Origin of the sequence: Plantibacter sp. CFBP 8804 (assembly GCF_014841225.1) — a bacterium.
GTDB lineage: Bacteria > Actinomycetota > Actinomycetes > Actinomycetales > Microbacteriaceae > Plantibacter > Plantibacter auratus.
On record NZ_JACYTU010000020.1, the window covers coordinates 1 to 41,395 of the forward strand.

Sequence of the window (41,395 nt, forward strand, 5' to 3'; positions counted from 1 at the left end):
CTGCCCCCGGGGCCGTTCGCGTCACCGGTCGGGCTCGTCCGGTGTGGTGGTGGGGGTGCCAGCGCGGTGCTGTGACGTGAGCGCGGGTCTGGCGCGTGGGCGCGGGTCTCCGGAGGGACGCGCTCGCGGGTGTGGGCCGCGCCCGCGCCGGTAGGCGCACGCTCGCGCCGAGTGCGGCGCACTCACGCCAGCGCACCGCCCTAACGAGTTCGGTTCCGGTGTCAGCGCGGTGCGCTGGGGCTAAGCGCGGGCCTGGCACGTGGGCGCGGGTCTCCGGAGGGGCACGCTCGCGCGGGTGGGCCGCGCCCACGCCGGGTCGGGTGCATTCGCGTCAGCGCACCGCGCTGGCACGAACCGGGTGGGGAGGTGTCAGCGTACGGTCGCCCGCGCACCGTCGCGGAGGGCCGGAGGGACGGCCTCGCCGCGTCGCTCGTCGCTGTAGACCATGAGTGTCGAGCCGATGAGCGCCAGCACGATCGCGATGGTGCCGAAGATGCTCGGCAGGGTCTGGTAGACGACGAGCGAGACGAGGATGGTGAGCACCGGCGCGAGCGCGTTGGTCGTCGGCGCCACGACGGACGCCTTCCCGCGGCTGAGCGCCATCACGAGGAACAGCGCCCCGACCGCGTTCAACAACTGCGTGCCCGCCGTCAGCACCGGTGCCTGCCACGGTGCGTCGAGCGGGAGCCCGCCCATCGCGATGATCGCGAACGGGGTGAGGATGAGACCACTGATCGCCATCCAGGAGAAGGTCGTCGCATCGTTCACCCCGATCGTCGCGGCCTTGCGCATGAAGAACGCCTGGACGCCCCAGGCGATGCTCACGAGGATCGCGATGATCAGCCACGGCCCTGACGCACCCTCGGCGGACCCGCTCGACACACTGAAGAGCACGATCGCCGCGAGTGCCGCGACGAGCCCGACGACCGCGATCGCGTTCAGCCGCTCACGCAGCAGGATGACGGCCATGATGACGGTGATCGCGGGGGAGATCGAGATGATCGGGAAGATCAGATAGGCAGGGCCGGTCGACAGGGCGTTGAACAGCAGCAGCTGCCCTCCGGCGCCGGTGAGTCCGATCAGCAGTCCGTAGACGGCGGCTCGTGGTCGGCGGTCGAAGGTCTGGCCGCGCAGGGCGAACACGGCGGGGATGATCATCACGACCGCCCAGATGACGTAGACCATCTCGTCGGGGTAGCCGTACAGCGTGATGGGGAGCGAGGAGAACGCTCCCCAGACGCCCCAGAACAGCACCAACAGTCCGGCGTACAACATCCAACTCTGGGTCTTCTTCACGATGGTCTTCCTTGACTGCTGATTCGGGCAGGAGTGTGCACCTCGACGGTCGTCGAGGTGATGGTGATGGCGTCCGCGGATGCGGGCGGGGTCGAGCGTCAGCGGGAACCCAGGCGGTCCAGGGCCGTCTCGGCCAGTGGCGAGCCGTGCTGCTTCGCCGCGTACAGGGCGGCGCCCACCGCGGGACCGAATATCGGGACGCGGAGTTCGTACGCCGGCGGCAGCGTGTGCAGCGCCTGCTCGAAGCCGACTCGGATCGCGTCCGCCGTGAACATGCCACCGGAGTAGGACACCGGGACGACCTCGTCGTCCAGGAAGCCGAGCGCGACGCGGGTCGCCTCCACGATCTCGACCAGCTCTCCGCTCGCCTCCCGCAGGATGGTCGCCGACGCCTCGTCACCGTGGCCGGCGGCGTCGACGACCGTCTTGGAGAGGTCGGCGATCAACGCCCGCTGCCCCTTCCACTCGTTGACCAGGACGTCGATCACGTCGAGATCGCTCGTGATCCCGACCCGCGTCTTCATGAGGTCGTAGAGCGGCCCGCGCGGCAGGCGGCCGTCGCTCATCCGCGTGAACGTGTTCAAGCCCCGGGCGGCGATCCAGTACGCCGACCCCTCGTCGCCGAACAGCTCGCTCCAGCCGCCGACCCGGTGCCCGCGGCCACGGCGCTCGCCGTACGTCATCGAGCCCGTGCCGCTGATCACGTTGATCCCGTCGACGGCGCCGAGCGATCCGGCCCACCCGCACACCATGTCGTTGTCGCAGGAGAACCGGTCATGTCCGAGCACGTCGCGCGGCAGCGCATCAAGGTGGACGATGTCGGAACTCACCTCGCCGTACCCGGGCAGACCGAAGAAGGCCTGATCGATGTCGGCGGTCGTGACACCCGCCTGCCGACACACTTCCGAGACACCCTCGGTGAGGATGCGACCGACCAGCTCGATCCCCTCGTCGAAGTAGTAGCAGCTCGCCGTCCTCGCTTCCGCGAGCACCCGTCCGGCGTCGTCGAGCAGCACGAAGGCCGTCTTCGACCCGCCACCGTCGACGCCGAGGTACCGCGCCACGACTACTGCTCCTGCAGCTGAGCGGCGACACTCCGAGCGTCGTCGACGCCGTCGAACTCGTGGATCCGCACGCCCTGCACGACGCGGTTCACCGTGCCGCTCGGGAACGGGTTGTCCGGGGTCGCACCGAGCTGCAGCGAGTAGGACAGGCCGAGCAGCTGGGCCACGAGCACGTAGCCGATCGCGAGCTGCGCGTCGTCCAGGCCGGCGAGCTCGGGCAGCACCCAGTCGTACGCCGTGGCGCCGTCGACCGGCTCGGAGGAGATCGCGATCACGCGCTCCGGCGACAGCGTCGCGCGCAGTTCGGTGACGATGTCGAGGTCGTACCGCCGCGTGTACGGATCGGACGACAGGTAGACGACGACGAGCGTGCTGTCGTCGACGACCGCCTTCGGTCCGTGACGGAACCCGAGCGCCGAGTCGTAGTAGGTGACGATCCGTCCGGCGGTCAGCTCGAGCAACTTGAGCGCCGACTCGCGGGCCAGACCGGTGAGCGGGCCGCTACCGATGTAGACGACGCGTTCGCACCCTTCGTTGGCGAGCGCGCGGATGTCCACCTCGCGCTGGTCGAGGATCGTCGTCGCTCCGGCCGCGAGCGCCTGCACCGCGGCGTCGTCAGCACCGCCGAGGATGAGGAGGACCGAGAGCAGCATCGAGCTGAAGCTCGACGTCATCGCGAAGCCCTCGTCGTTCGACCGCAGGGGCATGAGGACGGTGAGCGACGAGGCGCGGTCGTGGTGGCGTCGGTACAGCTCGCCGGTCTCGTCGCACGTGATCACCAGGTGGTGCACCTCGGCGAGTGACTGGTCGGCGAGTTCCGTCGCGGCCACGCTCTCGGGGCTGTTGCCGGAGCGCGCGAACGACACGAGGAGCAGCGGGACGTCCTCGGCGAACGACTCCTGCGGGTTGGAGACGATGTCGGTGGTCGCGACGGCGTCGATCCGGCGACGGAGCGTCCGGGCCAGGGCCGGTGCCGCGATCTCGCCGATGAAGGCCGAGGTCCCCGCCCCGGTCAGGACGATGCGCAGCTCGGGCCGTGCCAGAAGCGGCGCGAGGAACGCGTCGATCTCCTCGCGGCGGGCGGCGATCCCCGTCGACGCCTCGAGCCAGACGTCGGGCTGCTGGGTGATCTCGCGGACGGTGGCTTCCGAACCGACGATGGTGGTGATGGACACGGGTTGCTCCTGGGGTGGGTCGAGGTGACGAGGGGGAGTTGCGAGGTATCGATGTTGGTCGAGCGTTCGACGCGCGCGCGGCGATGGACGTGATCCTGCCACGCCGGGATCGGTGCCTACCCCTTGAGGCCTGAGAAGGTCATGGTCGCCACGAACTGCTTCTGGGCGAAGAGGAAGAACACGATCAGCGGGAGCGTGGCGACGACGTTGCCGGCCATGAGGAGCGCCCAGTCGGTGCGGCGCGCGCCCTGGAAGTTCGTGATGCCGAGCTGCAGCGTGAAGGCCTGGTCGTTGTTGATCGCGATGAGCGGCCAGACGAGGTCGTTCCACGAGCCCAGCAGGGTGAAGATCGCGAGCGTCGCCAGGGCCGGCTTCGCGAGCGGCAGGATCACCCGGAAGAACACCTGGAGTCGGGTGCAGCCGTCGATGAGCGCGGCCTCCTCGAGCTCCGCCGGCAGCGACAGGAAGAACTGCCGCATGAGGAAGATGCCGAACGCGGACGCCAGCCACGGCACGATCGCCGCCCCGAGGCTGTCGATGAGCCCGATCCGGGAGAACAGGATGTAGGTCGGGATCATGAGCAGCTGCGTCGGGATCATGATCGTCGCGACGATCATGAGGAAGCCCATCGTCTTGCCGCGGAACTTCAGACGCGCGAACCCGTAGCCGGCGAGCGAGCAGAGCACGAGGTGGGACAGGACGGCGACCGTCGACACGATGACGGTGTTGCCGAGCCAGAGCAGGATGTTCGACTCGGAGAACAGCTTCGCGAACCCGTCGAAGGTGATGTGCGACGGGAGGATACGAGGCGGGTAGGTGTTGATCTCCGACTCCGGCGTCACCGAGGTGATGAACATCTGCACGAACGGGATGGCGAAGATGATCGCGATCGGCGCGAGCACGAGGTGCCAGGGGCTGAAGCGCCGACGCGTGCGTCGTTCGGCGGGCGGAGCGGTCACGGACGGCTTGCCGGCGGCGGCGTCACCGCGTGGCGGGGTGGTCAGGACGGTCATCAGAATGCCTCCACGTTGGAACGGCGGGAGTAGAGCACGACACCGATCGTGGCGATGAGCGTCACCACGAACAGCCCGTAGGCGACCGCGGAGCCGTACCCGAACTGCAACTGCTTGAACGCCGCGTCCCAGAGGTAGAACACGATCGTCTGGGTGGCGCCGAGCGGGCCGCCCCTGGTGGTCGTGTACACGAGGTCGAACAGCTGGATCGCCTGGATGAACTGCCAGATGGCGACGAACACGGTGACCGGCCCGAGCTGCGGGAAGGTGATGCGCCAGAACGACTGCCAGGCGTTCGCACCGTCGATCCGTGCCGCCTCGAGCAGTTCGGAGGGGATGTCCTGCAGCGCCGCCAGATAGATGACGGTCGTGAAGGCGGCCTGCCCCCAGAGCGACATGATCGTGATGACGACCATCGCCTGCCCCTGGTCTTCGAGCCAGCCCTGCGCCGGGAGTCCGAGGAACCGGAACACGGTGTTGAGGAGCCCGAACTGCGGGTTGAAGAGGTAGGTCGTGAGGATGCCGGTCGCGGCGGCAGAGGCGACGAAGGGGACGAAGATCGCCGTGCGGTAGACGCCGATGAAGCGGATCCGGCGGTTGAGCGCGACGGCGAGGAAGAGTCCGAGTCCGAGCGAGGCGGGGACGAACAGCAGCGTGTAGACGACCGTGTGGATGACGGCCGCCTGCAGCTCGTCGTTGCCGATCATGCTGGCGTAGTTGTCCAGCCCGACCTGCTCCGGCTCGCTGAAGCCGTCCCACTTCTGGAGCGACAGGAAGAACGCCCAGATCGCGGGGAAGATCGACAGGCCCAGCACGATGAGCATGGCCGGGGCGACGAATCCCCACCCGGTGAGGTTGTCGCGGAGTCGGTTCTTGGCTCGCCGGGGCGGAGCCGGGAGGCGTTCGGGTCGCTCCGGCTCCGTCCTGGGGGTCGTGTCGCGTCCGGCGACCGTGGACATCAGTCCTCCGCCAGGGCGTCGTCGGCGGTCTTCGCGGCGTCCTCGAGGGCCTGCTTCGGGTCGCCCTGGCCCTGCAGCACCGAGGAGATCGCCTTGCCGATGGCCTCCGACAGGCCGACGTAGCCGGGCACCGTCGGACGGGCCTGCTTGGCGTTCACGCCGTTCTCGGCCATCACGTCGAGGCCGGGCAGCTGCTCGACCTGCGCCTGGAACTCGGGGGTGTCGATCTCGCTCGAGCGCAGCGGGAGGTTGCCGTAGGCGACGTTCCACTTGAGGTCCTGCTCCGAGTCGGTGAGCCACTTCGTGAACTCGTACGCCCAGTACTCGCGGTTCTTGTCCTTGTGGTCGAACAGCGCCCAGACGTCGGGGCCGGAGACGGTCTGGTGGTCGCCGTCGGTGCCGGGGAGGACGGTGACGCCGTACTTCGTGCCCTTCGTCTGCAGCGTCGACAGCTGCCACGGACCGGAGGTGATCATGCCGATGCGGTCGCTTGCGAAGAGGTCGCCGAACTTGGTGTCGGTCTGGTCGAGGTAGACGCTCTTGTCGTCGACCGCCATGTCGCGGAGGAAGGTCAGTGCGTCGACGCCCGCATCCGAGGCGAACTCGGCCGTCTTGGCGTCGTCGGAGATGATCGACCCGCCGTTCTGCCAGAGGTGCGGCCAGAACTGCCAGGTCGTCTCCTCGCTGCCGGAGACCGAGTACGCGTAGCCGTAGGTGTTCGTCGCCGGGTCGGTGAGCTGCTTCGACGCCTCGCGGAAGTCGTCCCAGGTCCAGTCGGCCGTGGGGTAGTCGACGCCGGCCGCATCGAACACGGTCGTGTTGTAGAGGAGGGAGATGTTGTCGACCACGGCGGGGAAGCCGATCGTCTTCTCACCGGTCGGCTGCACCGTCTTGCGGGCCGCCTCGGAGAACTCGTCCCACTTCACGTCGGGCTCGGCCACCTGGTCGGTGATGTCGAGGGTGCGGCCGGACGCTTCGAGCCGGCTCGCCCAGGAGCCGAAGGCGTACGAGACGTCGGGGTAGTTGCCACCCGCGAAGCTCGCGGAGAGCTTCTGCAGGAGGTCTTCCGTGGACGGCGCGCCCGAGGACACGTCGATGGTCACGTTGGGGTGCAGCTTCTCGAAGTCGTCGACGAGACCGGTGAGGATCTGCTGGGCGGCGTCGGCCTGCCCGGTCCAGAAGGTGAGTTTCACCTTCGCGTCCTTGTCGAGCGTCGTGGCACCGGAGGATCCGCCGGCGCACCCGGAGAGCGCGAGCGCACCGGCGGCGAGGACGGCGGTCGCGGTGATGAGGCGACGTGCCCGGCGGGCGTGCGGTGAGGTGGAAGCGTGGATCGTGGAACGGGGTGGGAACATCGGTGGTCGTCTCCTGTGTCGATCGTTCGGGAAGGATTCGGTTCGGCGGTGCTTCGGGTCGGTCAGATGCGGTCGGCGGGGATGATCTCCCGGAGCGGCTCCGGCAGCAGCTCGCCGTGCGCGGCGACGAGGTCGTTGCACAGCTCCCAGATCTGCTCGGGCGTGAGGGTGGACGAGGCGTTCGGGTCCATGAGGACCGCCTGCCGGATGAGCGTCGGGTTGCCGGTGCGGGCGGCCTCGATCGTGAGCTCCGCGACGGAGACGTACGGGCGGTTGAGTGCGGCGCACTGCACGGGTAGGGCGCCCATGGGCTGCGGGGCGATGCCGTTCCCGTCGACCTGGACGGGGACCTCGACGACGGCGCCCTGCGGCAGGTTGTCGATGAGGCCGCGGTTGACGACGTTCCCGTGGATGAGGCGCGGGGTGTCGGTCCCGAGCGAGTGGATGAGCTGCGGGGCGTACTCGCTCGCCTCGTCCTCGAGGGTCAGCGGGGTCCCGGCGGCGAGGGCGGCCTTCGTCGCCTCGAACTCCGCGACGTTCTCCTCGCTGATGCCGAGGTACTCGAGCGGCTGGAGGCGGAAGCGCTCGACCTGCTCGGGGGAGCGGAGGAACCACGACAGGTACTCGGAGGAGTGCTCGCTCGTCTCGGTGGGGTAGTAGCCGATGCGACGGAACATCTCGACGCGCACGCGGCGGCTGAGCTCCGGGTCCTCGCGGATGCGCTCGCGCAGGGCCGGGTAGAGGTCGCGGCCCTCGTGGGTCCACTCGAGCAACCACGACTGGTGGTTGACGCCGGCTGCGCGGTAGCTCGTGCCCTCGATCGGCACGCCGACGAGCTCGCAGAGGTCGTTCACCGTCCAGAACACGCTGTGGCAGAGGCCGATCGCGCTGATGTCGGGGGCGACGACCGACGCCCACCAGATGTTCATCGCCATCGGGTTGGTGTAGTTCAGGAGGTGGGCGTCGGGGCAGATCTCCCGCATGTCGGCGGTCAGCGCCGAGAGCAACGGGAAGGTGCGGAGGGCGCGGAAGACGCCGCCGACGCCGGTGGTGTCGCCGATGGTCTGCAGGAGGCCGCGGGCCGCCGGGATCTCGAGGTCGGAGACGGTCGCGCGGATGCCGCCGACCTGGACCATGTTGATCACGAAGTCCGCGCCGGCGAGGGCGCGACGACGGTCGGACTCCGCCGAGATCGTCGCCCGTCCGTCGAGGCGTTCGTCGACGTGGTGGGCGGTGCCCTCGGCCACCGCGAGGCGTTCGGGGTCGATGTCGTGCAGGACGATCTCGAGGCCGGCGAGGTCGCGGTAGCGGAGGAGGTCGGCGATGAGTTGGCGGGTGAAGACGACGCTGCCCGCCCCGATGAAAGTCACTCGTGTCATGGAGTGATCATCGACTACAGTGATCGAACCGAGCAAGAACTTGATCGGAAATCGATTGAAATGATCACTTTCGCTGAGCAGAGCTGTCGGCGACGAGGGAAGGGTTCGCCGTGGGAGGACCGACTGCAGCCGAGCTCTCGCGACACGCTCCGTCCGGGAAACGCAGTCAGCGGATGCGCGCCATCCTCGCGCTCCTCGCGGCGGAGGACGCCGTCGTCTCGATCGACGACCTCACGACCCGGCTCGACGTGTCGGCCCCGACGATCCGTCGCGACCTCGCCGACCTCGACGACCTGGGCCTCGTCCTCCGGACGCACGGTGGCGCCCGGGCGGTGGAGTCGCGCGACGAGGTACCCGTGCGATTCCGCGACACGCAGTTCCGTGAGGCCAAGCGTCGGATCGCCTTGCGTGCCGCGGAGATGATCCCCGCGGGACCGTACGCGATCGCCCTGAGCGGTGGCACCACCACGGCGGCGGTCGCCAAGGAGTTGAGCAACCGGGCAGAACTGACGATCGTGACGAACTCACTCACCACGGCGACCGAGATCGCCTCCCGGCCGAATCTGCAGGTGATCATGACGGGAGGCCTGGTGCGCTCCTCGTCGTTCGAGGCGGTGGGGGCGCTCGCCGAGAACACCTTCAGTGCGATCAACGTGGGTACCGCGATCCTCGGGACCGACGGCATCAGTGCGCAGGGCGGTGCGACGACGCACGACGAGCGGGAGGCGCGGACGAACCTGGCGATGGTGCGGCACGCGCAGCGGGTCATCGTGGTCGCCGACGGATCGAAGGTCGGGCGGGTCACGCTCGCGCGCATGGCCGAGTTGGGGCAGATCCACGACCTCGTGACCGACTCCTCCGCAGACCCCGACGAGCTCGAGCGCCTGGCGGCCGCGGACATCGCCGTGCACGTCGTCGCCCTCTGACCGCTCCTCCTTCCTCTGCTGCGGCTTGGGCCAGCGCGGTGCGCTGACGTGAGCGCGGGTCTCCGACGTGAGCGCTGGTCTCCGGAGGGGCGCGCTCGCGGTTGTGGGGTGCGCCCGCGCCGAGTGGCGCACACTCGCGTCAGCGCACCGCGCCGACCTCAACCCCACAGATGTCGCGGGCATCGAATGCATTGTTCTAGTACCATTGCAAACATGTTGTTCCGCGTCGATCCCACCTCCGCGGTCTCGCTCGCCGAGCAGATCGCGGTGCAGGTGCGCTCCGGCATCGCGACGGGCGCGCTGGCGCCGGGGGAGCGCCTCCCGCCTGCCCGCGACCTCGCCCGAGCGCTGCAGATCAACATGCACACGGTCCTCCGCGCGTATGGAGAGCTCCGCGACGACGGGCTCATCGGGATGCGGCAGGGCCGCGGCGCGTGGGTGAACGAGGATGCAGCACCGGGCCTCGTCCGGGTCAATGAACTCGTCGCCCAGCTCGTCACCGAGGCACGCAAGTTCGGGATCTCGCCGACGGACCTCAGCCGGATGATCGAACGCACCTGACGGGCTCCGGCGCCCACCTCACGACCACGTCGGCCGTCACCACCGACGATCGGACCACCTCAGCAGCTCAGGGGGAGCACATGCACGACACCACCAACACACCGCCACCGGCAGCACCTGCGCGCGGACGGATCCTGCTCGCCGGCGTCGCCATGGCCGTCCCGGCGATCGCGATCGCACTCACCCGGCTCGTCTGGGGCGATGCGATCCCCGTCGACGTCGCCTCGCACTGGTCGGGCACCGGGGCACCAGACGACTCCCTGCCCGCCGCGGGCGTCTTCCTCGTGACGCTGATCATCGCGTCCGTCGCCGCGATCGCAGCCATCATCCTGCTCGCCCTGCCGAAGCCGGACATGCGCACCAAACGCATGATCGTCCTCTTCATCGGCATCGCCGCCGGGTCGGCCGCGTCCGTGTGGATCATCCCCACGTGGCTCACCGTGCAGGCGGGATCGGTCGACGGCGCGGTCCTCGGCTGGTGGGTCGTCCCGCTCGCCGCGTGTTCGCTCTGGGGCGTGATCCCCGCCGTGATCCTGCCGGCTCAGCCGCTGCTCGCGGGCGCAGCTGCCCGACCGGCGCCGATGGACCTCGGCGAGACCGAGGTCGGTGCCTGGAGTCGGAGCGTCACAGCCCTGCTGTTCCTCTGGCTCAGCCTCGCCCTCGTCGCGATCGGCGCCGTCGCCTACACGCCGATCCTGCTGGGTGGCGAGTCCGGCGTCGCGATGTTCGGTCTGTCGATCCTCGCCGTCGCGATCCTCCTCTGCGCCTCGTTCATCCGGCTCCGCGTGAGCGTGGACTGGCGCGGCCTCCGCGTCGTCTCGCTCTTCGGCATCCCGATGAAGCGCATCCCCCTCGACCAGGTCGACGTCGTCGAGGCCACCGACATCCGCCCGATGGACTGGGGCGGCTGGGGCTACCGGATCATGCCCGGCCGCTCGGCCGTCGTGCTGCGCTCCGGCCCCGGACTCGTCGTCACGAGCACCTCGGGCAAGCAGTTCGCGATCACGATCGACGACCCCGAGGAACCCGCCGCACTCCTGCAGGCGCTCGCCGCCCGCGTCGCGTCGCGGGTCTGACGTTGCACCGCGTGACGAACCGGACGTCGAACCTGTCCTGAAGCCGTACGGTGAATCCATGAGCGAAGCACCCCTGGCCACGGAGCCGACCACGACCGCGCTGCCCTCGACCACGATCGGCGCGGGCGACACCACCACGGAGGTGGGCGCCATCGGGTACGGCGCGATGTCCATCGCCGGTACCTACGGGGCGATCGCCGACGCCGATGTCACCACGATCCTCGACGCCACCCTGGCGAGCGGCGTGAACCTCATCGACACTGCGAACGTCTACGGCGACGGTCGCAGCGAGGAACTCCTCGGCCGGTACCTGGCCGGGCGCCGCGACGACGTCTTCCTCGCGTCCAAGGTGGGCATCGTCACCGGCGGCGGCATCGGCAAACGAGGGATCCGCGGCGACCGCGTCCACCTCCACGAGCAGATCGACGGGACGCTCAGCCGCCTCGGCACCGACCACCTCGACCTCTACTACCAGCACCGCGTCGACCCCGACATCCCGATCGAGGAGACGGTGGGGGCGCTCGCCGAACTGGTCGCCGCCGGCAAGGTGCTCCGCATCGGTCTGTCCGAGGCGACGGGCGACGAACTCCGCCGCGCGCACGGCGTGCACCCGATCGCCGCGATCCAGTCCGAGTGGAGCATCGTGAGTCGCGACGTCGAGACCTACGTCGTCCCGACGGCGGCGGAGCTCGGCGTGACGGTCGTCGCGTTCTCGCCGCTGTCGCGCGGGCTGTTCACCGAGGACTTCACGGCCGAGACGGTGCCGCTCGGGGGGACGCGAGCGAACTTCCCGCGCTTCCAGCCCGAGCACCTCGCGGCGAACCTCGAACTGGCGGCCCGCTTCCGCACCCTCGCTCACCGCATCGGGACGACCGCGGAGGCGCTCGCGCTCGCCTGGGTGCACGACCGAGGACAACAGCTCGGCGCGAGGGTCGTCTCGATCCCCGGCACCCGGAGCGTCGCGCACCTGCATGCGAACCTCGAGGCGTTCCAGGTGGAGCTGACGGACGAGATCCGAGCCGAGATCGGCACCTACGCCGACCGGGTAAGCGGTCCGCGGGCCGCCGACCCGAACTGGGTGTCGGGTGGTCGCGAGGGGCTCATCTGATCGGGACCGAGCTCGAGCACGGTTCCGGTCAGGCGGTCAGCAGCCGATGGCTGGTTTGCCGGGGCGGCAGGGTTTGTCGACGCCCACGGTCGAGTTCCGCACGATCTGCACCGCGTGGGGTTCTTCGGTCGGGATCGACAGGGTTCCGACGACGGGAAGCCAGCCGCTGTCGCCGATGCGGTATTCGGCGGCGTACTCGACTTCGACGGTGATGGTCTTCGTCCCGACCGTCGTGTAGCGGTGGCTGGTCGGGGTCTTGGAGAACTCGGCCAGTCCGAGGGCAGCCCAGCTGGATCCACCGGTCCGGACGGTCGCACTCTCGCCGTCGCCGTAGTCGAAGGTGAATCCGACGGGCATGAAGTTCACCTCTGCGACCTGGCCGAGGAGGGTGCCGGTGCGGGTGTGGCCGGAAGCAGCTGCGATGACGTTGGTGTGGAGCCCTCGGACACCCCAGGCGGCGGGCTCGGTCGTGACGGTGGGTGCGGCGGGTGCGAAGCTGGCGACGTCGCGGATCGTGACGGGGGCCGCCGGTGCTGCTTCGAGGTCGGTGCCGAGGTCGCCGGGCGTGAAGGTGTAACACTCGTCCGGCCGCATGAGGCTGCAGACCGTCCGCTCACCGTTGGGCCCGTCGGTCACGCCGGGTGGCAGCTCCGCCGAACCGCCGCCGCCGCCTCCGCCCGTTCCGCCACCGGACCCACCGCCGGTGCCCGATCCGGGTTGCTCGATCGTGCCCCCGATGTCGACCGAGCCGTTGCCGATACAAGCGCCATTCATGTAGTCCACCTCGGTGCAGCTGTTTGCAGACGCCGACGTGACCGGAGCAGTGAGTGATACAACGGCGATCAGTGCGAGTACCGTAGCGAGTCTTCTGGTCATGAGCAGATCTCGCTTTCCGGGACAGGCTTCTTCGTGGAAATCAGCACGTCCCCGTCCGCTGCGGTGAGCTGAAGCTCTGTTGAGCGGAGTTGATCTCGCTCTGGATTGACGACTGAGGTTCCGCCGGAGTCCAGAACATCGACGCCGGTGTAGTCGATGCACGCTTGAGCAACCGCGATCACACCGACAGCGTCGGGCCGAGGCCACCACTGAGCGAGCTCGACGCGCCGAAGGGTGGCTTCGCCTGTGGTTCTCCAGCCCTTCGCGGCCATGTCCACGAATCCTGCGGTCTCTGCTTCCTTCAGATCGGGCGCGAGAAGGTGGTCGAGCCGTTCTGGGTTTTGTCCGCCTTCGGCGCCAATTGTGTTCACGACGGTGACAAAGGAACCGACCGTCTCCGTCACCGCAGCCAGTGCCTGTTCCTCGTTCTCGAAGACCGGCGGAGTCCGGCTCGGAGCGGGAGCCGGTTCGACTTCCGTGCACGCGGTGAGCGCGAGGAGTCCCACCGCTAGTGCGAGTGTGGAGAAGGTTCGAGATGAGGAGATCGTTGGCATTCCTCGACGCTACGGGCGGTTGAGGAGAGCCCTCGGGTTATCCACAGAGCAGATATGCCTACACCGACATATGCCGTGCAGCGCACCGCGCTGGCGTCAGGCCCAGGCCCAGGCGCCGGGGTCAGGAGCGGCCGAGCCACCAGGCGGGGGAGGCGGCGATGACCGTACGGGCCGCCGCATCGATGTCGTCGAGGTCACCGGATCGCAGCCACTCCTCGATCGCCGCGACCGTGCCGGCACCGGCGTAGGCCACGAGCATGCGCACGTGTCGCTCCGGCGTGATGCCGTCCTCGCGAGGTGGGGCGATGTGCGGGTGCCGGTCGAGGTGGTGCGCGAGCGCCTGCTCGATCCGCTCGGTGAGCACGTCACGCAGGGGTCCGATGAGCCGGGGGTGCATGGCGTTGCGGTAGATCGTCGCGTGCTCGGCGACGTGACGCAGGAGGTCGCGTTCGGACTCGTCGAAGACGCTCAGCGTCGAGACGCTGTGCGCCGGCAGATCGGCGTGCGCCTGGAGCGTCTCATCCAGTTCCTCGCCGAGCACGTCAGCGAGCAGGTGGACCGGCGTCGCGGCGTGACGGTAGAAGGTGTCGCGGGTGATCCCCGCCACCCGGGACACTTCCGCAACGGTCACCTGATCGATGCGCTTCGCCGCCGCGAGGGTGTGGATCGCGTCGCGAAGGGCACTGCGGGTTCGTGCCTGACGAGGGTCCATGCGTTCACTCTAGTGAGGCCCGACCAGTCGGCTCGTGCCGTAAGTTGCACCCCGGCTCGGAGAGTGCAATACTGCACTTCGTGATGCAGAGTGCAACTTCGACGAATCGACTGTCCGACCGGATGGCCGCCACCGCCGCGCGCCTGACGACCGTGTCACGTCGGCTCACGGCCGCACAGGGGCTCAACGGCTTCACGATCGAGGAACTCTGCGAGGAGGTCGGCGTCTCGCGTCGCACCTTCTTCAACTACTTCCCGAGCAAGGAGGACGCCGTCCTCGGCATCGACGAGACCGAGGAGACCGAGCGGTTCGCCACCGAGTTCCTCGCCCTCGGCTCGCGGGGGTGGCGCGCCGTGCTCGACGACTTCATGCTCATCGCGGCCGGCCACGCGGAGCGGTCCGGATTCGGCCTGGCCGAGCACGTCGACTTCCACGCCGCCCTCGAGCGCGAACCGAAGTTGCTGGTCCGGTTCATGGGCCTCAACCGTGAGCGCGAGCAACTGCTCGTCGAGCTCATCGCCGTGCGGGAAGGCGTCCCGGCAGGCGACCCGCGTGCCCGCGCCTGCGCCGACCTCTTCGGTATGGCGATCAAGACGACGATGGCGCGCGTCTTCGGCAGCGGCGTCGCCGACATCGGCCAGGGCGGGGAGTTCGACATCGTCGGCTCCATCCGCGACTGCCTCGCGACGTATCGCACCATCCTCGAGCCCGCCGACCCCGAATCCGCCGCCGCCGGACCCACCGCCGCCGCACCCCAGATCCCCCACACGAACCCCACTCCTCGAAAGGACCTCCAGTGACCGCCGCCACCGCCGCACCCACCGAGGGCCCGATGCTGCTCACCAAGCGCCGCATCTGGATCATCTTCGCCGCCCTCATCGCGGGCATGCTGCTCTCCAGCCTCGACCAGACGATCGTCTCCACCGCCATGCCGACGATCGTCGGACAGCTGGGCGGCGTCGACCACCAGGTCTGGCTCACCACCGCCTACCTCCTGGCGACCACGATCGTCATGCCGGTCTACGGCAAGTTCGGTGACGTCCTCGGTCGTCGTCGCCTCTTCCTCGTCGCGATCGCCCTGTTCACGATCGCCTCCGTCGGCTGTGCGTTCGCGGGTGACTTCACGCAGCTCATCGTCTGGCGAGCCGTCCAGGGCCTCGGTGGCGGTGGCCTCATGATCCTGTCGCAGGCGATCATCGCCGACATCGTGCCCGCCTCCGAGCGCGGCAAGTACCTCGGCCCGCTCGGCGCCGTCTTCGGTCTCTCCGCCGTCGGTGGACCGCTCCTCGGTGGCTTCTTCGTCGACCACCTCACCTGGCAGTGGGCGTTCTACATCAACATCCCGGTCGGCATCGCCGCCTTCGCGATCGCGTTCTTCACGCTGAAGCTGCCGAACAAGAAGGCGACCGCGCCGATCGACCTCCTCGGCGTGATCTTCCTCTCGGCGTTCACCACCTGCCTCATCTTCTTCACCGACTTCGGTGGCGACGCTGCGCACGGTTGGGGTGCTGTCGAGACCTGGATGTTCGGCATCGGCATGCTGCTCGCCGCGCTGCTCTTCGTCATCACCGAGGCGCGCGCCAAGGACCCGATCATCCCGCTGTCGCTCTTCAAGAACCCGACGTTCATCAACGCGACCGCGATCGGCCTCACGCTCGGCCTCGGCATGTTCTCGGCGATCGGCTTCGTGCCGACGTTCCTCCAGATGTCGTCTGGCACCTCGGCAGCCGCATCGGGCCTGCTCATGATCCCGATGATGGTCGGCCTCATCGGTACCTCGATCGTCTCGGGGAACCTGATCACCAGGACCGGTCGCTACCGGATGTTCCCGGTCATCGGCACGCTCGTCACCGCCGCCTCGATGGTCGCGTTCACGACGCTCACGGCGGACACCCCGATCTGGCTGATCTGCGTCTTCCTGTTCTTCTTCGGCGCCGGTCTCGGCCTGATCATGCAGGTCGTCGTGCTCGTCGCCCAGAACTCGGTTGACGCGTCGATGGTCGGAACCGCGACCAGCACGAACAACTACTTCCGCGAGGTCGGTGCGTCGCTCGGTGTCGCCGTGTTCGGCACGATCTTCACCACGCGCCTCACGGCCAACCTGAAGGACGTGTTCGCGAGTTCGGGTGCCAGCGCGGGGGACGCTTCCAATGCGGCGGCGACGATCGACCCGCAGACGCTCAGCCAGCTTCCGCCGGGCATCCGCGACGGTGTCGTGACCGCCTATGCCGACGCTCTCGCCCCGGTGTTCTGGTACCTGCTGCCGTTCATCGGCGCGGCCTTCCTGCTGTCGTTGTTCCTCAAGCAGATCCCGCTGTCCGACGTCGCCGGGCTCGTCGCCCGCGGCGAGGCGGTCGGCGGTGACGAGGCGGAGTCGCTCGAGGCCGCAGCGCGCGGCAAGGTTCTCACCTCCGTGAACAGCAGCACTGAGACGGGTCAGGCGAACAACGCCGACAGTGCGGCATCTTCGACCGCGACACCCGAGGAGCGCGAGCGGTAACGGGCAAGACGGCATGACGCCGGCCGCGAGACAGAGGTCTCGCGGCCGGCGTCGTGCTGTCGGGCGGACTCAGCCCTTCGGCGAGACGACCTTGATGCGGGAGTGACCCGAGGGGCCGCCGGTCGACTCGATGTAGGTCTTGAACGCCTCGAGCGCCCCACGGACGACCCGTCCGGCGAGCCCGAGCGCCGCAGCGGTCCGCTCCACCGCGGTCACCGGCTTCCAGTGCACTGTGACGTCCACGCGGGTCTGCTGCTTGTCGACCGCCTCGAACGCGGCGTCACCACTGAACCAGACGTCGCCCTCGATGGTGCGCCAGACCAGACGCTCCTCGGGAAGCTGCTCCAGGATCTCGACGAGGAACTGCCGCGAGAGTTTGCTGATCGCGACGGTCCAGCGACTGTAGACCTCGCCGGTCAGCTTCACCTCGCGTACGGCCGGCAAGAACTCCGGGTACGACTCGAAGTCGACCCACTGCTTGTAGACGGCGGCGATGGGGAGGTCGACGATGATGCTGTGCTGGACGGTCGAGACCCCGTCCTCCGCCGTACGGGTTCGCTTCGCCGTCTCTTCGTCCCCGGGCTCGAACGATCCGTCGTCGGGGGCGGAGTCGGTGCTTCCTCGTCGCTTCATTTGTCCTTCTTGTCCTTGTTCTTGCCGTTGTTGCCGTTGTTCCCGTTGTTCCCGTTGCTCCCGGAATCGTCCCCGTCTCCGTCGTCTTCGACCGGTGCAGCGGGTTCGGCCGGCGCGACCGAACTGGGTTCCGGGGTCGGCGTCGGGGTCTCGACCGCGGGGGAGAGGTCGGCGCGGACGAGCGCGATCGCCGCACGGATGTCCGCGGCTCGGGTCGCCGAAACGGTCCCAGCCGCCTCAGCAGCGGCCATCTGCGCCTCGAGCGCGTCGAGAGCCGCGAGCGCGCCCGCAGTGTCGCCGTCGGCGGCTGCGTTCGCGACCACGAGTACACGACTCTGCAGGTCGCGGCCGGTGTTCGCGTCGAGGTCTGCAGCCGGTCCGGCGCAGCCACTCAGGAGGGCGACGACGACCAACGGTGCTGCGAACAGCCGGAGCCCTCGGTTCCAGGAGTTCCTCATGGCGTCACCTTCCGCAGGAGTTCGTCCAGATGCGTCGACAACGGTTCGGGCAGGGTGGGCAGCGTCGGGGCGGGCGGCTGTGCCTGGGACACGATGAACCAGACGACGGCGACCGCGATCACCAGCAGCACGGCCGCGAGGATCAGCCAGCGTCGAAGGCGCCGCGGCTGGTGCGCTGCGACCTGTCGCCGTGCACCAGCCGCGAGACGTCGCTCCGAGCGGCGAGTGCCGTCGAGCACCGTGGTCGGGCCGGTCTCGGCGCGCGCGCCTGTCATCGGCGCGAACGGCGTCGTCGAGACGAGCGGCTCGGTCGCGGCCGTCGGTGCCGGGTCGGCGGTCGTCGTCATCGGAGGTGCCGAGGTCGCCACGGTCGCATCCGCCGGGTCGAGCACGGGGTCCATCGCGCGGACGGTCGTCGCGACGTCGAGGGCGGTGGGGCGCTGCGCCGGATCGGCGGCGGTCATCGAGGTGAGCAGCGACTTCCACTGGTAGCCGAGCTCGCCGGGGATCGTCGGCGACGCGTTCAGGCGCGCCATGAGCGACTCGTGCGTGGTGGTCTGCGGGTAGGCGCGGCGACCGGTCAGGGCTTCGAGGAGGACGAGTCCGAGGGCGTACACGTCGGCCGGAGGGGCCGGATCCGCACCGCGGACGAGCTCAGGACTGAGGTAGGCGACCGTGCCCATCAGTGAGCCCGGCGCGGTCATGCGGGTGCTGTCGATGAGGTAGGCGATGCCGAAGTCGGCGAGCTTCGCGCGGTACTCCTGGTGGGGCAGGATCGTCGGTCGCAGCAGCACGTTGGACGGCTTGATGTCGCGATGGACGACCCGCGCCGCGTGCACCGTGTGGAGCGCCTCCGCGAGGTCGACGGCCATCGCGGCGACCTCGGACGACGGAAGCGGCGACCGAGCGATGCGTTGGGACAGCGTCGGGCCGTCGACGTGCTCCATGACGAGGTAGGAGCCGTCACCGGCCACGACCCTGGCGTCGAACAGGGTGACGAGGGCCGGGTGGTTCAGCGACGCGAGCAGACGCGTCTCCGAGGCGGTCCTGGCGCCGTCGGTCGCATCGGTCGTTCCCGGGCGGAACAGCTTGACCGCCACCTTGCGCCCGAGCACCTCGTCGGTCGCCAGATGGACGGTCGCCATCCCGCCGGCACCGATCGGTCGCTCGAGTCGATACCGACCGTCCAGCAGTTCGCCGCTCTGGGACGGCGCGGTGGCGGGTTCGGTCATGGGTGGTGCGGCCGGTCCGGTCGTCAGAGGACGGGGCCGTCGTTGTCGGTCGTGCTGCGGCGGGTGACGCGTTCGCCGCTACCGGGGTCCACGGCGGAGCGCGTGGTCGAGGAGACCTGTCGGCGGCGGAGCACGAGGACGAGCGAGATGAGGAACACCACGGCGCCGGCGGCCATGAGGATGTACCCGATGAGCGTGAGGTCCACAGCGGGGACGTCGACGTTCACGGCGAAGGCGAGGATGGCGCCGATGACGATCAGGGCGATTCCGGTTCCGAGACCCATGAGTAGCTCCTCTTCTCGACGACCGTGAGTTCGAGCGGATCGCTCAAGGGGTGTTCACGGACGACTCAGCCTATTATTGAGTCAATCACGGTTGAGTCAACGGGGGTTGTGTCGGTGGAGTCGCTGGCGGTAAGGGCGTCCAAGTTCGCCGCGCTCGCGGAACCGGCGCGGCTGCGCATCGTGGACCTCCTGGCGCTCGGCGACCTCTCGCCGACCGAGATCCAGCTCGCCCTCGGGATGGGCTCGAACCTCGTCTCCCATCACCTCAGCGTCCTCCAGCGAGCGGGGATCCTCTCGCGGTCGCGATCCGAGTCCGATGGGCGCCGGAACTACGTGCGGCTCGTCCCGGGGGCGTTCGACCGCCTCGCGCCCGAACCGATCAGCGCCCCGGCGCGGGTCGTCTTCGTCTGCACGGCGAACTCGGCGCGGTCGCAGATGGCGGAGGCGCTCTGGCAGGAGCGCAGCGACGTCCCCGTCGCATCGGCGGGTAGTCGGCCGGCGAGCGAGGTCAACCCGGGCGCTGTCCGGGCGGCGGCACGCCATGGCGTCCGGATCCGCCCGAGCGTTCCACGCGCGACGGCGGAGGTCCTCCGGCACGGCGACTTCGTCATCACCGTGTGCAACCGGGCGCACGAGGAGCTCGGCGGGCTGGATGACCTGCACTGGTCGATCCCCGACCCTGCCGCGCCTGCGACCGACGAGGCGTTCGACGAAGCGTTCCGGGACATCCGCCTGCGCGTGGACGAGTTCGTCAGTCGGCTGGCACCGGTCGCCGGATAGGACCGGGACGCCCGGCGGGAGCAGCTGGTCGCGGCACCGACCTCATCCGGCGTCGGGAAGAAGCTCCGGGCACTCGCCGCCGGGGACGGTGGCCAACTCGAAGTGCCAGATCTCGTTCGCGTAGGTCTGGCAGAGGCCGTAGTCGGCGCCGTGCTCGATGAGCCAGTAGTCGGCGTCCGTCGCACCGATGTCGACTGCCGCCCCGCGCGTGTGCGAGGACCCGTCGGGCGTGGCCACGTACTGCCGGGCGGCCGCCTCGCTGCCGTACTGGAGGATCGCCTCGTCGAGCAGGTGCTGCTGGTACGCCGTGCTCCGCCAGCCGGAGCTCACGTACAGCGCGATGTCGTCTTCCGCCGCTGCGTCGGTCGCCTGCTGGACGGCCTCCAGGAGGTCGGGGTCGAGGTTCGCGATGGCCGGGAGATCGGTGTCGTAGGCCGAGTACCGGTTCTCCTCCAACACGCCGTCGTCGGTTCCGAACGCGCCATCCGTCGTGGTCGTGGTTCCGGCACCCGCGTCTCCGGACGGGCGCTCGGCCAGCGCGGTGATCCCGCGGGTGATGGTCGGCGCGACGCCCGTGCACGCGACCAGGGCGATCGCGGCGGTGAGGGCGACGGCCGTGGCGGCGAGGATGACGACGGCTCGGTCGGAGCCTCTGCGGGCGACAGTGCTCCGTCGGCCCGGGTGCCGGTGCGGCTGCTGCTGGTGCTGGATGTCGTGCTGCATGGTTCCTCCTCGATCGGTCGTCGGTGTTCGGCACGCGACGACCAGGCCCCCAGTCCAGCTCGACAGTGGTTGCGCGGGCGTCGGCCGATCACCAGACGGTTCCGAAACACCGTGCCGCCTACGATCGACACGACGCCCATCGCGGGCGCCGGAGTGACGCCATCGACGCGTCGTCCGTCCCGAACACCGGAGGTCCCATGCGTGTCCTGATCGCCGAGGACGAGCAGTACCTCGCCGAGAGCATCCTCGAGGGCCTGCAGCACGAGGGGCTCGCCGCCGACCTCGTGTTCGACGGCGACACCGCGCTCGAGCGGCTCGCCGTCAACGCCTACGACGTCGTGGTGCTCGACCGCGACCTCCCTGGCACGCACGGCGACGACGTCTGTCGCTGGATCATCGCCCAGGAACTGCCCTGCCGGGTGCTCATGCTCACCGCGGCCGCCGACCTCGACGACAAGGAGAGCGGCTTCGAGATCGGCGCCGACGACTACCTGACCAAGCCGTTCGAGCTGCGCGAGCTCGTCCTCCGGCTCCGTTCACTGGCGCGTCGACCCAAAGCGTCGCTCCCACCCGTCCTCGAATACGCCGGGGTGCGGCTCGACCCGTTCCGCCGCGAGGTGTACCGCGACGGGCGCTACGTGCGCCTGGCGAAGAAGCAGTTCGCCGTGCTGGAGATCCTCCTCGCAGCGAAGGGTGGCGTCGTGAGCGCTGAAGACCTGCTCGAACAGGCCTGGGACGAGCACGCCGACCCGTTCACGAACGCCGTGCGGGTGACGATGTCGACGCTGCGGAAGGTCCTCGGCGAGCCGTGGGTCATCCACACCGTGCCGGGCGTCGGGTACCGGGTGCTCCCGCCGGGCGAGGACGAGCGCACGAGGGTGGACGCCGAATGACCACCGCGTCCCCCGCTCGGCCGGTCGCGTCCCGTCCGACGCGCATCACGGCCCGCGTCAAGCTCACCGCGACTTATGCCGCCTTCACGGTCGTCACCGGTCTCGTCGCGCTGATCGTCATCAACGTCATCATCTGGCGCTTCCCCGACTACCCGATCGCGCCAGCCGGCGATCCGGAGCAGTTGTCCGGCATCACCCGTGGCGAGATCCGCGATTCGCTCATCAACTACTCGATGCTCGCGCTCATCGCGATGGCCGTGATCGGCACCGGTGTCGGCTGGATCGTCGCCGGTCGGGTCCTGCGACCGCTGCGCGTCCTCAACGACGCGGTGCGGGCTGCAGCGGCGGGCTCGCTCGACCACCGCATCGCGATGACGGGTCCGCGCGACGAGTTCCGCGAACTCGCCGACCGCTTCGACGACATGCTCGCGCGCCTGGAGCAGTCGTTCCTCACGCAGAAGCGCTTCGCGGCCAATGCCTCGCACGAGCTGCGCACGCCGCTCGCGACCATGAAGATGCTCATCGAGGTGGCGCAGGCCGACCCGGAGGGCCGTGACGTCGACCGCGCGCTCCGCCGACTGCACGAGACGAACGAGCGGGGGATCGCGATCGTGGAAGCCCTGTTGCAGCTGAACCAGCTCGACCGCCGACCGCTCGTGACCTCGCCCGTCGACCTGGCGGCGGTGGCCCGCGACGCGTCGCAGCTCGTCGCACCGGACGTCGCCCACGCCGGCGTCACGATCTCCTCGACCCTCCGGAGCACCGCCGTGCTCGGCAATCGCGTGCTCCTCCAGCAGCTGCTGACGAACCTGCTGTCGAACGCCGTGCGGTACAACAGCGGTCCGGGCGGATGGGTCTCCGTCTGGGTGGGCGAGGATCCGCAGGCCGACCCGTCCGCGGCCGACCACGCGGTCGTGGTCGTCAGCAACTCAGGACCGCTGCTCGGCGACGACGAGGTCGCTCGGTTCGTCGAGCCGTTCGATCGCCACGACGCCAGGATCGCGCGCGCCGCCGGTGCCGACCGTGGCAACGGGCTCGGGCTGACGCTCGGTGCGCGGATCGTCGAGCTGCACGGTGGCTCGCTGGGCCTCGCGCCGCTGCCGGCCGGCGGGCTCGAAGTGACGGTGCTGCTGCCCGCCGTGCCCGCTCCTGAGCCGGACGACGCCTGACCCCGGAACGACGGGACGGCCGACCGATCAACGGATCGGTCGGCNCGTCGAACAGGTCCTCCGGCAGGTCCCACACGCCGTTCGCGTCGGGGTCCGGGACGTCGAACCCCTGGTCGCGCAGGCACTGGGCGCGGAGCCGCAGTTCGTCGGAGATCTCCGCCCTGGTGGGCTGATCGGGGTTGGCCGGCGGTGGGCCGAGTTCCGTGCTGCAGGCGTCGTAGGCCTGGTTCATCGCATCGCTGCCGTCGAGGGTGATCGCCGTGCCGGGTTCCGGGTCCACGACGTCGACCCCGTGGTCGCGCAGGCAACCCGCGAGGGAGATCGTGTAGTCGTCGAACGCCTGGGCGTAGCCGTCGGCGGTCGACGGCGACCCGCCACCGCCGGACGGGGCGTCCGACGTCCCGGAGCAGGCGGTGAGCCCCAGCATGAGGGCGAGGACGGGGACGGCGAAGCCGAAGGCGGCTGATCTGCGCATGGGATGGTCCTTTCTGACGAGTGACCGGGGTCGGTCACCCAGCCATCCCAGCAACCGGCCTGTTCTGTCCTCGTCTGTCGATCACCAGACGTCCTCGACATGCGTGCGGACCATGTGGTCAGTTCATGCGCATGACGATCCAGAGGATCACCGTTCCGACGACGAACACGATGGGGATCCACGTGCCGGATCGTCGCAACCTGCGGCCGGACGGAGCGACCCCCGGCGGCGGCTTGAGCAGTCCGAGTGCTGGGGAGTCGGCCTGAGCGCCTGGTGCAGACGGATGCTCCAGCCCTCCTGGTGACTGCGGCTGGAGGCGGTCGTCCCGCCACCGCGCCCACTGGTCCAACTTCGTCATCAGCGCGTCGACGACGCTGAACAGCCAGGCCCAGGTGTCGGGATCGAGGGTCGACACCTCGCGTTTCGTGTACAGGAACATCCAATCGTCGATGATCTCGACGTCGAGTTGGGCGGCGTGGTCGATGAACCGCGCCATGATGTCCGGCGTGAATAGGTACAGGGCGTCGCGTTCGTAGCCGGCCGGGCAGTAGAGCGTGAAGTGCTGGTCGAAGTCGCCTTCGAGGGACAGCCGCTGGGCGCGCTGGAACGCCGCGGGAAGGTTCGAGCCGAAGCCGTTGTTGCCGATCGCATCGAGCACGATGTTCGGCAGGGGGACGTCCAGCTTCACCGCGACGTACCCCCAGTGGTGCGTCGTCGAACTCTTGCCATGGCGGACCGTGTACCGGTAGTTGCCGAACTCCACGGGGCGGGGACGATCAGCCCGCAGCACGTCGGTAGCCTGCCGCGACGATCCGATCCCGAAGATCATGCCGGGGAACGGTGGGTAGCTGAGGTCGGAGGTGTAGGTCATCCCGTTGGTCGCCGCGAACTGGGAGAGGCGGAAGCGCTTGATGCGCCTCGTGCGCCAGGAGAGGACCGCGACGACCGCGACGGCGGCGGCCGCGAGGAGTCCGATCCCGAGCAGCGGCGTCGGGCCGGAGCCGCCTCGTGAGGAAGACGACAGCGTCCCCAACAGGACGAACCCGGCGACCGTGACCACGACGACTCCCGCGATCAGGCCGATGAACAGCCGCGCGGAAGGCGCCCGGTGGTACGCGGGCGCCTTCGCCATGGCCTCGCTGTCGACAGGGTCGATGAGCGCTCGGGTGTCGATCGTGCCGTTCATCCCCTCAAACTACCCGCCCGCCATCGCGGGCAGCGGGAGCGGGCTCAGCTCAGATCGAAGCGGACCACCTGCGGGCCGGGCACCGAGCGCGTCGGAAGATCGACCCTGACACCACCGTCGACGACGGACGCGGCGAGCGACGTGCCGTCGACGAGTCGAGCGGAGTCGACCAGGATCGCGTCGGCAGCGAGTGTCAGCGTCACCGGGCCGTCCGCATCGATGATCGCGTTGGCGATGTCGCCGGTACGCGTCCACCTCGTCCACGGTGACTCCGAACCGCTCGCGATCCCGTCGTCGAGCTGTCGTGAACCGAAGACGACCGCACCGTTCACCGCGTTCCAATCGCCCAGCGCCTCCAGCGTCGCGCGCTGTTCCGGAGGGACGGTACCGTCCGCCTGCAGGCCGATGTTCAAGAGCAGGTTCCCGCCTCGCGCGACGATGTCCACGAAGTACCGGATCGCCTCCTCGCCGCTCAGCAGCTGCTTCTCGTCTTCGAGGGTGTTGTGGCCGAAGGAGTAGCCGATGCCGCGGCAGTTCTCCCACGGGTCATCGGTGATGCCGCCCATCTGGTACTCCGTGGTCCGGTAGTCCCAATGGGTGTCTCCCCAGCGGTCGTTGATCAGTCCGTCCGGGGCGGCGGCATAGAAGCGGTCGAAGAGGGAGACGAGTCCACGCGCGCCGTCGTCCTTGCCCGGGTCGGGCCATTCGATGTCGTTCCAGAGGATGTCAGGGCGGTACCGCTCGATGAGGTCGGCGACCTGGTCGTATGCGTAGTCGGCGTACGGCCGGTCGTTGGCCCGGTTCGTCCAGCCGTCCGGCCCGTCGGTCTCGACGACCGGTTCGGACGGGGAGAAGTGCCAGTCCAGCCCGCCCGAATAGTAGACGCCGAAGCGCAGCCCGGCGCGTTCCGTCGCTGCAGCGAATTCGCCGATGAGGTCGCGCTTCGGGCCTCGGGCGACGGTGTTGCGGCCGTTCGTCTCGGGAGCGTCCCAGAGCGTGATCCCGTCGTGGTGCTTCGTCGTCGGCACGAAATACCGTGCTCCCGTGTGCTTCACGAGGGCGAGCACCTCGTCCGCGTCGAAGCGCTCGGCGCGCCACAGCTCGAGCAGGTGGTCGTAGTCGACGTCTCCGAAGGTCTCCCGGTGGTGCTGCTGCGCCGGGCTCCCCTCGATGCGGATGGTGTTGAAGTACCACTCGGCGTACGGGTTCCGGGCGAAGTCGTGCGCGTGGTCCGTCGCCCCGAGCTCACCGATCGGTTCCGCCCAGGCTGCGACGGAGTACGCCCCCCAGTGGACGAAGATCCCGAGCTTGGCGTCGGAGAACCAGGCGGGTGTCTCGTGGACGAACTTCTCGAACTCGGGGAGGCGGACGGAGTCGTCCTTGAACATGGCCATGCGTGATCCTTCGTCGTCGATGATGCGGCTGAGATGCGAGTCAGGGATGCCAATCATCCGTACTCTGCGGGGCGAATGTCTCCAAAGTGGCCCAGATTCGCGGAAATATCAACAGTTGACAGATGAGACATCCGATGTTTAGATCGCACCACGTTCAGCCGTCTTTCCCGACCGGGTCTGGATCCCTTGAGTACTGCACGCCCAACGAAGTGGAGAAGCATCCGATGAAACGACAGCTCATGGCCGGCGCGGCGATGGCCGGTGTCCTCGCCCTCACGGCGTGTTCCGGTGGCAGCGCGACCGGCTCCCAGACTGCAGAGTCGCTCGTCTGGTCCATGTGGATCGCCGGTCAGGAGGACCAGGCAGCGTGGCAGACGGTCGCCGACGAGGTGAAGTCGTCGGACAAGATCGACGTCACCATCCAGGGCGCGCCGTTCTCCGACTACTGGACGAAGCTCCGCACCCAGTTGAGTGCCGGTACTGCCCCCTGCATCGTCACGGTGCAGAGCCTTCGGGCGGCCAACTACACCGATGTCCTCCTCCCGCTGGACGACCTCGCGAAGAGCAGCGGCACCGCGCTCGACGAGTTCGACGCGACCGCGCTCGACGCGATGAAGGTCGACGGCAAGCTCTACGCCCTCCCCTACGACACCGGCCCGCTCGTCATGTTCTACAACAAGGACCTCTTCGCCGAGGCCGGCGTCGCCGAACCGAAGCCCGGCTGGACCGTGGACGACTTCGAAGCCGCGGGTGAAGCGCTCAAATCGGCGGGGAAGCAGCTCTACGCGCCGAGCGCAGAGGATCTCTACCTCGAGTCCATGATCCTGTCCTACAACGGCGGTCGGGTGGTGAGCGAGGACGGTTCGCTCGACGTGACCAACGCCAAATTCGCTGCGGGTCTCGAGTGGATCGCCGGCCTCGTGAAGGACGGCTACGCGACGCCTGCGAGCGCCGACAGTTCGGCCGACGACAACGCCTTCATCAACGGACAGGCCGCCACCTATGTCGACGGACCCTGGTCGCTCATCAACACGAAAGCCAAGGCGACGTTCGACGTCGGCGTCGTGACATTGCCGGCCGGTAGCGCCCCGACGACCTTCTCCGCGGGATCGGGCTTCGGTGTCTCGAAGGAGTGCAAGTACCCCGAGCAGGCCTATCAGGCGATCACCACCATGACGAGTGAGGACGTGCTCTCGACACTCGGCAAGGAGGGGCGGGCGTTCCCCGCCCGCACCACAGCGCAGGGCGCCTGGTTCGACAACGCCGGTATCGACGGCGTCGAGGAGAGCTTCGCAGCAGCCCAGGACGGATCCGTCCCGCTGCCCGGGAACAAGAACAGCGATCAGCTCGCCCAACTGATGTCCCAGTACGCGATCCAGGCGATGAACGGACAGCAATCCGGCGCCGAGGTCCTCGACCAGATCTCGAGCCAACTGCCGAAGTGAGCTCCGGCTGGTGGGCGACCCACGTCGCCCACCAGCCGCTCCGATCGTCGTCGAAGCAAAGGAAGAACCCGCATGGCTACCCTCCCAGCGGCCCCGGTGCGAGCCGTCCGGCCCTCCAAGCGCACCGCGCGCGTCGATCCGGACGCGGTCCACGCCCGACGATCCTGGTGGGGACTGGGATTCGCCAGTCCGCACGCGATCGGTCTCGCGCTGTTCACCGTCGTGCCGATCATCGCGTCGCTCGTCATCAGCCTGAACAACTGGCCGATGCTCGGATCGCCGACCTTCGTCGGCTTCGACAACTACGCAGCGTTGTTCGCAGACCCGATCTTCCGAACGGTCATCCTCAACACGACCCTGTTCGTCGTCCTGTACGTGCCGCTCAACCTCATCGTGTCGATGGGACTCGCAGCCTGGCTCAGCCCGAAGATCAAACACCGTCAGATCTTCCGGGTCCTCTTCTTCATCCCAACGGTCACCCCCATCGTCGCGAACGCGGTCATCTGGCGGATGATCTACCAGCCCGACGGGCTGATCGACGCGACGATGCAGTCGAGCATCGGGGTCTCGGCTCCGAACTTCCTCGCCGATGAGCACTGGGCCATGCTCGCCATCGTCGCGATGAGCGTCTGGCAGGGCTTCGGCTACAACATGCTCATCTTCTCCGCAGCGCTCGACTCGGTACCGGAGAGCCAGCTCGAGGCGGCCGAGCTCGACGGTGCCGGGGCATGGACCTCGTTCTGGCGGATCAAGTTCCCGATGATCTCGCCGTCGATCTTCTTCGCCGCCATGATGACGCTCATCACCGCGTTCCAAGTGTTCGCCCAGCCGTTCATCCTCACGAAGGGTGGTCCGGGTTCATCGACCACCACGCTCGTGCAATTCATCTACAACCAGGGATTCGTGTTCCAGCAGCTCGGGGTGGCCTCCGCCGCCGCCTGGGTGCTGTTCATCATCATCCTGGCGATCACCGCCGTGCAGTTCCTCGGCCAGAAGAAGTGGGTGCACTATGAGTAATCGGATCTCGGCGGGCAGGTCGGCCGCCAGACAGCATCCGCCGACCTCGTCGTTCGTCACCGTCAACCCCCGCGGGCTCCGGCGGGGGCAGACGAAGTCCGTCAGCCGTGCTCGGTCGATCGTGTCCTACGTGGTGCTGTGTCTCGTCGCCCTCGCGTTCATCTCACCGCTCGTCTACATGGTGGCGACCTCGCTGAAGCCTCCGGCCGAGACGTTCACGACACCCCCGACGCTCATCGGCTCGTCGATCCGTTGGGAGAACTACTCCGAGGCCTTCAGCTACCTGCCCTTCGGCCGGTTCCTCCTGAACGGTCTGTTCGTCGCTGTCGTCGGCACCATGATCAACATGGCCGTCTCCGTGCTGAGCGGCTACGCCTTCTCCCGCCTCCGGTGGAGGGGCCGCAACCTCGTGTTCGTACTCTTCCTGGCGACGATGATGATCCCGCAGGACGTGCTCCTCATCCCGCTGTACGTGATGATGCAGGGGTTCGGCTGGGTCGACTCGTTCCAAGCACTTATCATCCCGTTCGCGTTCACCGCGCTCGGCGCCTTCCTCTGTCGGCAGTTCTTCCTGACCGTGCCGCAGGAACTGGACGACGCCGCTCGTGTCGACGGCGCCGGCGTGATCAAGACGTTCACGCACGTCATGCTCCCGCTCGCCCGCCCGACGCTCGCGGTTCTCGCCGTCTTCTCGTTCATCGCCTACTGGAACTCGTTCCTCTGGCCGCTCATCATCGTCAACGACGTGAACACCTATGGGACGATCCCGCTCGGGCTCCAGCAGTTCTTCGGGCAGCAGGGCAGCCAGTGGAATCTGGTGATGGCGGCTTCGGTCATCTCGATGCTCCCGACCGTCCTCATGCTGATCCTGCTGCAGAAGCACCTCATCCGGGGCATCGTGACGAGCGGGCTCGGCGGACGCTGAGCCCGCTCCGACCCACCCGGGCACGTGGCAGGGGTCAGAGGGACCGGCGCAGCCAGCTCTCGACGCCGCTCACGTGCACGGTCACGAGGGCACGCGTCAGTTCGGTGTCGCGCTTCTCGAGGGCGTCGACGATCGCATGGTGCTCCTGCAGGGTGCGGGCGACGGCCTTCTCCTCGGTGAGGCCGCGCCAGATGCGGGCGCGGACCGTCTTGCTGCCGAGGGCGGCGAGCAGGCTCGCGAGGTAGGCGTTGCCGCTCAGCTCGATGACGCGGGCGTGGAACTGCAGGTCGTGCGCGACGAGGTCCTCGACGGTCGTGGACTCGTCCACCTCGTCGACCATCGCGCGCAGTTCGGCGATCTTCTCGTCGTCCAGGTGGCGGATCGCCATCACCGAGGCGGACGGCTCGAGGATCCGCCGCACCTCGAACATCTCGATGAGGGAACCGTCGGCGTGCATGTCGATGACGAACGACATCGCCTCGTGCAGCAGGCTCGGTTCGAGCGTCGTGACGTAGGTGCCGTCGCCGCGACGCACGTCGAGCACGCGGATGAGTTCGAGGGCCTTGACCGCTTCACGGAGCGAGCTGCGCGAGAGCCCGAGCGTCTCGCTGAGTTCCTTCTCCGGAGGGAGCCGCTGCCCGGGCTGGAGATCGCCGGCGACGATCATCGCCTGGATCCTCGCGATCGCTTCGTCGGTGACTGCCATGGAGACCCCCCGTTGGTGCACGACGGTCGCCGGTCGCTCCGCCTCGCGCCATGATACATCCGACGTTTTCGTGGGCTGCGCCGGCACCGGTCAGCGCGCACCTCCGACGCCGCGCGGCTTGTGTTACGTCAGGTTGAGCGCCCTCTCGCGGCCCGTCCGATCACTCCTTACTGTTACTGCAACCCGACGTCCCGGTGCGCCCCCACGCGCCGACAGCGGACGCCGGCCCGCCCCACCACCCTTGCACCCTCCCGCGCCCCACCGTCCCCTGGAGTCCCCATGCGTCGTCGATCACGCCTCGCGCTGTCCATCATCTCGCTGGCCGTCGTGGCCGGCCTCGCCACCGGCTGTTCGCTGAAGCAGTCCTCATCCGGCGAGTCGACGAGCGGCCCCGCCGCCAGCTCAGCGGCCTCCGACGCCGACGTCCCCTCGCTCAAGGGCAAGACCGTCGGCGTGGCAGCGAAGGACGTCGTGCGCGACTTCGGTCGCCTCACCTACCAGGGCGTCCAGGACCGCTTGGAGGAGCTCGGCGCGAAGGTGGTCGCGACCCAGGCCGACGCACAGGACGACAAGCACCTGGCCAACGTCGAGAACCTCGTCTCACAGAAGGTCGACGCGATCGTCGTCATCCTCGGCGACGCGACCACGCTCGCCCCGGCGCTGCAGCAGGCGAAGGACGCCGACATCCCGGTCTTCACGATCGACCACGCCAGCGAGAACTCGGTGAACAACATCGGTTCCGACAACTGGCAGATCGGCTCCACCCTCGCCCGCACCCTCGCCGAGGACATCGGCGGGAAGGGCAAGGTGCTCGTCTTCAACGGCTTCTACGACGTCACCCCCTGCCAGATCCGCTACGACGAGTTCAAGCTCGTGCTGAAGAACTACCCGAACATCGAGATCATCGAGCCCGAGCTGCAGGACATCTACGAGGGCACCATCGAGGACGCCAAGCAGAAGACGAACGATGCGCTCACCCGCTACCCCAAGGGCGAGATCTCGGCCGTGTGGTCGTGCTGGGACCTCCCGGCGATCGGTGCCTCCCAGGCCATCGACGCGGCGGGCCGCGACGAGATCAAGGTCTACGGCGTCGACGCCGAGCCCGGAGCGCTCGACCTCATCCAGGACCCCGACTCGGTGTACCAGTTCACGGTCGCGCAGCAGCCGACCCTGTTCGGGACGACGAGCGCGAACAACGTCGCCCTGTACCTCGGCGGCAAGCAGGACGAGGTGCCGCTGAGCACCTACCTCGACGCCGTCTTCATCGACAAGGCGAACGTCGCCGACGAGCGCAAGCGACTCGGCCTGGAATGACGCACGACACCTCGATCGACGGTCAGGCCGCCCAGCGCTCGCTGGGCGGTCGGCCCGGTGCAGCCACGACCGAACCCTCGGCTCCTGCCGTGAGCATGCGGGGCATCGCGAAGGACTTCGGTGGCGTCCGGGTGCTGGACGACGTCGACCTCGAGGTGCACCCCGGCGAGGTCGTCGCGCTCGTGGGCGAGAACGGCGCGGGCAAGTCGACGCTCATCAAGATCCTCACCGGCCTCTACACGGCGAGCGAGGGCGCCATCGAGATCGACGGTGAACCGGTCGTCATCCGCAACCCGGGCGACGCCGAACGCCTCGGTGTCCGCGTCATCCACCAGGACCGCCACCTGGCCGGTCGGCTCACGGTCGCGGAGCAGCTGTTCCTCGGCTCGCGCTCCGCGTTCCTCACCGGCCGGCAGCTCGACCGGCGCGCCGAGCGGGAGCTGCTCGACCTCGTCGGGCTCGACGTGCCGGGCAAGACCCTCGTCGACGAGCTGAGCGTCGCCGAGCAGCAACTCCTGCAGCTCGCGATCGCGACGATCACGCGCCCGCGGGTCCTCGTGCTCGACGAACCCACCGCACCGCTCGCCGCCGGCGACGTCGAGCGGCTGTTCCGCATCGTCCGGACCCTGCAGAGCCAGGGCGTCGCCGTCATCTACATCTCCCACTACCTGCAGGAGGTGCGCGACATCGCGTCCCGCGTCGTGGTCCTCCGGAACGGTGAACGCGTCGGTGCCCTCGACCTCGCCGATCCCGACGCGACCCTCGACGCCATCGTCCAGCTCATGGTGGGGCGGAGCGTCGAGGAGTTCGGCGACCGGGAACGGATCGTCGCCGACGCCGTCGCCGAACCGGTCCTCGCGATCGATGGCCTGACGGTCCCCGAACGGCTGCACGGCGTCTCGATCGCCGTCCGTCCGGGCGAGATCGTGGGCGTCACGGGTCTCGTCGGCTCGGGCCTCGAGGAACTGGCCGACGCGGTCACCGGCTTGCGCGCGCACGGCGGAACCGTGCGGCTCGGCCGGGCGACGATCCGCTCGCCGAGGGCCTTCGTCCGGGCGGGTGGGGCGTACGTCCCGGCCAACCGCCACCGCGACGGCATCCTGAACCGTCAGTCCGTCCGCGAGAACCTCACCCTCGCCGCGCTCGACCGCATCACCGGGCTCGGCGGGATCCTGCGTGGTCGACGCGAGCGGGAGATCGCCGCCGACCTCGTCGCGAGGCTCGACGTCCGGCCCGCGAACGACACCGCGGTGGCCGGGAGCCTTTCCGGCGGCAACCAGCAGAAGGTCGTGCTCGGTCGATGGCTCGCGGCCGGATCGACGGTGTTCGTGCTCGACCAGCCGACCTCCGGCGTCGACATCGGGTCGCGTCAACAGATCTACGCGGAGATCGACGCGCTCGTCGCGCAGGGCGCCGGCGTCCTGCTCGTGAGCGTCGACCTCGAGGAACTGATCGGCCTCGCCGACCGCGTCCTCGTGCTGTACCGCGGGACGATCCGGACCGAGCTGCCCCGATCGCAGGCGACCGCCGACACGATCCTCGCCTGGTCGACGGGCGCCGCCGAGGTCGCGTCAACGCCGCCGGCCCCCTCGGTCCCGCCGGTCCCTGAGCTTGCCGAAGGGCCCACGTCGTCGACGCAGGCTGATCCCCCGAGGTCTGCCCCGTCGGCAGACCCTGGAGGCGGCACACTGCCCACCCGAGGAGCTTCCGCATGACCGCCCTCTCCGCTCCACCCGTCGCGCCCGGCCAGGCGCCGTCGGCCGCAGCCGAGTCCGCGACCAAACGCCGTCGCCCGGTCTCCCGGTTGGGACTCATCGGCTACGCGATCGTCGTCATCGAGGTCGTCGTCTTCGCGGTCGCCTCGCCCGGCTTCCTCGACCCGGCCAACCTCGCGACGATCCTCACCCAGTCGGCGGTCTACGCGATCGCGGCCTTCGGACTGTCCATCGTCGTCGTCACGGGCGGTGAGGACGTCGTCCGCGGCGGCATCGACCTCTCCATCGGCGCCGTCCTCGGCTTCTCCGGTGCCCTCGTCGCGGTGCTCCTGCAGGCCGAGCTCGGTCTGCCGCTCGCGCTGCTCATCGGGCTCGGAGCCGCGGCGGTCATCGGGCTCGTGAACGGTCTCGTCGTTGTCGCCGGGATCCGCCCGCTCCTCGTCACCCTCGCGATGATGAGCATCGTCACGAGTCTCACCATCGTCATCACGAACAACGTGAAGGTGCCGGTCTCCGACGCCGGGCTGGTCTGGTTGCGGAGTGGACACGTCGTCGGTGTCCCTGCCGCGGTCGTCGTGCTCCTGTTCGTCTTCGCGGTCGCCGCCTTCACCACCGGGCGCACCAGCTGGGGCGTGAAGAACGCCGCGGTCGGGCAGAATCCGACGGCCGCCCGGGTGGCCGGGATCGCCGTCAACCGCCACATCGTCGTCAGCTACGTCCTCGCGGCGGTCCTCGCCGGGATCGCGGGCGTCCTCATGACCAGTCGGTTGTCCGCTGCCCTGCCGGGGATCGGCGAGCAGTCGCTCATCGACATCCTCCTCGCGACGTTCCTGTCCATCGCGTTCTCCCGTCGGCTCGTCGTCACGATCACGGGGACTCTGTTCAGTGCCGTGTTCGTCGCGATCCTCACCAATGGCTTCAGCCAGCTCGGCGTCCCGAGCCAGTGGATCGGCATCACCAAGGGTGTGTTGATCCTGCTGGTCCTCGCGGTCGCCGCGATCCGCGAACGGAGCGTCAAGCGATGAGTGTCGACACGCGCACGCAGTCCTCCGCCACCACCGGCGTCTCCGTCCCGAAGGCCGGATCGGTTGGACCGGGAGGCGGCGATGACCAGCGTCCCGGCGGCCCGCTCTCGAGGCTGACGGTCCGTGGCCTCGGTGCCGCGGTCCCGCAGGCGCTCGCCCCCGCCGTGCTGGCCGTGCTGCTCATCGTGTTCGCGGTGCTGTCGCCGTCGTTCCTGACCGCCGACAACCTCCTTGGCGTGCTCAACCAGAACGCGCTCCTCCTGGTCGCGGCCGTCGCGATGACGGTCGTCGTCCGCGCCGGTGGCATCGACCTCTCCATCGGTGTCGCCATCGACCTCGCGGCGCTCACCGCGTCGGCGCTCCTGGCCGACGACTACGTGGCCTGGGTGGCGATCGTCGGCGGTCTGGTCGTCGGCCTGCTCGTCGGGGCCGTGAACGCGTTCCTCATCGTGGTGCTGCGCATCCGACCGTTCCTCGCGACGCTGAGCGTCTGGTTCATCGGTGGTGGCGTGCAGCAGGTCGCGACCGACGGCGGGTCGCCCATCTACCTGTCGCGCAGCAGCGTGCCGGACGAGTTCGCGTGGCTGGGTGCCGGAACCGTACTCGGTGTCGCGGCGCCGATCGTCGTCGCCGTGCTCGTGCTGATCATCGTCTGGGCTGCGCTCGAACGGAGTCGCTGGGGTCGGGTGCTGACCGCGGCGGGTGAGCAGCCGACTGCGACCCGGATCTCCGGTCGGCTGGCGGGGACGTCGATGGCGACCGCCTTCATCTTCGCCGCCGGGATCGCGGCCATCGCCGGGCTGATCCTGGCCTCGCGGAGCCAGGGCTTCGTCGCGAACAGCGGGCAGCTCTACGTGCTCGACTCCATCGGTGCGGTGTTCATCGGGACGACGCTGAGTCGGACGGGGCGGCCGAACCTCTTCGGGACGCTCGTCGGCGTGCTCATCTTCGCGCTGCTGACGAACGGGATGAACCTCATCGGGCTGTCCTTTTACTGGCAGGGTCTCGCCCGCGGTGTCGTCCTTATCCTGATCCTGCTCCTCGGTGTCCTCCTGGCGCGCGACCGCGTCCGCAAACCCCTCACGTGACGTCCATCCGAGTCTGGTGGTGCGGTTGCGCCAGCGCGGTGCGCTGACGCGAGCGCGCCCCACACGCGTGAGCGCGGGTCTCCGGAGACCCGCGCTCACGTGCATGACCCGCGGTCACGCCAGCGCACCGCGCTGGCATCACCCGAGGGAACGGATCAGACCCGGAGGTCGAGCCAGGCGACCTGCTCCGGGGTCAGCTTCAGGGAGAGGGCGTCGGTCGACGAACGGGTCTCCTCGATGGACCGCGGCCCGATGAGGGCGAAGGTCGGGAAGTCCTGCGCCAGGACGTACGCCAGGGCGATCGCCGTCGGCGCGACCCCCAGCTCCGAGCCGAGCTGACGCGCACGGGCCAGCCGCTCGAAGTTGTCGTCGCTGTAGTAGCAGCGCACGAGGTCCGGGTCCGACAGGTCCTCGGGCTCGGCACGCCCGGTGAAGAAGCCGCGCGCTTGCGACGACCACGGCAGCAGCGGCGTCTTCGTCTCCTCGAGCCACGCGCGGCTCGTCGGATCCGTCACCTCCACGCAACCGGCCCACGGCACGTCGAGTGCGCGAGCGAGCCCGAAGTGGTTGCTCAGCGCCGCGAACCCCCGCTTCCCGTTGGCCGCCGCATAGGCGTTCGCCTCCTCGAACCGGTCGATCGTCCAGTTGGAGCCACCGAACGCACGGATGCGACCGGCGTCGGCGTGCTCGTTCAGCACGTCGACGAACTCGCCCACCGGCACCTCGACGTTGTCGCGGTGCATGAGGTACAGGTCGAGGTGGTCGGTGCCGAGCCGGTCCAGGCTCTCGAACAGCTGACGCGAGATCGACTCCGGGTCGCAGTACGGCGTGTGCGCACCCTTGCCGATCACCACGACGTCGTCGCGGAGACCCCGGTTGGCGAGCCAGCGTCCGAGCAGCTGCTCCTGGAGCCCGTCGCCGTACAGCCAGGCCGTGTCGAAGGCGTTGCCGCCGCGCTCGAAGAAGTCGTCGAACATCGCCGACGCGTGCGACAGGGTCTGCTGGTTGTCGACGCCCATGACGAGGCGCGAGATGTCGTGGTCGATGCCCGCGATGCGACCGGTCGGCATCGGGAGCTCGGTGCGCACGGCGAGCGGCCGACCGGAACCGGTCGGGATGTCGGTGTCGATCGACTCGAACGGGTACTCGAGGCCGATCGCCTCACGCCACCGGTCGAGGGTCGAGAGGTTGCCGAGCGAGTCCGCCCAACGCATCTGCGGCGCCTGGCCCGCGTCGGCGAACGTCGCGACCGCATCGGCCTGGATCGCGTACTGCGGCGCCCCGGGGATGTGGATCGACTCGGTGCCCGAGATGGTGCGGACCTCGATCGTCGAACCGTCCTCGACCGACGGCAGCCACGGGTCCGACACGATGATCTGCCCGGTGGACCCCGTGACGACCACGCGGTTGTCGTCCTGCACGCGCACGCCGCTCGTGACGTGCGCCGTGATGCCCGAGGGGAAGACGAGTGACGCGCTGGCCCACTCGTCGACGCCGGTGGAACCGATGGTGCCGTTCCCGGTGACCTCCGTCGGGTCGGCGAACGGTGCACCCACGGCGGCGCCGGCGACGAGCCGCGCGATGGAGACGGGGTAGCCACCGACGTCGAGGATGCCGCCGCCCGCCAGCTCCGGGTTCATGAGTCGGTGCTCGGCCGGCAGGTTCGCGGCGAACGCGAACGACGCCTCGATGTGCTGGACCTCGCCGATGGCACCGGATGACACGAGTTCGACGAGCTTGGCCGTCTGCGGGTGGAAGCGGTACATGAACGCCTCGGCGAGGTACACGCCGGCACGGCGGGCGGCCTCGATCGCGAGCATCGCACCGGCGCGGTTCACCGAGAGCGGCTTCTCGCTGACGATGTGCTTGCCGGCTTCGGCCGCTTCGATCACCAGCCGGACGTGCTCCGTGTGCGGGGTCGCGATGTAGACCGCGTCGACGCCGGGGTCGGCCAGCAACTCGGCGACCGAGCCGTACCCGCGGACGGGAGCCGTGCCGTCGCCGAAGCGCTCGCCGAACTCCTCGGCACGCGACGCGTCACGACTGGCGACGGCGGCGAGTCGACCGGTGCGACTCGCGTGCAGCTCGGTCGCGAACCGTTCGGCGATCGTTCCGGGTCCGATGATCCCCCAGGCGACGTGTTCCATATGGTGGTGCTCCTCAACGTTGATCGGCGGTGCGATGGTCTGTGGCGAACGTCACCGTGAACGTTCACGGTGTGAGCGTATCAGTACGATGTGACCATGACCAGGCCCCGCGACGATCACGCTCCGGCGCGAGCGACGATCATCGACGTCGCCCGGGTCGCCGGGGTCTCGCGGCAGACCGTCACCCGGGCGCTCAACGGCATGCGCGATGTCAGCGAGACCACCAGGCAGCGGGTCGTCGAGGTCGCGGCCTCCCTCAACTACCGCCCGAACCGCGCCGCGCAGCACCTCGTCAGCGGTCGAACGACCACGCTCGGCCTCGTCGTCGACGACCTGCGGAACCCCTACTACCCCGAGCTCGCCGCCGCCCTGGTGCAGCAGGCGTCCGAGCGGGGTTGGACCGTGCTGGTCGCCGAGGTCGGGGGAGCGGCGAACGCATCGGGCGACCGACCCGCCGCCGCGGATCGCGGACCGGACCTCCCCGACGCGGAACGTGCGCAGCTCGCCGAACTCGCGCGGCAGGTCGACGCGGTCGTCGGACGCAACGGCGCCGACCACGGAGCACTCCAGGGCGCCTTCGCCACCATCCCGTTCGTCTCCCTCGGCGACCATCGGTCAGACGAGTCCGAGGCAGGAACGAACCCGTCCGGCGCCGAGCCGACGCTGCAGGTGGCGGGCGTCGACATCGACTTCGAGGACGGCATCCGACAGGCGCTCGCCCATTTCGTCGCGACCGGGCGCCGGTCCATCGCGATGATCGACGCCTCGGCCGAACCGTCCGGACGACGTCTCGCGTACCGAGCGTTCCTCGAGGAGCACGGCTTGCCGTGGTCGGAGGCGTCGGAGACCTGGGCGGAGGACACCCACCAGGGCGGGGTGTCGGCCGCCCTGCGGTGCCGGGCCGCGATGCCCGACGTCGATGCCGTGCTCGTCTTCAACGACGTCATGGCCGTCGGCGTGCTCAAGGGACTCGCCCGTGCCGGGGTCGGCGTGCCGGAGGACGTCGCCGTCATCGGCATCGACGGACTCGACCTCGGTCGCTTCGTCACCCCGGAGCTGACGAGCGTGGCCGTCGACAAGGGCGACATCGCACGGCACAGTCTCGAACTGCTCGACGGCATGATGTCCGGCACGCTCCCGCTCTCGGGACCGTCCGTCCGACGCTCGGTCGGTGTCTCACTTGTCATCCGCGAGTCCGCCTGAGCCATTCCACCCGGGCCGCACCGGCCCCGTCGTCCGGCGGGGCGCGGACGACACGGCAGACTGGTCCCATGTCTGAACTCCTCGCCCTCTGTCGCGTCGAAGCCCTCAAGACGGACGACGGCTCGATCGGCGTCACCGCGATCGACAAGCGCCCGGTCGACGAGCCACTGCACGTGCGGCCGATGGGGCTGTACGGCGATGTGCAGGCCGATCGCAAACACCACGGCGGTCTGACGAAGGCGCTCTACGCCTACGCCGAGGAGGACGCGCGGTTCTGGGAGGGTGAGCTCGGTCGGGAGATCACGCCGGGGCTGTTCGGCGAGAACCTCCGCACGCAGGGGCTCGACGTGAACGGTGCTGAGATCGGTGAACGCTGGCGGATCGGCGACACCCTCGTCGTCGAGGTGACCTGCCCGCGCACCCCGTGCGGCACCTTCCAGCGGCGCCTGGGCGAGCCACGGTGGGTGAAGCGCTTCGCCGCCGCCGCACGGCCCGGCGCCTACCTCAAGGTGGTCAAGAGCGGGACGGTGCAGGCGGGCGACCCGATCGAGATCGTCCGACAGCCCGGCCACGGCGTCACCATCGCCTCCTGGTTCGCCGCGGCGGACGAGGCGCAGGCCGTCACCCTCGAGCAGTCGGAGCAGTCCGGCGCCGTGGTGCTGGCGCCCGAGATCCACGAGTCGATCAAGCAGCTCCGCCGCAAGCGGACCGTCTGAGCCCTGCCGTCGCGTCCGCACACCTGTGCGACCGCTGAGTGCAAGCCCCGGCCGGAACAGTCCGGAAGCGGACGCTGTTGCATACCATGGAGCCGAAGACCGGAGCACGCGGGGACCCCGCACGGTGCTCGGCACGAAGGAGGAGTCACGATGAGTGCAGCAGACGAGCAGAGCACGACGACCGAGCGCGCGGTGCTGGCCGGCGGATGCTTCTGGGGCATGGAAGACCTCGTCCGGAAGATGCCGGGCGTGAAGTCGACCCGCGTGGGCTACAGCGGTGGCGACGTCGCCAATGCCACCTACCGCAACCACGGCACCCACGCGGAGGCCCTCGAGGTCGTCTTCGACCCGAGCAAGCTGTCCTTCCGTGAGCTCCTGGAGTTCTTCTTCCAGATCCACGACCCGTCGACGAAGAACCGCCAGGGCAACGACGTCGGCCTGAGCTACCGCTCGGCGATCTTCTACACCTCGCCCGAGCAGGAGCGCGTCGCCCGCGACACGATCGCCGACGTCGACGCCTCAGGGCTCTGGCCCGGCAAGGTCGTCACCGAGGTCGAGCCGGTGTCCGAGTTCTGGGAGGCCGAGCCGGAGCACCAGGACTACCTGGAGCGCATTCCGTGGGGCTACACCTGCCACTTCGTGCGCCCGGGCTGGAAGCTCCCGCGCCGCGCCGAGGTCGCGGAGCAGGCCACCGCGTAAGCACGTCCACAGCGCCCGGCACCTCGGTGTCGGGCGCTGTGCTGTGCGTGGACCGGCGGGCTCAGACGCCGTCGGCGCGCGAGGAGTTGACGGCGTCGGAGGCCAGTCGTGGCGCGAACCGCGGGTCGAACTGCAGCGGTGGATCGTCGGGTGATGCCAGTGACGGTTTCCCGAGGCGGACCCACTCGAGGTACTGGAGGTAGGGGTCGGACCCGGCGTCGACCGGCGCATCGACGATGCGCTTGCGTCCCCACGGCCACTTCCACCCCACGATCAGCATCCTACGGACGGTTCCTGAAGATCCGCGGACCATCGCGCCACGATCTCGCAACGATGGCGTCGAGGCGTGCTCGTTTCGTCTGATGGATACGGAGTTGTCCATCGGCCGTCGGTGCTGTCATGATGAAGCACGGCGGAGATAGCTAGACAATCGAGATACTTCGAAGGGTTGTCCGGACCCGGTCACTGCACCTGCCGAGAGAGGTCGTTCCATGGGCTCCGCCGGCAGCGAGACGTCTGAACTCCGCCGAGCCTGGGTGGAGCAGCTCACGGCCGACCGCTTCGGCGTCTTCGTGGGGGATCGGCGAATCGGTTTCATCGATGTGGACTGGCCGCTGCACGTCGCCCTCCGCGGGGCCGACTACGAGACGGCGGTCGAAATCGATCGGGCGATCCGGTTCGACCAGGCGCTGCGAGCGGTCCTCGGCGACTGAGTCGCCTCCGGTGTCCGGCGACTATGATCGCAGCACGGTTCGGGTGGACGGTTCGCCGGGCGGCACCCGGTGGGACCTGCGAGACGGAGGGAGAGTGACATGACCGACTCCTTCAGTGCCGAGCCCTGGGCGTCCGGCCTCCCGGTCCTCGAGCTGCCGATGTTCCCGCTCGGCTCTGTGCTGTTCCCGCACATGCCGCTCGCCCTGCGGCTCTTCGAGGAGCGCTACCTGACCATGCTCGCCCACCTGCTCGAGGCCGAGGACCCGGCGTTCGGCGTGGTGCTCATCGAGCGCGGGCGCGAGACGGGAGGCGGTGAGCACCGCTTCCGGACGGGGACCGTGGCGGAGATCGTCGAGGTCGACGGCGGCGAGGGCTTCGTGGCGGTGATCGCCGAGGGCGGTCAGCGCTTCGAGGTGACCGACTGGCTGCCGGACGACCCGTACCCACGCGCCGAGATCCGCACGCTCGACGACTTGGAGTGGGACGAGCGCTGGGAGCAGCTGCGGGACGAGACCGAGGCGGCGGTGCGGCGTTCGCTGGCCGTGGCCAGCGAGTTCAGCGAGCAGCAGTGGGCCTCGGTCGTGGAGCTCGCCGACGACCCGCTGGAGTCGTCGTGGCAGCTCGCGGGCATCGCCCCGGTGAGCGAGCTCGACCAGATGCGGTTCCTCTCGGCCGGTTCGCTGGAAGAGCTGTTGGTCGGTGTGCGCGATCGCGCCACCGAGGCCGGCGAAGCGTTCATCGCGGGCGGCATCGCCGACGCGGACGACGAGGACTGGGACATCCTCGGCGGCTGAGCCCCGACGTCCCACCTCGACAGGCTCGATGACCGGCAGTGCTCGGTGACCGGGCGCACTCGGACACCGGAAGCCCTCCTCCCCTCCGCCGGTCGCCGAGCCCCCC

Annotated in this window: 41 protein-coding genes; 21 read left to right on the forward strand and 20 right to left on the reverse strand. The window is 69.0% G+C overall.

What is annotated here, in order from left to right:
- Positions 1 to 369: 369 nt before the first annotated feature.
- From IFU11_RS18305 to IFU11_RS18335, 7 genes are all read right to left on the reverse strand, one after another.
- Complete coding sequence (locus IFU11_RS18305) at positions 370 to 1,296, reverse strand: DMT family transporter (RefSeq protein ID WP_199862376.1); 927 nt, start codon at positions 1,294 to 1,296, stop codon at positions 370 to 372.
- 98 nt (positions 1,297 to 1,394) lie between these two features.
- Complete coding sequence (locus IFU11_RS18310) at positions 1,395 to 2,360, reverse strand: BadF/BadG/BcrA/BcrD ATPase family protein (RefSeq protein ID WP_192019875.1); 966 nt, start codon at positions 2,358 to 2,360, stop codon at positions 1,395 to 1,397.
- Between the two features lie 2 nt (positions 2,361 to 2,362).
- On the reverse strand, positions 2,363 to 3,535 hold the full coding sequence (locus IFU11_RS20880) for an SIS domain-containing protein (protein WP_192019876.1): 1,173 nt from the start codon (positions 3,533 to 3,535) through the stop codon (positions 2,363 to 2,365).
- 116 nt (positions 3,536 to 3,651) lie between these two features.
- A complete protein-coding gene (locus tag IFU11_RS18320; RefSeq protein ID WP_192019877.1) occupies positions 3,652 to 4,548 on the reverse strand; it encodes a carbohydrate ABC transporter permease in 897 nt (298 codons plus the stop codon).
- Positions 4,548 to 5,507: a carbohydrate ABC transporter permease gene (locus tag IFU11_RS18325; protein WP_086474800.1), complete on the reverse strand. Its 960-nt coding sequence runs from the start codon at positions 5,505 to 5,507 to the stop codon at positions 4,548 to 4,550. Before IFU11_RS18325 ends, IFU11_RS18320 begins: the two co-directional genes overlap by 1 nt.
- A complete protein-coding gene (locus IFU11_RS18330; RefSeq protein ID WP_086474801.1) occupies positions 5,507 to 6,862 on the reverse strand; it encodes an ABC transporter substrate-binding protein in 1,356 nt (451 codons plus the stop codon). The genes IFU11_RS18325 and IFU11_RS18330 overlap by 1 nt, the downstream gene beginning before the upstream one ends.
- 62 nt (positions 6,863 to 6,924) lie before the next feature.
- A complete protein-coding gene (locus IFU11_RS18335; protein WP_192019878.1) occupies positions 6,925 to 8,241 on the reverse strand; it encodes an alpha-glucosidase/alpha-galactosidase in 1,317 nt (438 codons plus the stop codon).
- Between the two features lie 173 nt (positions 8,242 to 8,414).
- Between IFU11_RS18335 and IFU11_RS18340 the strand changes: the two genes are divergently transcribed.
- The 4 genes from IFU11_RS18340 to IFU11_RS18355 all read left to right on the forward strand — a co-directional run bounded on the left by IFU11_RS18340 (position 8,415) and on the right by IFU11_RS18355 (position 11,912).
- Positions 8,415 to 9,167, forward strand: a complete 753-nt coding sequence (locus IFU11_RS18340; RefSeq protein WP_138945339.1) for a DeoR/GlpR family DNA-binding transcription regulator — start codon at positions 8,415 to 8,417, stop codon at positions 9,165 to 9,167.
- Between the two features lie 213 nt (positions 9,168 to 9,380).
- Positions 9,381 to 9,728, forward strand: a complete 348-nt coding sequence (locus tag IFU11_RS18345; RefSeq protein ID WP_137244023.1) for a GntR family transcriptional regulator — start codon at positions 9,381 to 9,383, stop codon at positions 9,726 to 9,728.
- A gap of 80 nt (positions 9,729 to 9,808) precedes the next feature.
- Positions 9,809 to 10,804, forward strand: coding sequence for a hypothetical protein (locus IFU11_RS18350; RefSeq protein WP_192019879.1), 996 nt, complete (start codon positions 9,809 to 9,811; stop codon positions 10,802 to 10,804).
- 58 nt (positions 10,805 to 10,862) lie between these two features.
- Positions 10,863 to 11,912, forward strand: a complete 1,050-nt coding sequence (locus IFU11_RS18355) for an aldo/keto reductase (RefSeq protein ID WP_192019880.1) — start codon at positions 10,863 to 10,865, stop codon at positions 11,910 to 11,912.
- Positions 11,913 to 11,948: 36 nt separating this feature from the next.
- On the opposite strand, the gene IFU11_RS18360 is transcribed toward IFU11_RS18355, so the two are convergent.
- The 3 genes from IFU11_RS18360 to IFU11_RS18370 form a co-directional block, all read right to left on the reverse strand.
- Entirely contained in the window at positions 11,949 to 12,686 is a 738-nt protein-coding gene (locus tag IFU11_RS18360) for a hypothetical protein (protein ID WP_192019881.1), read from the reverse strand.
- Between the two features lie 98 nt (positions 12,687 to 12,784).
- Entirely contained in the window at positions 12,785 to 13,342 is a 558-nt protein-coding gene (locus IFU11_RS18365; RefSeq protein WP_192019882.1) for a hypothetical protein, read from the reverse strand.
- Between the two features lie 121 nt (positions 13,343 to 13,463).
- Positions 13,464 to 14,054 (reverse strand): TetR/AcrR family transcriptional regulator, encoded by a 591-nt coding sequence (locus IFU11_RS18370; protein ID WP_192019883.1) that lies wholly within the window; start codon positions 14,052 to 14,054, stop codon positions 13,464 to 13,466.
- Positions 14,055 to 14,137: 83 nt separating this feature from the next.
- On the opposite strand from IFU11_RS18370, the gene IFU11_RS18375 reads away from it, so the two are divergent.
- Both IFU11_RS18375 and IFU11_RS18380 read left to right on the forward strand, forming a co-directional pair.
- Entirely contained in the window at positions 14,138 to 14,854 is a 717-nt protein-coding gene (locus IFU11_RS18375; protein ID WP_192019884.1) for a TetR/AcrR family transcriptional regulator, read from the forward strand.
- Positions 14,855 to 14,886: 32 nt separating this feature from the next.
- Positions 14,887 to 16,554: an MDR family MFS transporter gene (locus tag IFU11_RS18380; protein ID WP_192019894.1), complete on the forward strand. Its 1,668-nt coding sequence runs from the start codon at positions 14,887 to 14,889 to the stop codon at positions 16,552 to 16,554.
- A gap of 69 nt (positions 16,555 to 16,623) precedes the next feature.
- Here IFU11_RS18380 and IFU11_RS18385 read toward each other — a convergent pair whose 3' ends face one another.
- The 4 genes from IFU11_RS18385 to IFU11_RS18400 are packed head-to-tail and all read right to left on the reverse strand — an operon-like array spanning position 16,624 to position 19,161.
- Positions 16,624 to 17,187: an SRPBCC family protein gene (locus IFU11_RS18385; protein WP_192019885.1), complete on the reverse strand. Its 564-nt coding sequence runs from the start codon at positions 17,185 to 17,187 to the stop codon at positions 16,624 to 16,626.
- A complete protein-coding gene (locus IFU11_RS18390; protein WP_192019886.1) occupies positions 17,184 to 17,645 on the reverse strand; it encodes a hypothetical protein in 462 nt (153 codons plus the stop codon). The genes IFU11_RS18385 and IFU11_RS18390 overlap by 4 nt, the downstream gene beginning before the upstream one ends.
- Positions 17,642 to 18,877: a serine/threonine-protein kinase gene (locus tag IFU11_RS18395; RefSeq protein ID WP_137244015.1), complete on the reverse strand. Its 1,236-nt coding sequence runs from the start codon at positions 18,875 to 18,877 to the stop codon at positions 17,642 to 17,644. Before IFU11_RS18395 ends, IFU11_RS18390 begins: the two co-directional genes overlap by 4 nt.
- Before the next feature lie 23 nt (positions 18,878 to 18,900).
- Complete coding sequence (locus IFU11_RS18400; protein WP_064295666.1) at positions 18,901 to 19,161, reverse strand: DUF6458 family protein; 261 nt, start codon at positions 19,159 to 19,161, stop codon at positions 18,901 to 18,903.
- Between the two features lie 114 nt (positions 19,162 to 19,275).
- Here IFU11_RS18400 and IFU11_RS18405 point away from each other — a divergent pair, with 114 nt between their 5' ends.
- Positions 19,276 to 19,941 (forward strand): metalloregulator ArsR/SmtB family transcription factor, encoded by a 666-nt coding sequence (locus IFU11_RS18405; RefSeq protein ID WP_371413660.1) that lies wholly within the window; start codon positions 19,276 to 19,278, stop codon positions 19,939 to 19,941.
- A 42-nt stretch (positions 19,942 to 19,983) separates the two neighbouring features.
- Here IFU11_RS18405 and IFU11_RS18410 read toward each other — a convergent pair whose 3' ends face one another.
- On the reverse strand, positions 19,984 to 20,664 hold the full coding sequence (locus tag IFU11_RS18410) for a M15 family metallopeptidase (RefSeq protein WP_137244013.1): 681 nt from the start codon (positions 20,662 to 20,664) through the stop codon (positions 19,984 to 19,986).
- 197 nt (positions 20,665 to 20,861) lie between these two features.
- On the opposite strand from IFU11_RS18410, the gene IFU11_RS18415 reads away from it, so the two are divergent.
- A complete protein-coding gene (locus IFU11_RS18415) occupies positions 20,862 to 21,557 on the forward strand; it encodes a response regulator transcription factor (RefSeq protein WP_192019887.1) in 696 nt (231 codons plus the stop codon).
- Positions 21,554 to 22,726, forward strand: coding sequence for a sensor histidine kinase (locus IFU11_RS18420; RefSeq protein ID WP_192019888.1), 1,173 nt, complete (start codon positions 21,554 to 21,556; stop codon positions 22,724 to 22,726). The genes IFU11_RS18415 and IFU11_RS18420 overlap by 4 nt, the downstream gene beginning before the upstream one ends.
- Positions 22,727 to 23,319: 593 nt before the next feature.
- Here the strand turns inward: IFU11_RS18420 and IFU11_RS18425 are convergent.
- Both IFU11_RS18425 and IFU11_RS18430 read right to left on the reverse strand, forming a co-directional pair.
- Positions 23,320 to 24,387, reverse strand: a complete 1,068-nt coding sequence (locus tag IFU11_RS18425) for a hypothetical protein (RefSeq protein WP_124767445.1) — start codon at positions 24,385 to 24,387, stop codon at positions 23,320 to 23,322.
- Positions 24,388 to 24,431: 44 nt separating this feature from the next.
- Positions 24,432 to 25,781, reverse strand: coding sequence for an alpha-L-fucosidase (locus IFU11_RS18430; RefSeq protein ID WP_056777107.1), 1,350 nt, complete (start codon positions 25,779 to 25,781; stop codon positions 24,432 to 24,434).
- A gap of 224 nt (positions 25,782 to 26,005) precedes the next feature.
- Here IFU11_RS18430 and IFU11_RS18435 point away from each other — a divergent pair, with 224 nt between their 5' ends.
- The 3 genes from IFU11_RS18435 (at position 26,006) to IFU11_RS18445 (ending at position 29,168) form a co-directional block, all read left to right on the forward strand.
- Complete coding sequence (locus IFU11_RS18435) at positions 26,006 to 27,226, forward strand: ABC transporter substrate-binding protein (RefSeq protein ID WP_056777104.1); 1,221 nt, start codon at positions 26,006 to 26,008, stop codon at positions 27,224 to 27,226.
- 72 nt (positions 27,227 to 27,298) lie between these two features.
- The gene (locus IFU11_RS18440; RefSeq protein WP_082455641.1) at positions 27,299 to 28,243 is read left to right on the forward strand and encodes a carbohydrate ABC transporter permease; all 945 of its coding nucleotides are present in this window, start codon (positions 27,299 to 27,301) and stop codon (positions 28,241 to 28,243) included.
- Positions 28,236 to 29,168: a carbohydrate ABC transporter permease gene (locus tag IFU11_RS18445; protein ID WP_082455639.1), complete on the forward strand. Its 933-nt coding sequence runs from the start codon at positions 28,236 to 28,238 to the stop codon at positions 29,166 to 29,168. The genes IFU11_RS18440 and IFU11_RS18445 overlap by 8 nt, the downstream gene beginning before the upstream one ends.
- Before the next feature lie 34 nt (positions 29,169 to 29,202).
- Here IFU11_RS18445 and IFU11_RS18450 read toward each other — a convergent pair whose 3' ends face one another.
- Entirely contained in the window at positions 29,203 to 29,874 is a 672-nt protein-coding gene (locus tag IFU11_RS18450; protein ID WP_124767444.1) for a FadR/GntR family transcriptional regulator, read from the reverse strand.
- A 279-nt stretch (positions 29,875 to 30,153) separates the two neighbouring features.
- On the opposite strand from IFU11_RS18450, the gene IFU11_RS18455 reads away from it, so the two are divergent.
- Genes IFU11_RS18455 through IFU11_RS18470 form a run of 4 tightly spaced genes read left to right on the forward strand, consistent with a single transcriptional unit; the run spans position 30,154 to position 35,016 of the window.
- Entirely contained in the window at positions 30,154 to 31,188 is a 1,035-nt protein-coding gene (locus IFU11_RS18455) for a sugar ABC transporter substrate-binding protein (protein ID WP_124767443.1), read from the forward strand.
- Positions 31,185 to 32,903, forward strand: a complete 1,719-nt coding sequence (locus IFU11_RS18460; protein WP_192019889.1) for a sugar ABC transporter ATP-binding protein — start codon at positions 31,185 to 31,187, stop codon at positions 32,901 to 32,903. Before IFU11_RS18455 ends, IFU11_RS18460 begins: the two co-directional genes overlap by 4 nt.
- A complete protein-coding gene (locus tag IFU11_RS18465) occupies positions 32,900 to 33,928 on the forward strand; it encodes an ABC transporter permease (protein WP_124767441.1) in 1,029 nt (342 codons plus the stop codon). Before IFU11_RS18460 ends, IFU11_RS18465 begins: the two co-directional genes overlap by 4 nt.
- Positions 33,925 to 35,016, forward strand: a complete 1,092-nt coding sequence (locus IFU11_RS18470) for an ABC transporter permease (protein ID WP_192019890.1) — start codon at positions 33,925 to 33,927, stop codon at positions 35,014 to 35,016. Before IFU11_RS18465 ends, IFU11_RS18470 begins: the two co-directional genes overlap by 4 nt.
- Positions 35,017 to 35,171: 155 nt before the next feature.
- Here IFU11_RS18470 and IFU11_RS18475 read toward each other — a convergent pair whose 3' ends face one another.
- The gene (locus IFU11_RS18475) at positions 35,172 to 37,163 is read right to left on the reverse strand and encodes an aldo/keto reductase (protein ID WP_192019891.1); all 1,992 of its coding nucleotides are present in this window, start codon (positions 37,161 to 37,163) and stop codon (positions 35,172 to 35,174) included.
- Positions 37,164 to 37,259: 96 nt separating this feature from the next.
- Here IFU11_RS18475 and IFU11_RS18480 point away from each other — a divergent pair, with 96 nt between their 5' ends.
- From IFU11_RS18480 to msrA, 3 genes are all read left to right on the forward strand, one after another.
- Positions 37,260 to 38,366, forward strand: a complete 1,107-nt coding sequence (locus tag IFU11_RS18480) for a LacI family DNA-binding transcriptional regulator (RefSeq protein ID WP_124767438.1) — start codon at positions 37,260 to 37,262, stop codon at positions 38,364 to 38,366.
- 68 nt (positions 38,367 to 38,434) lie between these two features.
- Positions 38,435 to 39,082 carry an MOSC domain-containing protein gene (locus IFU11_RS18485; protein ID WP_192019892.1) on the forward strand — a complete coding sequence of 216 codons (648 nt, stop codon included), beginning with the start codon at positions 38,435 to 38,437 and terminating at the stop codon, positions 39,080 to 39,082.
- A gap of 150 nt (positions 39,083 to 39,232) precedes the next feature.
- The gene (gene msrA / locus IFU11_RS18490) at positions 39,233 to 39,781 is read left to right on the forward strand and encodes a peptide-methionine (S)-S-oxide reductase MsrA (RefSeq protein ID WP_079706599.1); all 549 of its coding nucleotides are present in this window, start codon (positions 39,233 to 39,235) and stop codon (positions 39,779 to 39,781) included.
- A 61-nt stretch (positions 39,782 to 39,842) separates the two neighbouring features.
- On the opposite strand, the gene IFU11_RS18495 is transcribed toward msrA, so the two are convergent.
- Positions 39,843 to 40,052, reverse strand: a complete 210-nt coding sequence (locus tag IFU11_RS18495; RefSeq protein WP_124767435.1) for a hypothetical protein — start codon at positions 40,050 to 40,052, stop codon at positions 39,843 to 39,845.
- A 220-nt stretch (positions 40,053 to 40,272) separates the two neighbouring features.
- Between IFU11_RS18495 and IFU11_RS18500 the strand changes: the two genes are divergently transcribed.
- Together IFU11_RS18500 and IFU11_RS18505 are read left to right on the forward strand one after the other, a co-directional pair.
- Positions 40,273 to 40,494 (forward strand): hypothetical protein, encoded by a 222-nt coding sequence (locus IFU11_RS18500; protein WP_079706600.1) that lies wholly within the window; start codon positions 40,273 to 40,275, stop codon positions 40,492 to 40,494.
- 99 nt (positions 40,495 to 40,593) lie between these two features.
- Entirely contained in the window at positions 40,594 to 41,289 is a 696-nt protein-coding gene (locus tag IFU11_RS18505; protein ID WP_241160950.1) for an LON peptidase substrate-binding domain-containing protein, read from the forward strand.
- Positions 41,290 to 41,395 lie beyond the last annotated feature (106 nt).

Bases quoted from the DNA above. Each gene is read 5' to 3' on its own strand.
- IFU11_RS18320 (WP_192019877.1), bottom strand. From the start codon at position 4,548: ATGACCGTCCTGACCACCCCGCCACGCGGTGACGCCGCCGCCGGCAAG.
- IFU11_RS18325 (WP_086474800.1), bottom strand. From the start codon at position 5,507: ATGTCCACGGTCGCCGGACGCGACACGACCCCCAGGACGGAGCCGGAG.
- IFU11_RS18330 (WP_086474801.1), bottom strand. From the start codon at position 6,862: ATGTTCCCACCCCGTTCCACGATCCACGCTTCCACCTCACCGCACGCC.
- IFU11_RS18335 (WP_192019878.1), bottom strand. From the start codon at position 8,241: ATGACACGAGTGACTTTCATCGGGGCGGGCAGCGTCGTCTTCACCCGC.
- IFU11_RS18340 (WP_138945339.1), top strand. From the start codon at position 8,415: ATGCGCGCCATCCTCGCGCTCCTCGCGGCGGAGGACGCCGTCGTCTCG.
- IFU11_RS18345 (WP_137244023.1), top strand. From the start codon at position 9,381: ATGTTGTTCCGCGTCGATCCCACCTCCGCGGTCTCGCTCGCCGAGCAG.
- IFU11_RS18350 (WP_192019879.1), top strand. From the start codon at position 9,809: ATGCACGACACCACCAACACACCGCCACCGGCAGCACCTGCGCGCGGA.
- IFU11_RS18355 (WP_192019880.1), top strand. From the start codon at position 10,863: ATGAGCGAAGCACCCCTGGCCACGGAGCCGACCACGACCGCGCTGCCC.
- IFU11_RS18360 (WP_192019881.1), bottom strand. From the start codon at position 12,686: ATGAATGGCGCTTGTATCGGCAACGGCTCGGTCGACATCGGGGGCACG.
- IFU11_RS18365 (WP_192019882.1), bottom strand. From the start codon at position 13,342: ATGCCAACGATCTCCTCATCTCGAACCTTCTCCACACTCGCACTAGCG.
- IFU11_RS18370 (WP_192019883.1), bottom strand. From the start codon at position 14,054: ATGGACCCTCGTCAGGCACGAACCCGCAGTGCCCTTCGCGACGCGATC.
- IFU11_RS18375 (WP_192019884.1), top strand. From the start codon at position 14,138: ATGCAGAGTGCAACTTCGACGAATCGACTGTCCGACCGGATGGCCGCC.
- IFU11_RS18380 (WP_192019894.1), top strand. From the start codon at position 14,887: ATGCTGCTCACCAAGCGCCGCATCTGGATCATCTTCGCCGCCCTCATC.
- IFU11_RS18385 (WP_192019885.1), bottom strand. From the start codon at position 17,187: ATGAAGCGACGAGGAAGCACCGACTCCGCCCCCGACGACGGATCGTTC.
- IFU11_RS18390 (WP_192019886.1), bottom strand. From the start codon at position 17,645: ATGAGGAACTCCTGGAACCGAGGGCTCCGGCTGTTCGCAGCACCGTTG.
- IFU11_RS18395 (WP_137244015.1), bottom strand. From the start codon at position 18,877: ATGACCGAACCCGCCACCGCGCCGTCCCAGAGCGGCGAACTGCTGGAC.
- IFU11_RS18400 (WP_064295666.1), bottom strand. From the start codon at position 19,161: ATGGGTCTCGGAACCGGAATCGCCCTGATCGTCATCGGCGCCATCCTC.
- IFU11_RS18410 (WP_137244013.1), bottom strand. From the start codon at position 20,664: ATGCAGCACGACATCCAGCACCAGCAGCAGCCGCACCGGCACCCGGGC.
- IFU11_RS18415 (WP_192019887.1), top strand. From the start codon at position 20,862: ATGCGTGTCCTGATCGCCGAGGACGAGCAGTACCTCGCCGAGAGCATC.
- IFU11_RS18420 (WP_192019888.1), top strand. From the start codon at position 21,554: ATGACCACCGCGTCCCCCGCTCGGCCGGTCGCGTCCCGTCCGACGCGC.
- IFU11_RS18425 (WP_124767445.1), bottom strand. From the start codon at position 24,387: ATGAACGGCACGATCGACACCCGAGCGCTCATCGACCCTGTCGACAGC.
- IFU11_RS18430 (WP_056777107.1), bottom strand. From the start codon at position 25,781: ATGGCCATGTTCAAGGACGACTCCGTCCGCCTCCCCGAGTTCGAGAAG.
- IFU11_RS18435 (WP_056777104.1), top strand. From the start codon at position 26,006: ATGAAACGACAGCTCATGGCCGGCGCGGCGATGGCCGGTGTCCTCGCC.
- IFU11_RS18440 (WP_082455641.1), top strand. From the start codon at position 27,299: ATGGCTACCCTCCCAGCGGCCCCGGTGCGAGCCGTCCGGCCCTCCAAG.
- IFU11_RS18445 (WP_082455639.1), top strand. From the start codon at position 28,236: ATGAGTAATCGGATCTCGGCGGGCAGGTCGGCCGCCAGACAGCATCCG.
- IFU11_RS18450 (WP_124767444.1), bottom strand. From the start codon at position 29,874: ATGGCAGTCACCGACGAAGCGATCGCGAGGATCCAGGCGATGATCGTC.
- IFU11_RS18455 (WP_124767443.1), top strand. From the start codon at position 30,154: ATGCGTCGTCGATCACGCCTCGCGCTGTCCATCATCTCGCTGGCCGTC.
- IFU11_RS18460 (WP_192019889.1), top strand. From the start codon at position 31,185: ATGACGCACGACACCTCGATCGACGGTCAGGCCGCCCAGCGCTCGCTG.
- IFU11_RS18465 (WP_124767441.1), top strand. From the start codon at position 32,900: ATGACCGCCCTCTCCGCTCCACCCGTCGCGCCCGGCCAGGCGCCGTCG.
- IFU11_RS18470 (WP_192019890.1), top strand. From the start codon at position 33,925: ATGAGTGTCGACACGCGCACGCAGTCCTCCGCCACCACCGGCGTCTCC.
- IFU11_RS18475 (WP_192019891.1), bottom strand. From the start codon at position 37,163: ATGGAACACGTCGCCTGGGGGATCATCGGACCCGGAACGATCGCCGAA.
- IFU11_RS18480 (WP_124767438.1), top strand. From the start codon at position 37,260: ATGACCAGGCCCCGCGACGATCACGCTCCGGCGCGAGCGACGATCATC.
- IFU11_RS18485 (WP_192019892.1), top strand. From the start codon at position 38,435: ATGTCTGAACTCCTCGCCCTCTGTCGCGTCGAAGCCCTCAAGACGGAC.
- msrA (WP_079706599.1), top strand. From the start codon at position 39,233: ATGAGTGCAGCAGACGAGCAGAGCACGACGACCGAGCGCGCGGTGCTG.
- IFU11_RS18500 (WP_079706600.1), top strand. From the start codon at position 40,273: ATGGGCTCCGCCGGCAGCGAGACGTCTGAACTCCGCCGAGCCTGGGTG.
- IFU11_RS18505 (WP_241160950.1), top strand. From the start codon at position 40,594: ATGACCGACTCCTTCAGTGCCGAGCCCTGGGCGTCCGGCCTCCCGGTC.